Source organism: Streptomyces sp. NPDC093252, assembly GCF_040683675.1.
In the GTDB taxonomy this organism is placed as follows: Bacteria; Actinomycetota; Actinomycetes; order Streptomycetales; family Streptomycetaceae; genus Streptomyces.
Map to the genome: position 1 here is coordinate 57672 of NZ_JBFBEM010000020.1, position 55927 is coordinate 113598.

Here is a 55927-nt window from a genome sequence, read left to right on the forward strand (position 1 = left end):
TTTCGCGGGCGGCAGGGTGGCCTGGCCGGTGTTGCGGAAGGAGTTGTTGGCGGGGCCGCCCGAGCAGTTGTACTTGGCGGCGGCGGGGCCGCTCGGGAAGGTGTACTCGTTGTAGGTCTCGGCGGTGGTGTTGGTGCCCGTGCAGTAGGGCCAGCCGTAGTTGCCGGGGGAGGTGATCCGGTTGAACTCGACCTGGCCGCCGGGTCCCCGGCCCGCGTCGGTGCCGCCCGCGTCGGGGCCGTAGTCGCCGAGGTAGACGGTGCCGGTGGCGCGGTCGACGGACATCCGGAACGGGTTGCGGAAGCCCATGGCGTAGATCTCGGGGCGGGTGTTCGCGGTGCCCGGGGCGAAGAGGTTCCCGGCGGGGACGGTGTAGCCGCCGGCCGCGGTGGGCTTGATCCGCAGCAGCTTGCCGCGCAGGTCGTTGGTGTTGCCGGAGGAGCGCTGGGCGTCGAACTGCGGGTTGCGGTTGGTGCGTTCGTCGATCGGCGCGTATCCGGCGGAGTCGAACGGGTTGGTGTCGTCGCCGGTGGTCAGATACAGGTTCCCGGCCGCGTCGAAGTCGATGTCGCCGCCGACGTGGCAGCACTGGCCCCGGTCGTTGGGGACCTCCAGGACGATCTTCTCGCTGGCCATGTCCAGGGTGCCGTCGGTCCTCAGGGTGAACCGGGACAGGTTGAGGTGGCCCTTCCAGGGCTCGAAGTCGGCGGCGGTGCCGGTGGTGGGGGCGTCACCGGCCGGGGTGGTGAGCTTCGGGGAGTAGTAGACGTATACGAAACGGTTGGTGGTGAAGGCGGGGTCGGCGGCGATCCCCTGGAGCCCTTCCTCGTCATGGGTGTAGACGTCGAGCTTCCCGGCCTGCTTGGTGTTGCCGGCCGCGTCGGTGAGGCGGATCGTGCCGTCGCGGGCGGTGTGCAGGACGGAGCGGTCGGGCAGCACGGCCAGCGACATGGGCTCGCCGGTCTCGGCGGCTCCGGTGGCGAGCTGGATCTGCTGGTAGTCGGCGGGCGGGAGGTCCGCCGCGGAGGCCGCGGTGGTGGGTGCCGTGGTGGCGGTGGTGGATGCTGTGGTGGCAGCGGTGGATGCCGTGGTGGCGGTGGTCGCCAGGGCGGCGGGTGCGGGGGCCGCGGTGACGGCTCCGGCCAGGACGAGCGCGAGCGCGGTGAGCGTTCTCAGCCCCGCGCGAGGGCGCCAATGCATGAAGGATCGGTCCTTCCTGACGGTGGGGGATGTCAGGCAAGGCGCGCGCCGGCCGCGCTTGCCGGGTGCCTTCCGGGTGTGTCGACTCCTTGCATGTCCATTAATTGCGTGACACACCCAAGGGAATTGCAGACTTCTGCTAACCCTTTGCATGCTGTTGGCCACCCGGCCATTTGTCAAGTGCCTGTCAAAACTGTGTTACAGGCACTACCGACCCCCTCAGTGCGGGGCGCGCTCCTCAAGGACCGTCTGCCACGCGGGCGTCGGCCCCTCCGGGGCTGGCTCCGGCCGCCGTCCGCCGCGCGCGAAGAAGTCGGCCAGCGGCAGGATCGCCGCCCCCACGGTGACCGCGTCGGGCCCGAGCCGCCCCAGTTCCACGGACACCTTCTGCGCGGGGTAGGTCAGCGCGTACGACAGGGCGTGACGGCGGACGGCGGGCAGGAAGCGGGTGCCGAGCTGGAGTCCGGCCCAGCCGCCGATCAGGATCCGCTCGGGCTGGAAGAGGTTGATCAGATCGGACAGCCCGGCACCCAGGTACTCGGCGGTCTCCTCCAGCACCCCGAGGGCGACCGGGTCGGGGTCGGTGCCGTCGGCGGGGTAGGCGGCGGCGAGCATCGCGGTGAGGGCGGTCTCCTCGTCGGTGCCCCTCGGGGGCCGCCCGCCCGCCTCGCGCCAGCGTTCCAGCAGCGACTCGGCGCCCGCGTACGCCTCCAGGCAGCCGAGCGCTCCGCAGCGGCAGCGGCGCCCGCGCACCCGGACCGTCAGATGCCCCCACTCGACGGCCCGCCCGTGCTCCACCTCCGGGGTGACCAGACAGGCCCCGACCCCGGAACCGAACAGCACCACCACGGCGTTGTGCGCGCCGCGCCCGCCGCCGAACCACATCTCGGCCTGGCCGAGGGTCTTGGCGCCGTTGTCGATGAAGAAGCGGACCGCGCCCGGCAGCGGGGAGCCCTCGTGGAGCAGTTCCTCCAGCGGGACCGCGTCCCAGCCGATGGTCTGGCCGTGCACCACCGCGCCGCGCCCGGCGGTGCGCTCGACGATGCCGGGCACGCCGATGCCCACGCCGAGCAGTTGCCCGGGGGCGACACCGGCGGACTCCAGCACCTCGGCGATGCCGTCGCGGACATGACCGACGATCACGTCCACGTCGTAGCGCTGGGGGGCGAGGGGGCGTTCGGTGCGGGCGAGTTCGGTGAGGGTGAGGTCGAACAGCTCGACCCGGACGCGGGTCTCGCCGACGTCGACGCCGATCATGTGGCCGCTGGCGGGGGCGACGCGGAGCAGGGTGCGGGGCCGGCCGCCGTCGGAGTCGACGCTGCCGGCCTCCTCGACGAGACCGTCCCCGACCAGGTCGGCGACCACATTGCTGATCGAGCCGGAGCTGAGGCCGGTGGCCGGGCCGAGTTCGAAACGGCTGAGCGGGCCGTCGAAGTAGAGCCGTTGCAGCACGGCTGTGCGGTTGGCCCGCCTCAGGTCCCGTACCGTCCGCCCGTTCCGCCCCGTCATGTGGCTCCTTCCGCCCCGTGTCCGACCTGCAACATACCTCTCGTGGTGTCCTGACCGCGACCTTTCCCGAACCCTTAATTCACGTACTGAGCTAAGCGGGGGGTGTTCTGCGGGCGGGGGCGAGGGCGGGCCGGTGGGGGGCTGGTCGCGCAGTTCCCCGCGCCCCTGGAAGAAGGGCGCTGCGGCCCACGGGGTCTTCAGGGGCGCTGGGGATACCCCCTCTGGCGGAGGAACTGCGCGACCGGCCCTCCACCCGGCCGCACCCGACCCCGCCCCGCCACCCCGTTCCCTCTCGCTTTAGCTCGGCTTTCGGTAGACCTTCCTAGCATTTGCTACCTGAAATCCGCTCCGCCCCCTCGACCCCCGCCTCCCTCCGATCCCCCCTCGAAAGGACTCCCATGCCCCAGGACTCCCTCCTGCCGGACGGCAGCAACCGTCGTACCTTCCTCGCCCGCACCCTGGGCACCGGCGGCACCCTCGTCGGTGCCACCGTCGTGGGCGGCGGGGCCGCACCCGTGGAGGCGGCGCCCGCCGCACCCGCGGAGACCACCCGGGTGACGCTGAACGTCAACGGCCGCACCCACGCCGTCGACTTGGACGTGCGGGCCAGTCTGCTGGAGGCGGTGCGGGACGGGCTCGGGCTGACCGGCAGCAAGAAGGGCTGCAACCAGGGCGCGTGCGGGGCGTGCACGGTGCTGGTCGACGGGGAGCGGCAGTTGTCCTGCATCACCCTGGCCGCCCGCTACGAGGGGCGCCGCGTCACCACCGTCGAAGGGCTGGCCCGGGGCGGGCAACTCCACCCGGTGCAGGCCGCGTTCGTGGAGCGGGACGGCTTCCAGTGCGGGTTCTGCACCTCGGGTCAGGTGGTGTCCGCGGTCGGGCTGCTCGCGGAGGAGCCGGATGTCGCCGACGAGGACATCCCGGAACTGATGAGCGGCAATCTCTGCCGCTGCGCCGCCTACCAGAACATGCACCTGGCCATCCAGGACGCCCGAGGGAGGCGCTGACCGTGGAGACCTTCCACCTCGAACGGCCGCGCACGGTCGCGCAGGCGGTACGGCTGCTGGACGCCGACCCGGACGCCAAGGTCATCGCGGGCGGCACCGATCTGGTCGCGCTGATGAAGGAGGGCATCGAGACCCCGGGCCGGCTGGTCGACGTGACCGGGCTCGACCTGGCCGGGATCACCCGGGCGCCGGACGGCACGGTCACCCTCGGCGCGCTCGCCACCAACAGCGACACCGCCCGGACGTTGCGGGAGCACATGCCGGTGCTGTCGGAGGCGATCCGGTCGGGCGCCTCCGCGCAGATCCGGAACATGGCCACCACCGCGGGCAATCTGCTCCAGGGCGTGCGCTGTCCCTACTACCGGCAGACCGAGTTCGCCTGCAACCGCCGCGACCCCGGCAGCGGCTGCGCCTCCATCGAGGGCGCCAGCCCGGGGCAGGCCCTCTTCGGCACCTCCGGTTCCTGTATCGCCGTGCACCCCTCCGACATGGCGGTGGCGCTGCTGGCGCTGGACGCGGTGGTGCTGGTGCGGGGGCCGGACGGGCGGCGGGAGATCCCGCTCGGCTCCTTCCACCGGCTGCCCGGCGACACCCCGGAGCGGCAGACCGAGCTGCGGCGCGGGGAGCTGATCGTGGGGGTGCGGATCGGGGCACAGCCGCGCGGGCGGCGCGCGCGCTATGTGAAGTTCCGGGAGCGTACGTCGTTCGCGTTCGCGCTGGTCTCGGGCGCGGTCGTGGTGGATCTGGACGGGCGCCGGGTGCGGTCGGCGCGGATCGCGCTGGGCGGGGTGGCACCCCGGCCCTGGCGGTCGCAGGCCGCCGAACGGGCGCTGGTGGGGCGGACGTTCGACACCGAGGCCATCGAGGACGCCGCCGACGCGGCGACCGAGGGCGCCCGGCCGCAGCGGGACAACGCGTACAAGGTGGAACTGGTCCGCGGTGTGGTCCGCCGGGCCCTGACGGAGGTGGCAGCATGACGACCGCGCCCGAACGCTCCGGGTGGACCGAGCCGATCGGCGCCCCGCTGGACCGGGTCGAGGCCACCGCCAAGGTGACCGGCGGGGCCGTCTACACGGGGGACGTGCGGGTGCCCGGGACGGTGAACGCGAGCCTGGTGACCAGCCCGGTGGCCTCCGCCCGGATCCGGGGCATCGACATCTCCGCCGCCGAGCGGGCGCCCGGGGTGCTCGCCGTCCTCACCCACGAGAACCGGCCCGAATGGCCCGGCACCCCGGAGCGTGAGGAAGGCCGCTTCCCGCTGGCCGACGACCGGGTGCACTACGGCGGGCAGTACGTGGCCGTGGTCGTCGCCGAGACCCTCCAGCAGGCCGAGCACGCGGTCACCCTGGTCGACGTCGACTACGAGCCGCTGCCCGTGGTGCCCACCCTGGAGGCCGGTCTCGACGCCCTCTATCCGTCGCCGCACCCGATGATGCGCTACGCGCGCGGCGACGCGAACGCCGACTTCGCGTCGTCCGCCGTCCGCATCGACAGCGCCTTCACCACGCCCGACTACGCGCACGCCCCGATCGAGCCCAGCGCCGCACTGGCCCGCTGGGACGGCGACCGGCTCACGGTGTACGCCAGCAACCAGTACGTCTACCGGGCCCGGGAGACGGTCGCCGCCGCCTTCGCCATCCCGGCGGAGGACATCACCTTCGACACCTCGCTGATCGGCGGCGCCTTCGGCTGCAAGATCCAGGTGTGGGGGTACACGCTGCTGGCAGTGATGGCAGCGCGGGTGGTGGACCGTCCGGTCCGTCTCGTGCTGACCCGCAAGCAGCACTTCACCACCACCGGGCACATGGCCGGGACCCGGCAGCGGGTGCGGATCGGCGCCGACCGGGACGGCCGGATGCGGGCGATCATCCACGAGACGGTCAACGGCACCTCCGTGCACACCGACTACACCGAGCGCGCCCCGATGACCACCCCGGACGTCTACGCCGTGGACTCGGTGCTGATCGGCGCCCGGATCACCAAGGTCCACAAGGGCTCCCCCGCCTCGATGCGCACCCCGGGCGACCTGGCCGGGCAGTTCGCCCTGGAGTCCGCGCTGGACGAACTGGCCCACGCGACCGGCAGCGACCCGGTGGAGCTGCGCCGCCGTCACTACGCGACCGCCGACCTCAGCACCGACGAACCCTGGACCAGCAACGGGCTGCCGCGCTGCTACGACCTCGGGGTCCGGGAGTTCGGCTGGGAGCGGCGCGACCCGCGCCCGGGCTCGATGCGCGACGGGGACGAGCTGATCGGCTACGGCATGGCCGGGGGCTGCCGCCACGACGGCTACGACCCGGCCCGCGCCCGGATCGAGCTGCACGCCGACGGCCGCGTCGACCTCTCCACCTCCGCCCAGGAGATCGGCGGCGGGACACTGACGGTGCTGGTGCAGCTCGCCGCGTCCCATCTCGGGGTCGACCCGGGCCGGATCACCATCCACGCGGGCAGCACCACCCAGCCCATGGCGGCCCCCACCTACGGTTCGGCGGCCACCGGCAACACCGGCAGCGCGGTCATGCTGGCGGGGCGGGCGGTGCGCTCGGCGGCGGTCCGGCTGGCCGTCGCCGACAGCCGCTCGCCGCTGCACGGGGCGGCCGAGGACGCGGTGGACGTGGAGAACGGGCGGATGTTCCTGACCGCCCGGCCACGCACCGGGGAGACCTACCGCGCGCTGCTGCGCCGCCACGGCATCGGCTCCCTCACCGAGACCGGGCAGTACGACCCGGTGGAGAGCGGGCGGGCCAGCGCCAGTTTCGCGGCGCACTTCACGGAGGTGCGGATCGACAGCGGGCTGCGCCGGGTGCGGGTGGTGCGGCATCTGTCGGTGTTCGACATCGGGCGGGTGCTCAACGCCAAGACCGCCTCCAACCAGGCCCGCGGCGGGATCATCTTCGCCATCGGCGGGGCGCTGATGGAGCAGATCACCCCGGACCCGGTGACCGGGGTGCACATCAGCCCCGCGCTGACCGACTACCACTTCCCGGTGCACGCCGATGTCGGGGACATCCAGGTCCGGTTCGTGGAACTGCCGGACGACACCCATCCCATCGGCACCAAGGGGCTGGGCGAGATCTGCTCCATCGGGGTCGCGGCGTCCGTCGCCAACGCGGTGTACCACGCGACCGGGCGACGGGTCCGGGACCTGCCGATCACACCGGAGCGGCTGCTGCACGCGTGAGCGGGCGGGGGGGGGGTCAGGGGGGCGGGCTGTGCCGGGTGGGCGCTTCCGGGGGCTGAGGGCCGGGGGGATCTGGGCGCTGGGATGCCGGGGGGGGTGCGGCTTCCGGGACGCCGGTGGGCTGTGGCCTCCGGGGAGCCGGGACGCGGGGCCTCCGGGGAGCCGGGACGCCGAGGCTGCCGGGGAGCCGGGACGCGGGGCTGCCGGCGCCGGGACGCCAACGCCCCGCGGCCACCCTGCCACCGGGCCTCCGGGACGCCGGTGAGTTGCGGCTTTCGGAACGCCGGTGGCCTGTGCCTCCCGGGGGGCGGGCCCCGTAAAACCGGTGGCCCGCCCCCGTCGGAGGTGCCTAGCCTGGGCCGGTTCGCCGGTCCCCGCACCCCTCGGGACCGGCCCCGCACCTCTCCCGGAGATCCGATGCGCACCCTCACCGAGCAGGACATCCGCACCTCGTTCGTCAACTGCTCCAAGGGCGAGGCCAAGCGGCTGGCCGTGCCCCGGGACCTCGCGGAGCGCGACTGGGACCATCTGGACTTCCTGGGCTGGCGGGACCCGGGCGCCCCCGACCGCAGCTATCTGGTCACCGAGCGGGCCACCGGGCTGGTCGGGGTGGCGCTGCGGTTCCCGGCCGCGCAGCGCGGTTTCCTGCACCGCAGCATGTGCTCGCTGTGCCTGACCACCCATCGCGGCGGCGGGGTGTCCCTGATGACCGCCCGCAAGGCCGGTGCCGCCGGGCGCGAGGGCAACTCGGTCGGCCTCTACATGTGCACCGACCTGGCCTGCTCCCTGTATCTGCGGGGCCGGAAGGTGCCGGACAGCGGGGCCCGGTTCGAGGAGAGCCTCACCCTGGAGCAGCAGATCGCCCGGACGACGGGCAACCTGTCGGCGTTCCTGGACAAGCTGTACGAGTGAGCCGCCCGGCTCCGAGGTGACTCCGGGGCCGCCGCGCGGGAACACCCCTGTGATGCGCAAGGTACGGAAGTGGTGGACGCGGGCCGTCCGGGAGGTGTGGCGGCGCAGCCGCGATCCGGTGATCGTGCAGATGCTGCGCTCCACCTTCGCGGCGACGATCGCCTATGTCATCGCCCTGCGGCTGGGCCCCGAGGCGGCGCCGCTGACCGCGCCGCTCACCGCGCTGCTGGTGGTGCAGGTCACCCTGTACTCGACGCTCACCACCGGGATCCGCCGGGTCAACTCGGTGGTGGCCGGGGTGCTGGTGGCCATCGCGTTCAGTCTGCTGGTGGGGCTGACCTGGTGGAGTCTGGCGCTGGTGATCATGGCCGCGCTGACGGTGGGGCATCTGGTGCGGGTCGACGAGTTCGTGCCCGAGGTGGCGATCAGCGCGATGCTGGTGCTCGGGGTGACCGCGGTGGGCGACACCGCCTGGTCCCGGGTGGTGGAGACGCTGATCGGGGCGGTCGTCGGGCTGGCCTGCAATCTGCTGATCGCGCCGCCGGTGTGGGTGGACGAGGCGGGCGCCTCCATCGAGGAGCTGGCCCGGCGGGTGCGGCAGCTCATGCTGCGGGTCGGCGAGGAGGCGGCCGGGCGCACCCCGCCCCAGGAGGCGGCCGAGCGGCTGCACGAGGCGCGACGCCTGGACCACGACATCAGCGGGGTGGACGCCGATCTGCGGCAGGCCGAGGACAGTCTGCGGCTCAATCCCCGGGTGCGGGAGGGGCTGCTGCACCGGATCGTGCTGCGCACCGGCCTGGACACGCTGGAGATCTGCACGGTGGTGCTGCGGGTCATCGCGCGCACCCTGACCGATCTGGCCAAGGTGCGGGAGCCGGAGCCGCTGTTCCCGGGCCGCAGCGGGGAGTTGGTCGAGCAGTTGCTGTCGGAGGTGGCGGACGCGGTGGTGAGTTTCGCGGTACTGGTCACCACGAGTGTGAGCGTGAGCGCCGAGTCGGCGGAGTCGCGGCTCGACGCGGAGCTGCGGCAGGCCGCCGCCACCCGGGACGCCCTGGACGGGCTGCTGCTGGACGCGGTGCGCCACGACTCCCGGCAGTGGCAGCTCTACGGCGCGATCCTGACCGAGGCCACCCGGATCATCGACGAGCTGGACACCGAGCACCGCACCCGCCGTCTGTTCGAGGAGCTGGACCGGCATTCGCGCGAGCAGCGGGAGCGCCGCCCGCGGATCACCCGGCTGCGCGACCGGGCCCGCGCCTCGCGCCGGGCGATGCGGAACCGGGCGGCGGGCACCGGACGTTCTCTCTGAGGAAGCGCGGTCCGCGAAGGGCCCCCGCCGGAGGTCCCGGCGGCGAGTTCCGGGGCGGGCGGCACACGGGCGGGGCGGACACAGGGGGGACGGCACGGATGACGAACGCGGGCGCGAGCGCGACGGGCGGGACGAGCGGCGCGGGCGGGGCGGTACGGCTGGAGGGGAACACGCTGCGGCTGCCGGGCGGTGCGGCGGTGCGGTTCATCAGGACGCTGCGGCTGCCGGAGACGGGGACGCACGCGCTGCCGCCCGGCCTCGGCGACTTCCCGGTGCGCCGGGTCGCGGACTACCCGGACACGGCGCCGCCGGAGTGGCTGGCGCGCGGCGGGGTGATGCTGCCGGTGTATCTGCGCGAGGCGATGTGGCTCAGCTTCGACGCGACCACGGAGCCCGCGGCGCTCCAGGTCGGCGTGGGCAAGGTGTGCGCGGTGTCGGGCGAGCCGTGGAGCGACCGGCTGACGCGCGTTCCGCAGAACTATCTGGTGCTGCCGCGGCAGCCGTGGCTGGACGGCATCAACTCCGGCGAGGGCACGGTCCGGCAGTTCGTCGCGGTGCCGCTGGGCCTCGGGGCGACCGTGGAGGGCCAGGTGACGGGCGAGGAGGTGTGGGGCGGCATCCAGCTCCAGTCGTTCGCGCTGACCGACCGGGCACTCGCCGCCTGGCGCGAGAAGCAGCGGCAGTTGACCGCGGAGCGGCGCAGCGCCAAGACGTTCAAGGCGTCGATGATGGGCGCGGGCGCGGGCCCGGTGGCACCGGCACCGGCGGGGGCGGCCCGGACGCGGGGTACGGCGATGGGGCTGGGCGTCGGCGGGTCGATGCGCCAGGAGGTGTATCGCGACGACCGTCCGGCGTCGGACTGGGCGACGGAGCCCGCCGGGCGGGTCTTCGTGCATCTGGTGACCCCGCCGGAGTGGCGCCGGATCACCGGTGAGGCCCCGCCGCCGTCCCCGGTGGACCGCGCGGCCTACACCCGGGCGGGTCTGCCCTGGTTCGACTACTACGACGAGCAGGCCGCGGACCTGGCCCCGGCGGACGCCCTGGGCGGGGTCCAGCCGGTCGGCGACTGGCTGGGCGACGACCACGAGCCGTGGCAGGAACCGGCCCCGCAGCAGATCAAGCCCCTCGGGGACGCGCAGGGGAAACCGGTGCAGGACGGCCAGTGGTGACCCTCCGGGCGGCGACCGTGCCCGGCCGGGGGAGGCGGTCGCCGGGGTGAGCGGGCGCGCCGCCCTGCCGGGGCACCTCCCCGCCGGGGCGGCCCGGCCCGACCGGGACCGGCCGAGGACGAGAGCCGCCGGGCGCGGGCGCCGGGCGCGCGGTGGGCAGTCACCGGGACGGCCAGTAGATGTATCGGGCGGACCCGGGCGGGCTGGGCGCACGAAAGCCGCACCCGGGACGCGGTGCAGCCACCCGGCGCCCGGCTACGGCTACGGCTGGACGGTGCCCTCGGCGGCGGCTTCCGGCTGCCGCTGGACCCGGCACTCAGCCGCGGGCTCCCCGGCTTGACCCGGCACCCAGCAGCGGCCTCCCCGTCCCTCGGCCCCCGCGCCGGACGGTGGGCGGCCCGCGGTGCGTCCGCGTATCGGCGTCCCGGCGCCATCACCGCCCTCCGGGCGGACCGGGCGGGCGGCAGCGCCGGGCGGTGTCACCCGTCGCCGTCGGTGCGCTGGCGCTGGAGCGCGGGGCGGGAGCAGGCGGCGGCACCGGCCTGGGCGAGCAGCACATGCATCCGCTCGGTGAGCTGGGCGACGGTGTCGGCGGGGCTGTGGAACGGCAGGCGTACGTCGCCGTGGGCGCGGCTGCGTTCGATGCGCAGGGTGAGTCCGTGGCGGTCGACGGCGAGCGGCTGGACGCGCACGGCACCGAGCAGGCTCTCGGGCTCCACCAGCCGGGTGAGGCGTTCGACGGCGTCGGGGTGGGCGTCGGCGAGGTGGGTGAGGAGCCGGGCCTCGGCGGTGGCGAGGGGGTCGGGGCGGGCGGCGGCGAACTCGTCGAGGTCGACGACCTCGGCGCCGGACGGCTGGTGCAGGACGATCCGGGTGGCCCGGAAGACGAGATGGCCGTCGACGCAGGAGAACCAGCCGGCCAGCCAGAGCCGGGCCCGGATCCGCTGGCGCACGGGGACGGGGGCCACATCGGCGAACTCCAGGACGGCGGACGGCTCGCCGCGCGGGGCGCAGATCGCCGCGGCGAGCAGCGCGCTGTCCTCGGGCACGTGCAGCAGCACCCGGCCGTCCTCGGCGGTGTCGTGGGCGCCGAGGAACTCCTCCCGGCCGCCGTCCGCGGTCACCGTGCACGACCAGGCGGCGGCGAGCACCGACCGAGCGCGTTCCGCCGCGCCGGGCACGGCCGTCCAGGGCTGGCTGTCGCCCATGCGAACCTCCTAAGGTTAGGCTTGCCTAACTTAGCGGACTTCGGGGCCCGCGCCAACCAGGCGCACCGCGCGTTCACACAGGGGTCACACGACGACCGGCCCGGCATCGCTCGATGTCAGCGGCGCATAAGAAGACCCTCCCGGCCCCGGCACGGGCCTCAGCCGGCGATGACCCCCAGCAGGGCCCGCGCGCACAGCTCCCGCACCTGTTCCCGCGTCAGCTCCGGCCGCCGCAGCCACTCCAGACAGACGGACGTGGTGAACGCCAGCCAGCCGCGCACCGCGAGCCGCAGCTCCGGCCGGGCCGCGACGACCGGCCCGAACTCCGGGTCCGCCGCCAGCGCGGCGAGGATCTGCCGTTCCTGCGCGGCCAGCGCCCGCTGGTAGATCCGTCGTACGGCCTGGTCACCGGCCGCGTCCGCGCGGTGGAAGGCGCGATAGCCGTGCGCGTGCTCCCGGACGTACTCCAGATAGGTGTCCAGGCCCTCGGTGAGCCGGTCGCGGACCGGGACGCCGGGGCGGGGGGCCGTCATCCGCAGCATCCGTTCGCTCTCGCGCTCCACCACGCCCGCGAAGAAGTCCCGTTTGGTCGGGAAGTAGTGGTAGAGCAGCCCGCGCGAGACGCCCGCCAGCTCCGCGACCCGCTCGATCCGCACCTCGTCGTACGGATGCTCGGAGAACAGGCGCGCGCCGACCGAGAGGAGTTGGGCGCGGCGCTGCCCGGTGGAGAGCCGGCGGCGGGTCCGCTCGTCCTGGTTCGCGGCCATGGCGGCACCCTACGGCACCGTGCCACGCGTTACTTGACGCAGATTCAGCAACGGCACGACACTGGACCCGGCTATTGAACGCACGTCCAACAACAGCAGCCGCCACCGAGCCGAGGGAGGCCGCGCATGGCGGAGACGACGGAGTCCGCGACCGGCGGGGCGGCGCCCGGGAGGGGCCCGCTGCCGAAGGGGTTCCGCAGTGCCGAGCGGGGCTGGCCGGAGCTGGCGCGGATCCCGCACCCGCCGTACCGGGTGCCGCTGGCCGGTGATGTCCTCGGGTCCCGGCCGGGCAGTCCGCTCCAGGACTCGCTGCGCCACGGCCGACGGCTCGGCCCGATCTTCCGGCGGCGGGCCTTCGGCAGGGAGTTCGTCTTCGTCTGGGGCGCCGATCTGGTGGCCGAGCTGTCGGACGAGTCCCGGTTCGCCAAGCATGTGGGGCTCGGCATCGCCAATCTCCGCCCGCTCGCCGGGGACGGGCTCTTCACCGCATACAACCACGAACCCAACTGGGGGCTGGCGCACCAGGTGCTGGCGCCCGGTTTCAGCCGGGAGGCGATGGCCGGGTACCACCCGATGATGCTGGACGTGGCGGAGCGGCTCACCGACCGCTGGGACCGGGCGGCGGCGCGGGGCCGGAGTGTGGACGTGCCCGCGGACATGACCAGGCTGACCCTGGAGACCATCGCCCGCACCGGGTTCGGCCACGATTTCGGGTCGTTCGAGCGGTCCCGGCCGGCATCCCTTCGTCACCGCGATGGTCGGCGCCCTCGGCCACGCCCAGCGCCTCAACACCGTGCCCGCGCCGCTCACCGGGCTGCTGCTGCGCCGGTCGAGCCGCCGCAACGCCGCCGACCTCGCCCAGCTCAACCGCACCGTCGACGACCTGGTCCGCGCCCGCCGCACCACGAGCGGGCAGGGCGACCTGCTGGACCGGATGCTGGGGACGGCCCACCCGGAGACCGGTGAGCGGCTGTCCGCCGAGAACGTCCGGCGCCAGGTCATCACCTTTCTCGTCGCGGGCCACGAGACGACCTCCGGCGCGCTCTCCTTCGCCCTGCACCATCTCTCCCGCCACCCCGAGGTGGCCGCCCGCGCGCGGGCCGAGGTCGAGCGGGTCTGGGGGCCCACCGCCACCCCGGGCTACGAGCAGGTCGCCCGGCTCCGCCTTGTCCGCCGGGTGCTGGACGAGACGCTGCGGCTGTGGCCGACCGCCCCGGCGTTCGCCCGCGAGGCCACCGAGGACACCGTGCTCGGCGGGGAGCACCCCATGCTGCGCGGCGCCTGGACCCTCGTCCTGACTCCCCTGCTGCACCGCGACCCGCGCGCCTGGGGCCCGGACGCCGAACGCTTCGACCCCGACCGCTTCGAGGCCCCGGCGGTTCGGGCTCGCGCACCGCACACCTTCAAGCCGTTCGGCACGGGCGCGCGGGCCTGCATCGGCCGCCAGTTCGCGCTGCACGAGGCGACCCTCGTCCTGGGGCTGCTGCTGCGCCGCTACGACCTGGCGGCCGACCCGGACTACCGGCTGCGGGTGACGGAACGGCTGACGCTGATGCCGAGGGGACTGCGGCTGACCCCGACGCGCCGGACCCCCGCCGCCGCCCGCCCGGCGTCGGACGCCCCTCCCCCGCCCGACCCCCTCCCCTCAGACCCCGGCGGCTGTCCAGTGCGCGGGCCGGGTCACTGACCCCGGCAGCCTGGTCCCCGCGTTGCCGCGGGCCGCCTCGACCTGGGGCTGGGTGAGGAAGAAGGCGTCGGTGAGATCGGCGTCCGAGAGGTCGGTGTCGCGCAGGTCGGCCCCGAGGAAGTCGGCGCCGCGCAGATCCGCGCGGGTGAGATCGGCGGCGATGAGCAGCGCCCCGCGCAGATGCGCGCCGCGCCACCCGGCGCCGGGGAGGCGGGCGCCGACCAGTTCGGCCCCGCGCCGGTCCGGTCCCCCGGTGCCCGCGCGGACCAGCTCGCTCACCCGCAGCAGCAGGGCGCCCACCTCCTGCCGGTGCGCGGCCACATCGAGCGCCATGAGTTCCCCGGGGGTGCCCCCGGTGAGCCGCTCGGTCCGCTCCAGGGCCCCGCGCACCTCGGCGTGGACCGGGCGGGCGGCGGGCAGGGTGAGCGCCTCCGTCAGATACCGCAGCAGTTCATGGAGCTGGCGGACGACGGGGAACACCTCGAACATCCGGCGGCGCCGCTCGGGCGGTCCGGCCCGCCAGTCGACCCCACCGAAGACGACCTGCGAGACCTGCTGCCCCGCGCCGAAGCAGTCGTAGACCGTGCAGCCCCGGTAGCCGCTCTCGCGCAGCCGCGCGTGGATCCCGCAGCGGTGGTCGGCGCCGAGGTTACGGCAGGGTGTCCCGGCGGGCTTGTCGACGGCGAAGTCACTGGAGCGGGCGAAGGGCAGGGCGGCACAGCACAGCCCGAAGCAGTTCGCACAGTCACCGCGCAGAACCGCCGGGCCGACGGAGGGATCTCGCATACGGGTCAGCCTAATGACCCGGGGGGAGGGGGCTGGCGGGGGCCGACGTGGGGCGTGAGGGGGTGAGCGCGGGCGGGGGTGGGTGGAGACCGGCGGGGAGGTGGGCACGGGTGGAGGCCGGGGAGGCCCGGAGGCCCCGGTAGTCCCCGGGAGGGCCGATGAGGCCCGGAGGCCGTGAGGATGGGCCGCACCCCGAGGCACCGCCCCCGATCACCCCAGGGCACCGCCCCCGATCACCGCAGAGCACCGCGCCTCATCACCCTGGAGCACGGCACCCCATCACCGCAGAGCACCGCCGCCCGATCCCCGCGGAGCACCGCCCCCCTTCACCGCGCGAACAGCTCGAACGCCACCGCAGGGCGCCCCCCGAAGCGGGTGCCCGCGTCCCTCGCGTAGCCGGTGAGCAGGTCGCGGGCGTAGGTCTCCGGGTCGGTGTCGGTCAGGGCCTCGATGTAGGCGCGGTGGGCGAGCAGGGAGCGGATGGCGCGTTCCATGCCGTCGGTGGCGTCCACGGCGTGGGTGGGGGACGTCGATCCGGCGACGGCGACCCAGCGGACCCCGTCCCAGGGTTCGAGGCCCCGCTCGGTGAGTTCCGGGAAGATCCAGCGGTTCCCGGCGTCGCCCGCCGCGTCCAGGGTGGCCCGGCCGACCGCCACATGGTCGGGGGTGTTCCAGTGGACGCCGCCCCAGGTGTCCCGGTGGTTGAGGGTGATGACCAGTTCGGGGCGGTGGCGGCGGATCGCGGCGGCGATGTCCCGGCGCAGCGCGACGCCGTACTCGACGACCCCGTCACGGTGGTCCAGGAACTCCACCGTGGACACCCCCACTTCGGCGGCGCTCGCCCGCTGCTCGCGCTCCCGCAGCGGGGCGGCCAGGGTCGGCTCCAGGGTGTCGATCCCGGCCTCGCCCCGGGTCGCGAGGACATAGGCAATCTCGCGGCCGCCGTCCGTCCAGCGGGCGACGGCCGCCGCGCACCCGTACTCCAGGTCGTCCGGGTGGGCGACCACGGCGAGGGCGCGCCGCCAGTCCTCCGGCATGGGCTCCAGCGGGGTGCTCGTCGCCTCTTCGTCGCTCATGCCGGAAGACTAGGGCCTGCCGTGTGGATCATCCAGGCCCGTGCTCGCCGGGGCCGGGTCAGACCTCGTCGCGGGCCAGCGCCAGGAGCCGGTCCAGGACCCTGGTGCCGCCCGCGCGGACGCCGTCGTGCTCGAACTCGTCGGTCACCCAGGTCCGCAGGCCCCGGATGGCGCGGGCGGTGGTGAGGGAGTGGGCGGTGTCGACGTACATGTCGTCGTGGTAGACGGCGGCGGCGACCGGGACCTCGTTGGCGGCGAGGCGCCCGGTGTCGTACAAGGGGCGCCAGTCGGTGCGGGCGGCGAGGAGTTCGGCGGTCTCGCGCAGCGGGCGCAGCGCGGGGTCGCAGTCGAACATCCAGGGGTGCACGGACTCTCCGGTGAACAGCAGCGGCCCGTCCCCGGCGAGGGTCTTCGCGGCGTCGAACTGCGGGAACTCGGCGCGGATCCGCTCCGCCGACCAGTCGGTGGGCCGGTCGTCCCGGCCGTAGATGGCCTCGTGGACCAGTGCGTAGAGCGGGTGGCCCGCGTAGGAGAGGAGGGTCTGGACCTCCTCCTGGAAGGCGTCGGACAGGGCGCTGCCGCCCGGGGTGCGGACGAAGGCGTCCTCCAGGAGGTAGTGGAGGCGGTGGCTGCCGTCGCCGCCGCCGAGGAGGATGCCGAGGGACTGGAACGCCTCGACGGTGAGCCGGTAGCCGCCCGGGAGGACGACGTCGTGGGCGAGGAGATGGTCCGCGATGCGGCGGGCGCGCTCGATGTCCTGGGGGTAACGCGCGTAGTGGGCGGCGACCTTGCGCTCGACGCGCGGGTAGGCGGCGCGGTAGACGTCGTCGGCGTGGGCGTCGAGGGAGGGCAGTCCGCCGGTGATGATCGCGGTGCTCAGGCCCTCGGGCGCGGCGGACAGATAGCGCACGGCGCAGAAGCCGCCGAAGCTCTGGCCGAGGACGGTCCAGGGCTTGCCGCCGGTCAGTTCGCGGCGGATCAGCTCGCAGTCCCGGACGATGGCGTCGGAGCGGAAGTGGCTGAGGTAGTCGGCCTGGGCGGCGGGGTTGCCGCGCAGCGGGAGGGTCTGGCGGTTGGCGGGGGTGGAGCTGCCGGTGCCGCGCTGGTCCAGCAGGAGGACGCGGTACTCCGTGAGGGCCCGTTCCAGCCAGGACTGGCGTCCGATGAAACGGTTCGCCCCGAAGCCGGGGCCGCCCTGGAGGAAGACCAGCCACGGCAGGTCCCGGCCCGCCTTGTCCCCGGCGACCACCTCTCGGGCGTAGACCTCGACGGTCTCGCCGTCCGGGGCGTCGTGGTCGAGGGGGACGGTGAAGCGGTGGTCGGTGAGGACGACGCCTGGCTGGCGGTAGCTGACGCTCAACGGGTCTCCCGGTGCGGACGAGGTCGGTGGGCGCGTCCCAGTTCAGCACACCCCGGCGCGGTCCGGACCGGCGGGGATCACCCGGGCAGGCTGAACGGACGGTCAGCACCGGGCGCCCCGGGGCCGTCCGCGCGGGGGCCCGGTGCGGTGCCCGGTGCTCGCGATGCCGCCCGGCAGGTCCCCGAAAGGCACCGGTCCCGCGTACCGTTGCCCCACAAGACCTCCGATGAACCATGACTCATGGACGGCCCATGGACAATGAGGAGCTGCGATGCGTGTCGCCCTGTTCCTGACCTGCGTCAATGACACGCTCTATCCGAACACCGGCCGCGCGGTGGTGAAACTGCTGACCAGGCTGGGTGTCGAGGTGGATTTCCCGCTGGCGCAGACCTGCTGCGGCCAAGCCCACTACAACACCGGCTACCGTCATGAGGCCGAGCCGCTCGCCCGGCACTTCTCCGATGTCTTCGGGGAGTACGAGGCGATCGTGACCCCGTCCGGGTCGTGCGCGGCGATGGTCCGGGAGCTGTATCCGCGCCTCGGGGAACGGGCTCGCGCGGAGGGCCGGGGCGGCGCACTGGCGACGCTGCTGGCGGCGGTCGTACCGAGGACGTACGAGCTGACCGCGTTCCTGGTGGATGTGCTGGGGGTGACGGATGTCGGGGCGTACTACCCGCACCGGGTGACCTATCACCCGACCTGTCACGGGCTGCGCTCGCTGGGGCTCGGGGACCGGCCGGCCCATCTGCTGCGGGCGGTGAAGGGGCTGGAGCTGGTGGAGCTGCCGGGCGCCGAGGAGTGCTGCGGCTTCGGCGGGACGTTCGCGCTGAAGAACGCGGCGGTGTCGGCGGCGATGGGCGGGGACAAGGTCCGCAACGCCGAGTCGACCGGCGCCGAGGTGCTGTGCGCGGCGGACAACTCCTGTCTGCTGCATCTGGGCGGCACGATGACCCGGCTGGACGCGGCCCTGCGGCCGGTGCACCTCGCGGAGATCCTGGCGAGCACGGAGGAGGAACCCGCGCGATGAGCGGCACGTTCATGGGGATGCCGGCCTTTCCGGAGGCCGCGCGCGAGGCCGTGCGGGACACCACCCTGCGGAGCAATCTGCGGCACGCCACGCACACCATCCGCGCCAAGCGCGCCGCCGCGGTGGCCGAGGTGTCCGACTGGGCCGCGCTGCGGGAGGCCGGACGCCGGATCAAGGACCACACCCTGCGCCATCTCGACACCTATCTCCTCCAGTTGGAGGAGTCGGTCACCGCCGCCGGGGGCACGGTCCACTGGGCCGCCGACGCCGACGAGGCCAACCGGATCGTCACCGCGCTGGTCCGCGCGACGGGCGAGACGGAGGTGGTGAAGGTCAAGTCGATGGCCACCCAGGAGATCGGGCTGAACGAGGCCTTGGCGGCGGCCGGTATCCGGACCTACGAGACCGATCTGGCCGAACTGATCGTGCAGCTCGGCGACGACCGCCCCTCGCACATCCTGGTCCCGGCGATCCACCGCAACCGGGGTGAGATCCGGGACATCTTCCGCCGGGAGATGGGCGCCTGGGGCCGCCCCGCCCCCGAAGGCCTCACCGACACGCCCGCCGCGCTCGCCGAGGCGGCCCGGCTGCATCTGCGGGAGAAGTTCCTGCGCGCCAGGGTCGGCGTCTCCGGCGCCAACTTCATGGTCGCCGACACCGGCACGATGGTCGTCGTGGAGTCCGAGGGCAACGGACGGATGTGCCTGACCCTGCCCGAGACGCTGATCTCCGTCGTCGGCATCGAGAAACTGGTGCCGACCTGGCGGGACCTGGAGGTGTTCCTCCAGACGCTGCCGCGCTCCTCGACGGCCGAGCGGATGAACCCGTACACCAGCACCTGGAGCGGGACGACCGGTGGGGACGGGCCCTCGGTGTTCCATCTGGTGCTGCTGGACAACGGGCGCACCGACACCCTCGCCGACGAGGTCGGCCGGCAGGCGCTGCGCTGCATCCGCTGCTCGGCCTGTCTGAATGTGTGCCCGGTGTACGAGCGGGCGGGCGGGCACGCCTACGGCTCGGTCTATCCCGGCCCGATCGGGGCGATCCTCAGCCCGCAGTTGCGCGGGACGGGCAGCGCGATCGACGCCTCGCTGCCGTACGCGTCGTCGCTGTGCGGGGCCTGCTACGAGGTGTGCCCGGTCGCCATCGACATCCCGGAGGTGCTGGTGCATCTGCGGGAGCGGGTCGTGCAGGGCGGCGCGGCGGTCCGGGAGGGCAACAGGGTGGTGCTGAGACCCGCCAAGGGGCACGCGGCCGAGCGGGCGGCGATGCGGGCGGCCCGCTGGGCGCTGGAGCGACCGGGCGCGCTGCGCGCCGGTCAGCGGCTGGCCGGGCGCACCCGGCGCTTCCACCCCCGGACCCTGCCCGGCCCGGGACGGGCGTGGAGCGGCACCCGCGATCTGCCCGAGGTACCGGCGGAGCCGTTCCGGGACTGGTGGCTGCGCACCAACGGCGGCAGGGAAGGCGGAGCCCAGTGAGCGGCGACGGCAGGGAACGGATCCTGGGGCGGGTGCGGCGGGCACTGGCGGACGTACCCCGTGACGACGGAGTGCCGTACGCGGCGGCGATCGAGCGGGCGTATCTCCGCGAGCACGGGCAGCGGACCGCCGCCGAGCGGGTGGAGCTGCTCGCGGAGCGTCTGGGGGACTACCGGGCGGTCGTGCACCGGTCGACGGCGGCGGAGCTGCCGGACACGCTGGCGGGGGTGCTCGCCGCGCACGGCACGGGCACGGTGCTGGTGCCGCCGGGGCTGCCGCCGCGGTGGCTGAGTGCGGCGGACGCCACCCGGGTCCCCGACCGGGCCGCGAGCACCCCGGCCGAACTGGACCGGGTGGACAGTGTGGTGACGGGTTGCGCGGTGGCGGTCGCCGAGACCGGCACGCTCGTGCTCGACGGGAGCCCGGACCAGGGCCGGCGGCGGATCACCCTGATCCCCGACCACCACATCTGTGTCGTGCGGGTGCCGGAGCAGGTGGTGGCGTCGGTCCCGCAGGCCCTCGAACGCCTCGACCCGGCCCGCCCCCTGACCTGGATCTCCGGCCCGTCGGCCACCAGTGACATCGAACTGGACCGGGTGGAGGGCGTGCACGGCCCGCGCCTGCTGGAGGTGGTGCTGGTGAGCGGCGAACACCGATGAGCGGGGCGGGGGCGGCGCGGCTAGCGTGAGGGGATGATCCGGTTCGAGCAGGTCACCAAGCGGTACCCGGACGGGACGACGGCCGTGGACCACCTGAGCTTCGAGGTGGCCGAGGGCGAGCTGGTCACCCTGGTCGGCCCGTCCGGCTGCGGCAAGACCACCACGATGATGATGGTCAACCGGCTGATCGAGCCGACCTCGGGCCGCATCCTGGTGAACGGCGAGGACATCATGACCGTCGACCCGGTCCGGCTCCGCCGCCGCATCGGGTACGTCATCCAGCAGGTCGGTCTCTTCCCGCACCGGACGGTCCTCGACAACACCGCGACCGTGCCCGCGCTGATCGGCTGGAAACGGGCGAGGGCCCGGGAGCGGGCGGCGGAGCTGCTGGACCTGGTCGGCCTGGACCCGGCGACCTACGGGCCGCGCTATCCGCATCAGCTCTCGGGCGGTCAGCGCCAGCGGGTCGGGGTGGCGCGGGCGCTGGCCGCCGATCCGCCGGTCCTGCTGATGGACGAGCCGTTCGGGGCGGTCGACCCGGTGGTGCGCGAACAGCTCCAGGACGAGTTCCTGCGGATGCAGGCCACGGTCCGCAAGACGGTGCTGCTGGTCACCCATGACATCGAGGAGGCGGTCCGGCTCGGCGACCGCATCGCGGTGTACGGCCGGGGCCGGATCGAGCAGTACGACACCCCGGGCGCGGTGCTGGGCAGGCCCGCGTCGCCGTATGTCGCCGGGTTCGTGGGCGCGGACCGGGGGCTGAAGCGGCTGTCGGTGACCGAGATCGAGCCCGGGGACCTGGAACAGCCGCCGGTGGTGCGGATGGACGAGCCGGGGGCGCGGGCGGCGGCCCGGCTGCGGGCGGACCGGGCGCGCTGGGCGGTGGTGCTGGACGCGGACGGCGATCTGCACGGCTGGGTGGGCCTGGAGGAGCTGGAGACCGCCGAGGACGTGGGGGCGCTGGCCCACCGGATGAACGCCTGGGTCCCGGTGGGCGCCCCGCTCAAGCAGGCGTTCGGGGTGATGCTCCAGCACGACGCGGGATGGGTGGCGGTACTGGACGGCTCCCGCTTCCTCGGGGTGCTGACCCCGGCCAAGTTGCACGAGGCGCTGCGCCGCTCGGTGGACGCGGACGCGCAGGGCGTGGAGCGGGACGAGGTGGACTTCGACTCGGTGTCGGACGCGTAGCGGGCCGGGCCCTCCGGGCGGGGCGGGTTTCCGGGGGCGCGACGGGTGTCTTCAGTCCAGCAGGCCCTTGTCCTTCAGGTAGGCGCGGGCCACGTCCTCGGGGAGGCGGCGCCAACTGTCCACCTGCTCGTTCATCGACGCCAGGTCGGCGGTGGTGAGGACCTCGTTGAGCCAGTCCAGCGCCTCGGTGACGCCGGGGCCGCCCGCGCGGGCCCGGTTGACGACCGGGACGACATAGTCGGCGTTCTGGAGGTGCTTGTCGTCGGCGAGCAGGACCAGGCCGAACTGGTCGAGGGTGGCGTCGGTGGTGGTGGTCAGCACCATCTGGTCCTGCCCGCTCTGCACCGCCCGTTTCGCCTGGGTGGTGCCGACGCCCTTGGGGTCCACGGCGGTGATGTCGATGCCGTACACCTTCTTCAGGCCGGGTTCGCAGTACGGGCGCTGGACGCATTCGTCACCGGCCGCGAGCCGGACCGGCAGGCCGGAGGCGCCGAGGTCGCTGAGGGTCCTCAGCCGGTGCTCGCGGGCGTAGGAGGCGGCGACGGCGAAGGCGTTCTGGTCGACGGCCCGGCCCGGGTCGAGGACGGTGAGGCCGCGCGGGGTGGCCAGTGCGCGCAGCGCCTTCATGGTGGCGGCGAGGTCGGGTGAGCCGACCGGGGGTGCCTCGGGGCCGTGGGTCTTGGCGTTGAGCCAGTCCGCGAAGGTGGCCGCGTACTCGGGGACGACATCGATCTGGCCGGACTCCAGGGCCGGTTCGTACAGCTCGCGGTTGGCGACGGTGAGGAAGGACGTCCGGTAGCCGGCGCGGCCGAGGAGGAGCGCGTAGAGCTGGGCGAGCAGATCGCTCTCGGTGAACCCGGCCGAGCCGACGGTCAGATCGCGGCTGTCGCCGGGGGACGCCGTGACCTCGCCGCGGGTCTCCAGGGAGGGGCCGGTGGAGCAGGCGGCGGTGAGGGCGAGCAGGACCGCGCCCGCCAGGACCGTGCGCGCGTTCATCGGGTGCCCCGCGCCCAGGCCGGGGCCATGCGTTCGGCGATCTCGAAGACGCCCTCCACCAGCAGGGCGAACACCGCGACCAGGAACGCCCCGGCGACCACCATCGGGGTGCTGGCCAGATTGAACCCGGCGGTGATGATCCGGCCCAGCCCGCCTCCGCCCGCCAGGGCGGCGATGGTGGCGGTGGCGACGAGCTGGACGGCGGCGATCCGGACCCCGGTCAGGATCATCGGGGACGCGAGGGGCAGTTCCACGTGAAACATCACCTGCCGCCCGCTCATGCCCATGCCGCGCGCCGCCTGCACGGTGGCCCGGTCGACCTCCCGCATCCCGACATAGGCGTTGGTGAGCAGCGGCGGTACGGCGAACAGGACCAGGGCGACGACGGTGGGGCCCTCACCCCAGGCACCGACCGGGGTGAGCAGCAGCAGGACCAGCACCGCGAAGGTGGGCACCGCGCGGCCGATGTTGGAGAGGTTCACGGCGAGCGCGCCGCCCTTGCCGAGATGGCCGAGGACCAGGGCGACCGGCAGGGCGATCAGACAGCTCACGGCCAGGCAGACGACGGTGAGCACGAGGTGCTGGAGCAGCCGCTGTCCGATGCCGTCGGCGCCGGACCAGTGGGCGGGGTCGGTGAGCCAGTGCCAGGCGTCGGTGAGGGTGTTCATCGGCGGGGCACCTCGGGGGCGGGGGTGGCGCGGGCCGTCGGGGCGGGGGCCGGTGCGGCGCGGGCCGTTCTGGTCCAGGGGGTGAGGAGCCGCTGGGTGCCGAGCAGCAGCAGATCGGCGAGGACCGCGATGACCACGCAGAGCACGGACGCGGTGAGGACCTGTGCCTTGAAGAAGGTGTTCATCCCGGCGTAGATGAGATTGCCGAGCCCGCCGTAGCCGACGATCGCGCCGACGGTGACCAGGGAGACCGCGGAGACGGTGGCGATCCGCAGCCCGGCCATCGCGGCGGGCAGGGCCAGCGGCAGTTCCACGGTGAGGAGCTGGCGGACCGGGCCGTAGCCCATGCCGCGGGCGGCCTGCCGGGTCTCCTCGGGGACGGCCCGCAGCCCGGCGAGGATGTTGCGCACCAGCAGGGTCAGCGAGTACAGCACCAGTCCGGCGATCACCAGCGCCGGGGAGAGCCCGTACAGGGGCAGCAGCAGGGAGAACATGGCGAGCGAGGGGATGGTGTAGAGGATCGTCGTCACCGCGAGGACGGGGGGCGCCGCCCAGCCCCAGCGCCGGGCGAGCACCGCGAGGGGCAGCGCGAGCAGCAGCCCGATCAGCACGGCGACGAAGGTGAGCTGGAGATGCTGGAGCACCGCGTCCACGAGGATCTGGCTGCGGGTGCTCAGATACGCGCCGCAGATCCAGTCGTTGCGCGCGAGACAGTCGTCCGGGGGCGCGGCCATGGGTCCATTGCAGCGGCGGGGGCGGGGGGTGGCGCGTTGGGGGCGGCCGTTCGGGGTGGGGTGGGGGCTCTGGGGTGGGGGTGGGCGTGCTGGGGGGTGGTGCTGGGGGGTGGCCCGTGTAGGGGCCCGGTGTTGGGGGTGGCGGCCTGTGTCGGGGGCCGGTGCTGGGGGGCGGCCCGTGCAGGGAGCGGGCGTTGCAGCGGGCGGGGCGTTGGGAGGGGCGGGGCTGTGGGAGGGGCGGGCGTTGCGGCGGGGTGGGCGTTGCGGCGGGGCTACTTCATGCCTGCCGCGTCCATCAGGGTCGTCGCCATGGTGGTCGCCAGGCCGTCGTCCAGGGTCTCGACGCCCGCTCCGGCGCGGGCGCTCGCCCCGTCGAAGACCAGGGTGAGCTGGCGGGCGAGCAGTCCGGGATCGTGGGCGCCGCCCTCCTCGGCCAGGGTGCGGAACACCGACCTGAGCCGGTCCTTGGCCTCGCGGGCGACCCGGTGCGCCGGATGCGCCGGGTCCTTCAGCTCGACCAGCGCGGCCAGATAGGGGCAACCGAGGTAGGCGGGGTCGGCGGCCGACTCGGCGAGGCACGCGAAGACATGGAGAACCCGCTCGCGCGGGGTGCCGGAACCGGCGCGGAAACGGGCCTCGTAGCTCTCGTTGCGGCGTTCCAGACCGGCCGCGAGCATCTCCTCCTTGCTGCTGAAGAGCTGGTACATGGACCGCTTGGAGACCCCGGCCGCCCGGCACAGCGCCTCGACGCCGATGGAGACGCCCTCGCGGTAGGACAGTTCGGCCGCCGCGTCGAGCAGGCGGTCACGCGGGGACGCCTTGGGCGTGGTGGTGGCCATGGGGCCGAGGCTACCGCGCCGGGCGGCCGGAGGAAACCGATCGGTGTCCACGGGGTGCTACCGGGCGGCGAGCTGTGGGTAGAGCGCGGCGAGGTCGCCGGACAGGGCCGCCTTCACCTGGCGGGAGCGCTCGTCGGCGAGCACCTCGGGGGCGTCGGCGGCGATGCCGTCCAGCGCTTGTGCGGCCACGCTCTCGGGGCTGGTCTTGGCGTCCTCGACATGGGCGGCGAGGTCGGTGTCGACCCAGCCGACGTGCAGTCCGGTGACACCGATGCCGCGCGGGGCCAGCTCCAGGCGCAGGGAGTTGGTCTGCGACCAGAGGGCGGCCTTGGAGGCGCTGTAGGAGCCCGCGTACCCGACCCAGGAGAGCACGGAGTGGACGTTGAGGAGATGCCCGCCGCCGTTGCGCTCGATGACCGGCACGAAGGCGCGGGTGACGAGGAGCGGTCCGTAGAAGTTGGTCTCGAACTCGCGGCGCACATCGGCCACGGGTGAATCGAGGAAGTCGGCGTTGACCGCCGCCCCGGCGTTGTTGATCAGGATCGTGACGTCCCCCGCCCGCTCGGCCGCCGCCGCCACGGACGCGGGGTCGGTGACCTCCAGGGCGAGCGGTACGGCGTCGGGGTGGGTGACCGTGCGCGGGTCGCGGGCGGTGGCGTACACCGTGCGGGCACCGCGCTCGTACAGGGCGGCGACCAGGGCACGGCCGATGCCGCGGCTGCCGCCGGTGACGAGGGCGACGGAGTTCTCGATGACGGTCATGGGATGTCCTCGGGGAGGGAGAGGGGAGGAGGGGGACAGGGGTGGCCGTGCCGTGCGACTCGGGATGTGGGACACGGGCACTCCCGCCCCCTGGAAACCGATCGGTTTCCTCTGGCACGACCCACAGTAAACCGATCGGTTTCCAGGGGCAAGGGCGGAGCCACCGCGAGACCACGAGGCATGAGGAGACAGCCCGGGACACCCCGAGGTGCCCCGGAGGCGTATCCGGGGGTGATTCAGGGTTCGCCCCCGATGCCCGGGCGGGGGCGGCGTCCGTACGCTCGTGGGCAGGGGTCGAGGCGGGTCTCATGACGGTGGCCCGATGGCTGAGGGGGGTCTCGGTGAAGGCAGTGGTGCAGGACCGGTACGGCGGCTGGGACACGCTGGAGCTGCGCGAGGTGGAGCGGCCCGCGCCCGCGCCGGGCGAGGTGCTGGTCCGGGTGCGCGCGGCGTCGGTCAACGCCTACGACTGGCACTACCTGCGCGGCGACCCCAGGATCGCCCGGCTGGCGTTCGGCCTCGGCAGACCCCGGGCGGCGATCCGCGGCCGGGACTTCGCCGGGGTGGTGGAGACGGTCGGCGCCGGGGTCACGGGGCTCGCGCCGGGCGACGAGGTGTACGGCGAGGCGGACGGCGCGTTCGCGGAGTTCGTGTGTGTGGCGGACGGCGCCGTGGACCGCAAGCCCGCGCGGCTCACCTTCGAGCAGGCCGCCGCGATGCCGCTGGCCGCGAACACCGCGCTGGTCGGCCTGCGGGACGTGGCGAAGGTGCGCTCGGGCACGTCGGTGCTGATCAACGGGGCCTCCGGCGGGGTCGGCACCTTCGCCGTCCAGATCGCCACGGCGTACGGCGCCGGGGTCACCGGAGTGTGCAGCGCGCGCAACGCGGAGCTGGTGAGGTCGCTGGGCGCGGGCCGGGTCGTCGACTACGCGCGGGAGGACTTCACCCGCTCCGGGGACCGCTACGACGTGGTGCTGGACCTGGTGGGCAACCGCTCCCTGGGCGATCTGCGGCGCGCCCTCTCCCCCGGCGGCACGCTGGTCCTGTCGGGCGGCGGCTTCTACGAGGGCGGGAGTCTGCTCGGCCCCCTGCCCCTCTTCTTCCGGCGCCGGATGCTCGACGCGTTCGTCAGGGAGCGGCTGCGCGAGCTGCCGGCCAAGCCCCGCAAGGAGAACCTCGCGGCCCTGCGGGACCTGGTCGACACGGGGAAGGTCATGCCGGTGGTGGAGCGGACGTTCCCGCTGAGCGGGGCGGCGGACGCGATCCGTCATCTGGAGGTGGAGCATGCGCGGGCGAAGATCGTGGTGACGGTGTGATGGGGTGAGCCGGTGTGAGTGGCGGTACCGGGTACCGGTATCGGTATTCGGTGCCGGTAACGGCGAAGGGGTTGGGGTGGAGGTGGGGGTGGAGGCGGGGGGTGCGAGCGCGCAGCCTCCCTCGCCCCCACGCCCCTCACCCCGCCGCGCTTCACCGCACCCGCGCCGGGCGCGGTGCTGCTTCTACGACTGCCCGGACTGCCCGTCCTTGGCGCGGGCGTAGTCGTTGGCCATGGACCCGGCGAAGTCGTAGACCACGACCTGTTCGTCACCGACCACCCAGGCGTCATGGCCCGGGGAGAGCACGAAGACATCGCCGGGCCCGACCTCGCCCTCGGCGCCGTCGTCCGTGCGGATCCGCATCCGGCCCTGGGCGACATAGCCGTTGTGGTGGATCTGGCAGCTCGCGGTCCCGGCGAGCTGGGCCAGGGACTCCGACCAGCGCCAGCCGGGCTCGAAGGTGGCGATGGCGAAGTCCAGTCCGGTGAGGTGGACCGTTTCGAGGTGGCCGCGGGGGAAGTCCCGTCGCTCGTCCGGTTTGTCGAGCGTCTTGGTCTCGAACATGACGCTGCTCCTTTCCGGCCGCAGGGCGCTGCGACCGGGTCCGGTCTCCGTCTCCCGCTCACCCGCCGCGAGCGGCGTCGGCGGGGCCGGGCCCCTCGTTCTCCATCCTCCGCCCGTCGGCACGGCCCGCGCCAACGGAAGACGCCGGGACGGCTCCGGGCAGCTCTGGACGGCTTCGGACAGTCCCTGACGGCACCGGGCGGCTCCGGGCAGTCCCTGACGGCACCGGGCGGCTCCGGGGTCGCGGGAGGGAGGAGCCCTCAGACCGTCGTGCCGCACAGTTCGGTGAAGCGGTGGGTGTCGATGTTGCCGCCGGAGACGATCACTCCGATCCGGGCACCGGGGAGCGGGGCGGTCCGGCGGCTGAGCAGCGCGGCCAGCGGAGTCGCGCCGCTGGGTTCCACGACGATCTTCAGCCGGTCGAAGGCGAACCGCATGGCCGCGCGGATCTCGTCCTCGCCGACCAGCGCGATCTCGTCGACCAGCCGCCGGTTGACGGAGAAGGTCAGCTCACCGGGGGTGTGCAGGGCCTGGCCGTCGGCGATGGTGCGCGGTACGGGGATGGTCACCCGGTGGCCGGCGGCCAGGGAGCGCCGGGTGTCGTCGCCGGACTCCGGTTCGACGCCGATCATCCGGATACCGGGGTGCAGTGCCTTGGCGATGGTCGAGCTGCCCGCGATCAGCCCGCCACCGCCGACGGGGGTGAGGAGCGCGTCCAGTTCGCCCGCCTCCTCCAGGAGTTCCAGCGCGGCGGTGCCCTGACCGGCGATGACATGGGGGTGTTCGTAGGGCGGGATGAGGGTGAGGCCGCGTTCGGCGGCGAGGGCCTCACCTAGGGCGACCCGGTCCTCGGTGTAGCGGTCGTAGGTGACGATCTCGGCGCCGTAGCCCTCGGTGGCCGCGCGCTTGGCGGCCGGGGCGTCCTCGGGCATCACGATGACGGCGGTGGAGCCCAGTTCACGGGCGGCGAGGGCGACGGCCTGGGCGTGGTTGCCGGAGGAGTAGGCGGCGATGCCCCGGGCCAGTTCGGCGGGGGTGAGGCGGGAGGCCGCGTTGTAGGCGCCGCGGAACTTGAAGGCGCCGACCCGCTGGAAGTTCTCGCACTTGAGCAGCACCTCGGCGCCGGCCAGGGCGTCGAGGGTGCGGGAGCGCAGGACCGGGGTGCGGTGGGCGACACCGGCGAGTCGGGCGGCGGCGTCCCGGACGTCGTCCGGGGTGACGGGCGGCGGGGTGGTGGCGGTCGTGGTCACGGGCGTTCTCCCTGGGGTGCGGGGCGGGTGCCGGGGGCTTCCGAGGGGCCGGGGGTGTTGAGGGTGTCGGGGGTGATGGCGGGGGCGGTGTCGGGGGTGTGCTCGGCAGGACGCCCGGGACCGGCCCCACCGGCCGTGGCCTCCCCCTCCGGTCCCTCCCCCTCCGGCGCTCCGTCCCGCGACTGGGACAGATAGCTGTACGCCGAGGCGCGGGAGATGCCGAGGCGGCCGGCGACCTGCTCGACGGCACGGCGGACGGCGAAGACACCGCGCTCGTCCAGGCGGCGGAAGAGGGCGAGGCGGCCGGGGCGGTCGAGGGCGGCCCAGGTGGTGTCCTGGTGGGCGTCCACCAGGGCGTCGACCACCGCGTCGATGTCGTTGCCGAAGGTGGTGACCGGATCCAGGGCCCGTACGGCGACCGGCCCGGCGAGGGCGTCGAGCAGCGCCCGCGCCCGCTCCACCGCGTCCGCGTCGACATTGACGCACAGGGCGCCGAAGACCGCGCCGGTCGCGTCGCGGAGCAGCATCGTGGAGGACTTGACGAGGTGCCCGGTGCCGGTGCGGGTGAGGTAGTTCAGCTCGTCCTCGGCGGCGTCGCCCCGGGACAGCGCCCGCAGGCCGATCTCGCTCATCGCGCCACCCACGGCCCGCCCGGTCAGCGACCCGGCCACGGCGACGACCGACCGCTCCGGCCGCCGGTAGTCGTGCAGCACCACCTCGCACACCGGGCCGAAGGTCGCCGCGATGCCTTGGACCACCGGGGTCAGCGCCGCGAGGATCGCGTCCCGCTGCGCCTCCCGTTCCGGTCCCTCCCTCTGTCCTTGCACCTGTCCGCCCACCTCTGACACCCTCCCCATACATTGGACGAAAAATCCAACTCCTGGACTCTCAGTCTAAACACACACGGCACCGTACAGCTCCGGACGCGGTCGGGGCCGTACGGGTGTCCGACGGCGGGGCGGCGCCCGGCGCTGTCGGTGGCGGCCTCTACGATGGCCCGGTGACCAGCACCGCGCAGCGCACCGGCCGGCGCCCCTCGGGGCACGCGGTGCTGCTGCTGGTGTTCGTGGTCCTGGCGGGGGTGCTGGCGATGCACGGGCTGGGCCCGTCCGGAGCACCCGCGTCGCACTCGGCGCACGACACGGCGGCCCCGAGTACGGGCGCCGTCCAAAGCACCGCTCACAGCTCGGACCAGAACGCCGCCCCCGGCGACCCCATGACCCCGGCCCCCGTCACCACCCCCACCCCCCGCGCCCCCCACACGATCCACTGTGTCGAGGCGACAGCCGGTGACGGCGGCTCCGGGCATCTGCGGCACGCCGACATGACCTGTGCCGCGAGCGGCGTCTCCACCTCGTACGCCAGTCCCGCGCTCGCGCCCGCCCACGGCGACCCGGCGACGGTGCCGCTCGGGGCCGGGGGGCGGGTCGCGGCGGCCACCGGGGGTGACCGGGCGCCGCCCGATCTGGCGCAGTTGCAACTCCTGCGGATCTAGAGACACCCGCGCGGCACCGGCCTGCCCGGCGCCGCGCCGCCGTCTGTCTCTTCATCCCTTCTCGCGCCCGTCATCCCGGGCGCGCGGCACAAGGAGTTCCAGCAGCATGACCGCACACCGCACATTCTTCCGCCGGTCCGCCCTCGCGGCGGCCGGTACCGGGGCCGCCCTCGTCCTGGCCGCCTGCGGGTCCGGGGACGGTTCCGCCGGGCACGGCGGCGGCCACGACGGTTCCAGCGCCTCGACGTCGGCCTCGGCCTCCGCGTCCGCGTCGGCGTCCGCGCCGCAGGGCGAGCACAACGCCGCCGACATCGCCTTCGCGCAGGGCATGATCCCGCACCACCGGCAGGCGGTGGAGATGGCCGACCTGGCCGCGACCCGCGCCGGGTCCGAGGAGGTCAGGACCCTCGCCGAGGAGATCAGGGCGGCACAGGACCCGGAGATCCGGACGATGACCGGCTGGCTCACGGCCTGGGGCGAGGAGGTCCCGGCCGAGGAAGCCGGAGGGCACGACATGTCCGACATGGAAGGTGATATGTCGGGGGACATGTCCGGAATGATGACCGACGACGAGATGACCGACCTGGAGAACGCGTCCGGGGAGGCGTTCGACACCGCGTTCCTGACCCTGATGGTCAAGCACCACGAGGGCGCGGTGGCCATGGCCGAGACCGAGAAGAAGGACGGCGCCTACCGGCCCGCCCTGGACATGGCCGACGCCGTCATCACCACCCAGTCCGCCGAGATCGAGCGCATGAACGGGATGCTCGGCGGGAGCTGACCCGGCGCGCACGGGGCGGGGCCGCCGGGCCCCGCCCCTCTTCCCCGCGAGGCTCCCGGTTCAGCGGCGCAGCAGCAGCGAGGTGACCCGCAGCCGGCCGCTGTGGATCCAGACGTCGGAGTACTCCACCGGCCGGTCGTCGGCGAGATAGGTGACCTGCTGGAGGTACTGCACGGGCGCGCCCCCGGTCAGTGCCAGCGCCTCGGCGACCTCGGGGGTGGCGGCCTCCGCGCTGAACGTACGGCGGGCGGTGGCGATCTTCAGTCCGTAGGTGCCCTCCAGGACACCGAAGAGGCTGGAGGTGGTGAAGTCGGTCTGCTCGATGCCGGGGGCGAGATCGGTCCGGACGAAGTTGAAGAGCAGGGCGACGGGGCCCTCCGCGGTGGAACGGACCCGGACCAGCCGCAGGACCCGGATGCCGGGGCCGACGTCCAGCAGGGCGGCGACCGGCTGCGGAGGGACGATCAGCGAGCACTCGCGGACCGAGGTGGTGGTCACCACGCCCTGGCTGGCGAAGTCCTCGGAGAGGGTGCTCAGCTTCTGGGCGATGGCGGGTTCGATGGTGGTCGAGGTGACGAAGGTGCCGCGACCGCGGACCTGGCGCAGCAGGCCCTCCTCGATGAGGGTGGTGAGGGCGCGGCGCAGGGTGCCGCGGCTGACGCCGAACTCGTCGGCGAGTTCCGGTTCGCTCTTGAGGCGGTAGTGGGCCGGCCACTCACCACTGGCGATGCGCAGCCGGATGTGTTCCGAGATCTGCGCGTGGATCGCCGTGGGGACATCGCGCTTGATGTCCGGAAGTCCCCCATTGTCGGCCGTCACGTTCGTCGTGTCTCCTTCTCGACTCTGCTCGGGTCTGCTCTTCATGTCTGCTCTTCATGCGTCTTCGCGGCGCTGCTCAGATCTGCTCTTCATGCGTCTTCGCGGCTCTGCTCGGGTCCGCTCTTCTTGCGCGCCGCCCCAGCGGACGCCGGGCCACCCCGGGTCGCCCCTGCTCGCCGCCCCGCGCCATCCCGGGTCACCCCCGGTCCGGCGGGTGCCGCCGCGCCCCTGGCCACGGTAGTCGGCCGGGGCGCGGCGGCGGCGGCCGGTCAGTAGCTGACGGTCGACGCGTCCCCGGTGTCGGTGATGATCGCCAGTCCGGCGCTGGTGCCGAGCAGGGAGGCGCCCGCACGCAGCAGTTCCACGGCCTGCGGGTAGGTCTTGATGGCCCCGGACGCCTTCACCCGGACGCCGTCCCGCGCCCGCTCGACAAGGTAGCGAACGCTGGCCGGGTTCGCCGTCTCGATCTGCCCGCTGCTGGCGTTCTTGAGGAAGGCGACGCCCGCCTCCATCGCGAGGTCGACGGCCGCGTCCTTCTCAGCGTCGGTCAGCAGCGGCAGTTCGAGCATCACCTTGACCGGCCCGCCGAAGGCGCGGACCACTCCGGCGATGTCGTCGCGGAAGTCGTCGTACCGGCCGCTCTTGAGCCAGCCGACCTGGACGCCGATGTCGAGCTGGGTGGCGCCGAGGCGGGCGATCTCGGCGGCCTCGGCGGCCTTGCCCGCGCTGGTCATCACGCCGACGGTGGGGAAGTCCAGGGCGGAGGCGACCTCCACCCCGGTGCCGCGCAGTTCGGCGGCGACGACGGTGATCCAGGAGGCGGGCACCATGGCCGCGTTGAAGCCGTGGGTGACGGCCTCCCGGGCATGGGCCACCATGACGTCGCGCGTGGCGTCCGGGTCGATCCTGGTGTGCTGGATGTAGGGCGCCAGCCGGGCCGGGGTGAGGTCGGCGGCGACCGCGGTGGCGGTGGTTTCGGACACGGGGTGATCTCCTCTTGGTGGGGTGGGGGTGGGGAGCCGGTGGCTCAGACCTGGGTGGCGTACTGCGGCGGGACGACGACGCCCTCGCCGCCGAACCAGCGGGGCGCGTCGACTCCGCAGTACAGGCCGATGTTTCCCCAGGGCTCGAAGGCCCCGGTGCGGACGACGGCCTTGGCCTCGCGGGCGAGTGCGCCGAGCACCTCCGCGTGCGGGCGGGTGCTGAACTCGGCGCCGGAGAACCGGTACCGGAGCCACTTGTCGAGCCGGGGGTTGTGGCTCGGCACGTCCTCGGCGCGGACCACGCCCTCGACGACGATCTCGTCGGCGATCAGCCCGAGGACCGTCCGCAGATCGGGCAGGTTCTCGGCGAGGGCGAGGTCGACGCGGTGGGCGTCGCGGGGCACGGGGAAGCCCGCGTCCACGACGAGCAGCAGATCGGTGTGGCCGAGGGTGGCCAGGACGCCGCTGAGTTCGGCGTTGAGGATGCCGGAGCGCTTCATGGTGCGGTGGTGCCTTTCACGCGGGGGTGTTCGGGGTCAGGCGGCGGCGGCCGGGGCCGCTCCGGTGGCCAGGGTCATGATCGATTCCTCGGTGGCCTCCGCCGTGTCCACGATGTCCACCAGCCGGCCCTCGCTCAGCACCGCGATCCGGTCGGTGAGGGTGAGGAGTTCGGGCAGGTCGGAGGAGGAGCAGAGGATGGCCAGGCCGTCCCGGGCGAGGGCGAGGAGCCGGTCGTAGATCTCGGCCTTGGCGCCGATGTCGACGCCGCGGGTGGGCTCGTCGAGGATGAGGACGCCGGGGTCGATGGCCAGCCAGCGGCCGAGGACGGCCTTTTGCTGGTTGCCGCCGGACAGGCTGGTGATGGGCTGGCCCATGGTGGCGGTCTTGACCGTCAGCCGCCGCGCCTGGTCGGCGGCGCTCGCGTCGAAGGCCCGTCGGCGGACCATGCCGAACCGGCTGAACGCCCTGGTGGTGAGGGCGCCGATGTTCTCGCCGACGCTCATGGTGGTGAGCAGGCCCTGGGCGCGGCGTTCGCCGGGCACGAACGCGAGACGGCGTTCGACGCTGGCGATGGGGTCGCGCTGGTCGTAGGGGCGGCCGAGGAGTTCGACGGTGCCGCCGGTGCCGCGGTCGCCGCCGAACAGGTTGTGCAGCAGTTCGACGCGTCCGGAGTCGGGCAGTCCGGCGACGCCGAGGATCTCGCCGGGGCGCAGGTCGAAGGAGATGCCGCGGTGGCGGCGTCCGCTCAGCCCGCGCACGGCGAGGGCGGGCGGGACGGCCGGGTCGCCGGGGCGGTCGGCGCGGCGGGTGAACTGGCCCAGTTCGCGGCCGACCATGGCGGCCACCGCCCGGTCGGGGGTGGTCCCGGCGCGCGGCCAGGAGGCGACATGGCCGCCGTCGCGGAGCACCTGGATGTGATCGGCGAGCCGGAACACCTCGGGCATCCGGTGGGAGACGTAGAGCATGGTCGTCCCGGCCGACTTGAGCTGGGCCATCAGGGCGAACAGCCGGTCGGCCTCGGCGGGGGTGAGCATCGCGGTCGGCTCGTCCAGGATGAGGACCCGGCAGCCCCGGGCGAGGGACCGGGCGACCACGATGAGCTGCTGGGTGGCCAGGTCCAGGGTGCGGACCGGGGCGCCCGGGTCGAGGTGGAGGTCGAGTTCGGCGAGGAGTTCGCGGGTGCGTTCGCGCATCCGGCGCGGGGAGGGGAACCAGCGGCTGCCGGGCTCGACGCCGCTGAGCACGTTCTCGGCGATGGTGCGGTCGGGCAGCAGCGACAGTTCCTGCGGCACGATCGCGACGCCGTGCCGGCTGAGGACGGTGGCCGGGTCGTAGGCGGTGACCGGTTCACCGAAGACGGTGACCGTGCCGGCGCTGGGCGGCTGGAGCCCGGCGAGGATCTTCAGCAGGGTGGACTTGCCGGCGCCGTTCTCCCCGAGGAGGGCGGTGATCTCGCCCGCGGGGACGTCGAAGGAGACGTCGTGCAGGGCGCGGACGGGGCCGAAGTTGCGGGTGAGTCCGCGGACGCTGACGGCGCAGCCGGGGTCGGGGGGTGCCGGGGGGCTGGTCGCCCCCGCTTCACGGCTCACGGCGCCTTCGCGGTTCATCAGTCCTCCACGGTGGCGGAGTCGAGGGTGTCGGCGGTGATGAACTGGGCGCCGGTGTCCACGCCCTTGATCTCGGTGCCCCGGGTGAGGAAGTCGTGGAGCACCTTGACCGCCTGGTAGCCCTGCTCGGTGGGGTTCTGGCTGATGGTGAAGTCCAGGACGCCCTTGTCGATGTACTCGGCGGTCTGGGTGAGCAGGTCGAAGCCGCCCATGGTGATGGTGTCGGCCCTGCCCGACCCGGCGACCCACTTGGCGGCGGCGGTGGTGGAGCAGCAGTCGAGCCCGGCGACGGCGACGACGTCCTTCTTGCCGGACATGGTCGACTCGACGGTGTTGTAGGCGGCGTTGGGCTCGTTGCCGACGTTGACCGGGCCGACTATCTTCAGGCCGCTGCCCTCAAGTCCCTCCTCGAAGCCGCTGAAGCGGTCGTGGGACCATCCGGCGCCGGTGTCCACGGAGAACACGACGACCGACCTGCCGTTGACGTCGCTGTCGCCGAGGTCCTCGCGGAGCTGTTCGGCCTGCGCCTTCCCGGAGCCCTTCAGGTCCTGGCCGACGAAGCCCATCTGCTCGGAGTCGGGGTTGTCGGTGTTGAAGGAGATGATCGGGATACCGGCCTTGTACGCCTGGCTGATCACCGGCTTGAGGGCGTCGCTGGAGGCGGAGGAGACAGCGAGTCCGTCGACCGCCTTCTGCTGGATCAGGGTCTGGATCTCGGAGACCTGCTTGCCCGCGTCACCGCCGGTCGGGCCGATGAGCTGCACCTCGGCGCCGAACTCGTCGCCCGCCCGGTCCATTCCGGCGCCGATCGGGGTGGCGAAGGCGAGGGACGGGTCGTGGTAGCTGAGCTTGATCCGCATCGGCTTGTCGGCGTCGACGCGGTCCTGGATGTAGGAGGCGAGCCGGAAGGAGCCGTCGCCGGAGGAGCCGGAGTCCCCGGAGCTGCCGGAGGAGTCGGCGGAGGTGACCGCGCCACAGCCGGTGAGGGCGAGGGCCGCGGCGACGGCGGTGGCGGCGGTGAGGGATCTGAGGAGGGTGCGCGGGGACATGGTGACTCCCTTGTCGTGTCCTGGGGCGAGGGGCGAGGGGCGGGCGTGGTTGACCCGGAGGGGACGGGGGAAGCGGGCCGGAAAGGGGGCTACGCGCGGGCCTTGCGGCGGCGCTGCCAGGTGTCCGCGGCGACCGCGGCGACGATGACCAGACCGGTGACGACGGTCTGCCAGAAGGACGAGATGCCCTTGATGTTGAGGATGTTCTGGAGCAGGCCGATGAAGGCGACCCCGATGACGGTGCCCCACATGGTGCCCGAGCCGCCGAAGAGCGCGGCGCCGCCGATGATGACGGCCGAGATGACGGTGAGTTCCAGGCCCTGCCCGGTCACGCCCTGCACATAGGAGAGGAAGGACAGTCCGAGGACCCCGGCGAGTCCGGCGGTGAACCCGGAGAGGACGAACGCGGTGAGCTTGACCCGCTTGACGTTGATGCCGACCAGCCGGGCGGCCTCCTGGTTGCCGCCGACGGCGTAGGTGTTGAAGCCGAAGCGGGAGCGGGCGAGGAGGGCGACGCCGACGAGGGCGACGGCGGCGAAGAACAGGAACTGCATCGGCACGACCCCGAACAACCGCCCCTGACCGAGGAGGTTGAAGTCGGCGACCCCGGACTGTGAGGAGCTGAGGGAGATCGGGGCGCCGTCGGAGATGAGCAGGGCGACCCCCCGGAAGACGCTGAGCGTGCCGAGGGTGACGATGAAGGACGGCACACCGAGCAGCACCACGGCCAGCCCGTTGAGCAGCCCGGCGAGGGCGCCGACGGCGAGGCCGACCAGCATGGCCGCGGTCCAGTTCCAGCCGTCGGATATGAGCATGCCGGTGGAGATCGCGGACAGGGCGTAGGTGGAGCCCACGGAGAGGTCGATCTCGCCGTTGAGGATCACGAAGGTGACACCGACGGCCATGATGCCGATCTGGGCGATCTGCTGGCCGACGGAGAGCAGGTTGTCGGAGGAGGCGAAGGTCGGGGAGAGCCCGGTGCCGAGCAGGAACAGCAGCACCAGCGCGGCGAAGACCCCGGCCTCCCGGGCGTCCAGCAGCCGGCGCAGGGCCTCGGGGGCGCGGCGGGCGGTATCGGCGGCGGGGGGTGCCGCGGTGGTCGGGGGCTTGGAGGTCGTCGAGGTCACGAGGTGTTTCCCATCCGGGCGGCGAGCTGGTCTCTGGTGGGCAGGGCGGGGACGACGCCCGCGATCGTCACGGTGTGGGCGCCCGCGGCGGCGGCGAAGGCGGCGGCCTCCTTGAGGGGGCGGCCCTCGGCGAGGGCGACGGCGAGCGCGGCGGTGAAGGAGTCCCCGGCCCCGGTGGTGTCCACGACGGTCCCGGCGGGGTGCGGGGGTACGTGGGTGAGGCCGGAGTCCTCGGCGATCAGGGCGCCCGCGCCGCCCCGGGTGAGGATCGCGGCCCCGCCGGTGCGCTCGCGCAGGGCGCGGACGAGGTCCTCGTCGCCGAGGCCGTGGCCGTCGGTGAGGCCGAGCAGGACGGGGGCCTCGGTCTGGTTGGGCATGATGACGTCGATCAGCGGCCAGCAGTCGTCGGGGAGCGGCCGGGCGGGGGCCGGGTTGAGGACGGTCCGGGTGCCGGTCTCCCGGCCGGTGCGCAGCGCGGCGACGACGGCGGCCTCGGGGATCTCCATGGAGACGACGAGGAGGTCGGCGGCGGCGATCTCGGCCCGGAAGCCCTCCACCGCGGCGGCGTCGAGTGCGTCCAGCGCGCCGGGGGCGATGGCGATGCGGTTCTCGCCGGAGGGCTCGACCAGGATGAAGCCGACCATGGTGGGGGCCTGTGCGGTGACCACCTGCCCGGCGTCGACGCCCTCCGCCCGCCACAGCTCGCGCGCGGCCCGGCCGAAGTCGTCGTCGCCGACGGCGGTCAGCAGCGCGACCTCGGCGCCCAGCCGGGCGGCGGCGATGGCCTGATTGCTGCCCTTGCCGCCGGGGCCCGGATCGAACACCCCGCCCGAGACGGTCTCCCCCGCCACCGGAGCCTTCGGGAGCCTCATGGTGAGGCCGGCTCCGTAACTTCCGACAACCGCGATCTTCATCGGCGCACCGCTTTGTGTAGGGACAACCATGGACATGAGGGAGCGTAGGTACAGGGATGTCCATAGTCAATCGTTGCGCCGGGGAGAATTTTCGGTGTCATTTTCCGACACTCATTAACAAAATTTCTCAATACTTAAGAAACTTCACATACCGGTCACTCAGGTGGACGTCGTCCAACGCGGCGCGGTCTCCGCCCAGTGGGCGTCCCAGGTGGCGAGATTGCGTCGGCGCAGCGCCAGGACGGCGGCCCCGTGGACGGCACATCCGGCCAGGGCGACGGCGAGGAACGCCAGCAGCGCCCAGCCCATGGTGCGGCTGCGGATCTCGTCGGCGGTCATCGGCGGCCCGGCCGGGGTGCCGTCGGCGGCGACCCAGACGCGGACCCCGTCCCCGGCCGCGAGTCCGGGCGGCACCTCGGCGGCGGCGGTACGGGTCCGGCCGTCCGGGGCGGTGAAGCGGACCTCGGCGGGGTAGCGGGCGAGCCGGGCCTCGTCGGAGCCGGGCTCGGGATGCTCCGGGGCGTCCCGCACCAGCACGGCGGCGAGATGGTGCCGGGTCTGCGCCTCGCGCGCGGCAACGGCCCGGTAGTGCCGCTCGGCGGCGTCACCCGCGCCGAACAGGGCCGTGAGTCCGAGCAGCGGCACCAGCAGCACCAGCGCCAGGGCGCTCCACGCTTCGAGCCGGTCGGTGCGGCGGCGCAGCGGATTGCGGCGCCAGCGCCAGAAGGGAACGGGACGGACGGGGCGGAGGGGGCGTTCGGGCCGCGGGCGGGGCGGCGGCTGGGCGGGGGGTACGGCGCCGGACATGGGACCGACCTCCTTGCGGTGGGCGGGGACTGACGGTGTGTCGGGGGTAAGGGGTGGGGTGGGGGCGGGGGTGATCCGGCCGGGCGCGGAGGGGGGAATTGACGAGGGCGTCGGAGTCGGGCCCGGAGGGCGGAATTGACGGGGCGCCGGAGTCGGGCCCGGAGGTCAGAGTTGACAGGGCGTCGGAGTCCGGTGCCGGGGCAGCGGGCCGGGGGCGGGCATGGACGCAGCGTCGGAATCGGGCGCCCGGGGCGCGGGTCGGAATGCGGATAAGGGGCCGCCACGACCGGTGGGGGCGCACCGGCCGTGGCGGCAGGGGGTGGGGACGGGGATCGGGGTCCCGGCCCCTGCGGGGGGCCGGAATCGGGCGGGCGGAGGTCAGACGGGGCGCGGGGCCGCGCCGGTGGACGGGTGGGCGTGGGCGGAGCGCAGGATGCGCGCGGCGCCCCGGATCGCGGCGGTGTGCGGTGCGGGCACCGGCCACAGGGGTGAGTGCAGCTCGCGGGTGAGCCGGTGGACCAGGTCCGGGCGGAGCGCGCCACCGCCCGCCAGCAGCGCGCCCCGGCCCAGCGCCTCCGCGACCAGCGTCGTGGGGTCCTGGCGCAGCATCGAGTCGATCATGGTGACGACGGTTCCGGCGAGGTCCGCCGGGGCGACCCCGTCGCCGAGGTCGGCGGTGCCCAGCGAGGTGCGCCGGGCGTCGAAGACGGCACCGTCCACCAGCAGCACCACCTCGATGAGCTGGGCGCCGATGTCCACCACCAGCAGCGGCAGCGAGAGATCCGCGTCGGCGGCGAGGGCGACGCCACGGGCGCCCGGCACGGTCAGCACCGACCGGGGCCGCAGCACCCGTACCGCCGCGCGGACCCGCTCCCGGTGGCCGGGCCCGGACAGCACCGGCGCGGTGATCACCACCAGCGGACGGGTCAGCCGGGGCAGCCGGCGACCGACCAGCCGGTCGATCATCCGGGCCGCGCCCGGCACGTCCACGATGTCACCGCGCCGGACCGGGTGGACCGCGCCCGGGAAGGTGACGGTGGGCACGTCCAGCACCAGCCCGCGCCCGGCGACCCAGGCCCGGGTGCGGGCGCTGCCCAGATCCAGCGCGACACAGCAGCACGGCCGGCACAGCGGCCAGGGCCGACGCCGGGGGACAGCGGCAATATCGGTATCGATACCGACACCGATATGGGTATTGGTGACAGAAGAGCCCCCGAGGTCACCGGACCCCGGACCGTGCGGCGCGGACCCCGCCTCCCGCACCTGCTGGCAGCGGGCGCAGTAGCGGGCCTGCGGGACGATCAGCAGACGCTCCCGTTCGACGGGACGGCGGCACAGCCCGCACACGCCGTAGCGGCCCTCGGCGATCCGGCGCAGGGCCGCCTCCACATCGGCGAGCACCATGCGCGCGGACGCGGCGAGTTCGATCCGCACCTCGGTCCGGGCCGCGGAGCGGCGTCCGCGCGGATACTCGGACTCGGCGCGCGGCGGTGCCGCGATCTGACGGAGCTGCTCCTGACGGAAGAGCCGCTGTTCGCGCAGGTCCTCCCGCAGCGCGGCGAGGTCCTCGGGCGACAGGCCCCGGTCCTCGGGGGGCAACTGGGCGGCGGCGCGGTCGCCCGCGGTCCGGTGGTTCACGGCATCACCTCGTACCGTCGGGCCGCGGTCAGCCGGCCGCGTGACGCTGGCAGGTGACGCAGTACCGGGTGTACGGGAGGATCTCCAGGCGCTCGGCGGCGACCGGCCGGGCGCAGCCGGCGCAGTCGCCGTAGGTACCGGCCCCGACCCGGGCGAACGCCTCGTCGATCTCGGTGAGCACCCGGCGGATCGCCTCGGCCTGCACGGACAGCAGATGGTCGTCGGCGCTCTGGCCGGTGCCTTCGAGCGCGTGGAGCTGGGCCAGCCGGCTGTTCCGGGCGTGTTCGAGGCGCTGGCGGGCCTCGTGCACGACCGGCCCGACGGTCCTGGACCCCCTGATCCGGTCCTCGGCCGACTTCCCGCCGGGGGAGTTCCCACTGAGGGAGTTCCCACGGGGGATGCTCCCGCTGGGGGTGTTGTTCCCGCTGGGGGAGATGTCGAGCGCCACGGCGGCTCCTCTCTCAAGGCGCGGTACGCGCAGCGACGGCCGTCCGGGCGGGCGGGGCCCGCGGGTCGTCGGCGACCACGGGACAAGCACCGGACCGGACGGCCTGATCCGTCTCCACTGTGCGTGCTCCCGGGCCCCGGTCCCATCGGGCGCAGACCCCATTTCGCGGGGGCCGCGATGACCACATGCCCGCCGTGGGTAGCCCGTGACCTGCGAAATGGGGGTTGGACCCCATCGACGCGCGGGCGGGCGGCGAGGCACGGTGGGGGGACGGAGAGCGCGGTGGGCGCGGAGGCGCGAGTGGAGGGAGAAGGACCCGGTGTCGCTGTTCTGGCGGATCTTCGGGCTGAACGCCGTGGTGCTGGGCGCCGCCACCGGACTGCTGCTGTGGGCGCCGGTGACGGTGTCGGTGCCGGTGCTGCTGACCGAGGCGGTCGTCCTGGTCGGCGGTCTCGGGGTGATGCTGGTCGCCAATGGCGCCCTGCTGCGCTGGGGTCTGGCCCCGTTGGGCCGGCTGACCCGGCTGATGGGCACGGTGGACCTGCTGCGCCCAGGCCAGCGCCTGCCGGTGCCCGGAGCCCGTGCCGAGGACGCCACCGGCAAGGACACCGTCACAGGGCGCCCCACCCGCGAGGCCGCCCCCGGCGGTCGCGGCGGCGAGGTCGCCGAGCTGATCCGGACGTTCAACGCGATGCTGGACCGGCTGGAGCACGAGCGGGCCACCTCCAGTGCCCGTGCCTTGCTGGCGCAGGAGGCGGAGCGCCGCCGGATCGCGCAGGAACTGCACGACGAGGTCGGCCAGGGCATGACCGCGATCCTGCTGGTGCTGAAGCGGGCCGCCGACGACGCCCCGGAGCCGCTGCGCGCGGAGCTTCAGCAGGTACAGGAGATCACCCGGGAGAGCCTGGACGAGGTACGGCGGCTGGTGCGGCGGCTGCGGCCCGGGGTGCTGGAGGACCTGGGCCTGGTCAGCGCCCTGATCTCGCTCACCCAGGACTTCGCCACCCACACCGGGCTGCGGGTGGTGCGCCGCTTCGACGCCGACCTGCCCGCCCTGGAGCCGGAGACGGAACTCGTGCTGTACCGGGTGGCGCAGGAGAGCCTGACGAACACGGCCCGGCACGCCGGGGCCGCCCGGGTGGAGGTGGGGCTGCGCCGGGCCGGGGCGGCGGTGATGCTGGAGATCTCCGACGACGGCCGGGGCATCGAGGCCGCCCACGAGGGCGCCGGGATCCGGGGGATGCGGGAACGCGCCCTGCTGGCCGGGGCGGCGCTGGACATCTCCTCGACGCCCGCCGCAGGCACCCGTATCCGCCTGACCACCCCCGTCCCCGCGACCGGAAAGCAGCCGTGACCATGCCCGACCCCCTACCGCCCCAGCCCTCCCCCATACCCGACCCCCTACCGCCCCAGCCCTCCCCCATACCCGACCCCCTGTCGCCCCAGCCCTCCCCCATGCCCGGCCCTCCGCCCTCCCAGCCCTCCCCCATTCCCGCGCCCCTGCCCTCCCAGCCCTCCCCTGTTCCCTCCCCTGTTCCCTCCTCCGCGCCCGCTCCCTCCCCCACACCCTCGCCGGTCCCCGCCTCCGCCCCCGCGCGCCCCATCCGCATCCTCCTGGCCGACGATCACGCCCTGGTCCGGCGCGGGGTGCGGCTGATCCTGGACCGGGAGCCGGACCTCGAAGTCGTCGCGGAGGCCGGGGACGGGGCGGAGGCCATCGAGGCGGCCCGCGGCCTGGAGGTCGATCTCGCCGTCCTGGACATCGCGATGCCCCGGCTCACCGGCCTCCAGGCCACCCGCGAACTGAGCGCACTGCTCCCGGGTCTGCGGATCCTGATGCTGACGATGCACGACAACGAGCAGTATCTGTTCCAGGCGCTGAAGGCCGGGGCGTGCGGCTATGTGCTGAAATCGGTCGCGGACCGCGATCTGGTCGCCGCCTGCCGGGCCGCGATGCGCGACGAGCCGTTCCTGTACCCGGGCGCGGTGACCGCGTTGATCCGCACCTATCTGGACCGGGTGCGGCACGGCGAGGAGAATGCCGAGCATGTGCTCACCCCGCGCGAGGAGGAGGTGCTGAAGCTGATCGCCGAGGGGCATTCGTCGAAGGGGATCGCCGAGATCCTCTTCATCAGCGTGAAGACCGTGCACCGCCACCGGGCCAATCTGCTGCACAAACTGGCGCTGCGGGACCGGCTGGAGCTGACCCGGTACGCGATCCGCGCCGGGCTGGTGGAGCCCTGACGCCCCCCGCCGGGCCGCCGTCGCGCCGACCCGGCCCCGCCCTCCGTCCGCCCGCGGGTCACCGCCTCGCGGCGACCGTCGGCGCGCTGCTCGCCGTCCTTCTCGCGGTGCTGCCGACCGCGCTGTCCGGGGCGGCCCCGGCCGGTCCGGCGGCGCCGGTCGCCGGGGTCCAGCACACCGGCTCCCCCGCCCAGCACGCCGACGAACCCTGCGTCACCGGCTGCGCCGCCCACGCCCGCGGGACGCGGTACGAGCATCCCGGCGAGCGTCCGTCCCCGCTGGACCAGCACGCCACCCACACCCGTTTCCCGGCGCCCGCCCCGGCCGACGCCGCCCGCGCCGCGGCCCGCGTCCCCGCGCCCTCCCTCTCCCCCGCCCCCGCGGACCGGCACCGCGGCCGGGCACCTCCGGCACACCCCGGCATCTGATCCCTCCCCCTCTTTTTCCGACTTCCGCGTCGGTGACCCGGCCGAGGCATGCCGTGGTGCCGTCGCGCCCCGACCTGCCTGCCGGAGGCATCGACTTGACACGCCGTCACCCCGGGCAGCGCCTGCGCGCGCTGCTCGCCCTCGCCGTGCTCGCCGCTTCACTCGCCATCGCGCTGACCGTGCCCGTCCGACTCGGACTGGATCTGCGCGGCGGCACCCAGATCGTGCTGGAGACCCGTTCCACCCCGACCACCGAGGCCGACCGCGCGGCCACCGACCGCACCCTGGAGGTGCTCCGCGGCCGGATCGACGCGCTCGGCGTCGCCGAACCGACCCTGGTCCGCTCCGGGGACCAGCGGATCATCGTCGAACTGCCCGGGGTCCAGGACCCGGAGCAGGCCGCCGAGGTGCTCGGCCGCACCGCCCAGCTCACCATGCACCCGGTCCTGGGCCCCGCCGACCCGGCGACGACCGCGCCACCGGCCGATTCCGGTGACGAACCCGCCGGGGCCGAACGCGTCCTCCCCGACGAGTCCGGCCAGCCCCTGCGCCTGGGCCCCGCCGGTCTCACCGGGCAGGACGTCGAAGGCGCCGACGCCCGGTTCGACCCGCAGAGCGGCACCGGCTGGCATGTCACCGTCGGCTTCGGCGAGGGCGGCCGGGCCGACTGGACGGCCCTGACCGCGCGGGCCGCCTGCAACCCGCCCGGGGACCCGCAGCGCCGGGTCGCGATCGTGCTGGACGACAAGGTCATCTCGTCACCGCAGGTCGACCCCTCGGTGAGCTGCGGCGCGGGCATCCCCGGCTCGTCCACCCAGATCACCGGGTCCTTCGACGACACCGAGGCCCGCGAACTGGCCCTGCTCATCTCCGGCGGCGCCCTCCCGGTGCCGGTGGAGACCATCGAGCAGCGCACCATCGGCGCCACCCTCGGGGACGCGGCGATCTCCGCCGCCGCCTGGGCCGCCGTCATCGGCACCGCGCTCACCGCGCTGTTCATCATCGTCGTCTACCGCCTGCTCGGCCTGCTCGCCACCATCGCCCTGGCCTGCTACGGCCTGATCTCCTACGCCGCCCTCGCCGCGCTCGGCGCGACCCTGACCCTGCCCGGTCTCGCCGGGTTCGTGCTGGCGATCGGCATGGCGGTGGACGCCAACGTCCTCGTCTTCGAACGGGCCCGGGAGGAACACGCGGCGCGCCGCCGCCCGAGTCCGCGCTCGGCGCTGACGGCCGGTTTCCGGGGCGCCCTGAGCGCCATCGCCGACTCCAACATCACCACCCTCATCGCCGCCGGGCTCCTCTTCCTGCTGGCCTCCGGGCCGGTGCGGGGCTTCGGGGTCACCCTCGGCATCGGGGTGCTGGCGTCGATGGTGAGCGCGCTGGTGATCACCCGGGTCCTCGCCGAGTGGGCGGCGGGCCGGGGGCTGGTCCGGCGCAGGCCCCGGATCAGCGGTATCGCGACCATCGGATGGGTGCGGGAGCGGCTGACCCGCAGGGATCCGTTCCTGATGCGCAGGCCGCGCCGCTGGCTGGCCGTCTCCGCCGCCGCGCTGGTGCTCGCCGGGTCGGGCGTGCTGGTGCGCGGGCTGGACTTCGGGATCGAGTTCACCGGCGGCCGGCTGATCGAGTACCGCACCAGCACCGCGGTCGACCCGGACCGGGCCCGCGCCGCGCTCGCCGACGCCGGGGTGCCCCGCGCCGTCGTCCAGTCCTCCGGGGACGACGCGGTGACGGTACGGGCGGAGGACCTCAGCGACGCCGACGCGGACACCGTCGCCGAGACCATCGGACGGCTCGGCGGCGACACGGAGCAGGTCCGGGACGAACTGATCGGCCCGAGCCTCGGCGAGGAACTGCGGCGCAACGCGCTGATCGCCCTGGGCCTGGCCCTGGGTGCCCAGCTCCTCTATCTCTCGGTCCGCTTCCGCTGGATGTTCGCGGCCGGTGCGGTGGGTGCGCTGGCGCACGACGTCGTCATCCTGGCCGGGGTGTTCGCCTGGCTCGGCAAGCCCATCGACGGACTGTTCCTGGCCGCACTGCTGACCGTGGTGGGCTACTCGGTCAATGACTCGGTGGTCCTCTTCGACCGCATCCGCGAACTCCTCGCCCGGGACCGCACCACCCCCGTGGCCCGGCTCACCAACCGGGCGATCCTCCAGACCCTCCCCCGCACGGTCAACACCGGGATGGGCGCGGCCATCATCCTCACCGCCCTCGCCGTCCTGGCCGACGACGCCCTCACCGACTTCGCCCTGGCCCTGCTCATCGGCCTGGCGGTCGGCACGTACTCCTCCGTCTTCATCGCCTCCCCCCTGACCATCGCCCTGCACCCGACCACCCGAACCGCCGAACGAGCCCGGCAGCACCTGAAGGAGAAGGGGAAGGAGATGGAGAAGGGGAAGGAGGAACAGGGCCAGGGACGGAAACCGGCCCAGAGGGAAGCCCAGAAGCAGGAGCAGCCCTGAGCAAGCCCCCCGCCCGCTGATCCTGGGCCGTCTCGAAAGCCCCCTCGGCCGAAACGCGGGTGCGCCGCCGCCCGGCTCGGTGGTACTACCTGGGGCTCCCGCCCGGACGGAACGGCCGCCCGGGAGCGGGCCGGAGGCCGAGGTGACCGATCTGACCGGGACGACCAGGACGAGCGGAACGACCGGGATGAACGGGACGGCCGAAGTGACCGGATCGACCGAGGCAACCGGGGCAACCGGATCGACCGAGGCAACCGGCGCGACCGGCGCGACCGGGGTCCCCTGGACCGAGCGGGCCGTCATCCGGGACGGCGTCCGGCTGGTGTGCCGGGACTGGGGCGGGGACGGGCCGCCGATCGTGCTGCTGCACGGACTGGCCGGGCACGCCGGGGAGTGGGACGCGCTGGCGGGACGCCTCGCCGGTGCCTGGCGGGTGCTCGCACTGGACCAGCGCGGGCACGGCGGGAGCGAGCGGCGGCCGGGTGAGGTGTCGCGGGCCGCGTACGTGGCCGATGTGGTGGCGCTGGTCGAGGGGCTGGGGCTCGCGGTGCCGGTGGTGCTGGCCGGGCAGTCCCTGGGCGGGCACACGGCGGTGCTGACGGCGGCCCGGCATCCGGAGTTGGTCCGGGCGCTGGTGGTGGTCGAGGCGGGGGCGGGCGCTCCGGACCCGCGGGGACCGGAACGGATCGGCCGGTGGCTGGACTCCTGGCCGGTGCCGTTCCCGTCGTACAGGGACGCGGTGCGGTTCTTCGGCGGGGGCGCGGTCGGCGCGGGGTGGGCGGACGGGCTCCGGGCGCGGGACGGCGGTCTGTGGCCCCGGTTCGACCGGGAGGTGCTGGTGCGGGCGCTGGCGGAGACCGCCGAGCGGTCGTTCGCGGCCGACTGGGACCGGGTCGCCCGCCCCACCCTGCTGGTGCTCGCCGAGTCCGGCTTCCTCGCCCCGGCCGAGGTGGACGACCTGCTGCGGCGCCGGATGCCGGAGCTGGCGGTGAGCGTCCCCGGCACCGGCCACGACCTCCATCTCCAGCGCCCCGACATCCTGGCCGCCCTGATCGCCCGCTTCCTGCCCGGCCCGGGGTGAACTGCCCGAGTGGGCGGACCGCATGCCCCTTCGGCGCGGGCACCGGCCCCGCCATTGACGCCACCGCCGCCCGGCCCCACCATGAGGACCGGCTGTGCCGGACGGGCCCCGGTGACGCCGGAGGGATCGGAGAGCGCACGCGGTGACCGACCAACTCGCACCGGACGCCTGGGCCGCCCCGCTGCCCATGGCGTACGACCCCCTGTGGGCGCGGCTCACCGAACGGGTGGCCGCGGGCCGCTATCCCGAGGCCGTCGCCGCCGCCGACCACCTGGAGTCGGCCCTCGACGAGGACTTCGGCCCCCTGCACCCCTACACCGTCAACGCGCTGACCGTACGGGCCTGGCTCACCCTGCTGTCGGCCGCCCGGACCCACGCGTGGGCGGAGACGGCCGCGCATCTGGTCGAGACGACCCAGCGCCGGCGGGCCGCCGAGGCACCCGACGAGGAGACCCACCGCACCCTGCGCAACGCCCACGCGGTGTGGACGCTCCTCACCAGCCGGGACCCGGAGACCGCCCGCGAACTCGCCGGGCTGCTGCTGCCGCTGCTCGCCGCCCTCCCGCTGGAGGAGGAGCGGCGGCGCTGCGCCGGGGCGGTGGCCCCCTGGGTCGACGGCGGGACGGACCGGGACGCGCCCCGGCCCGCCTCAGAGCACGGCCGCCAGTGAGTCCAGCGCCTTGAGGGGGTCCGGGCCCGCCGGGGTGAGGACCGCGCTGGTGACGCCCGCCTCGAACAGTCCGGCCAGGGTCGCGCGGGCCTGTTCCGGGGTGCCGGTGACGGCGAGTTGCCGCACCCAGGGGTCCGGGAGGGCCTGGGCGAACTCCTCGGGGCCCGCGCTGCGGGCGCGCAGGGCGAGCAGTTCGTCGTGGAAGGGCAGCGGCGCGATGTGGGGCCGCCAGTCGGGTTCGGCGACCGGCGCGAGCGCGGGCCGGACGGCGGCCAGGGCGACGGCCGGGTCGGGGTGGACGGCGGCCACGTTGTAGGCGACGAGGCGGTGCGGGCGGTCGGCGGAGATCCGGGCGAGTGCCCAGCGCGCGTACGCGGGGGTGACCGGCTCGGCGAGCAGGGTGCCGTCGGCCACCGCGCCGGACACGGCGAGGGACTTGGGCCCGCGCACCCCGGCCAGCACCTCGGGAACCGTCCCGGGCAGGGCGCTCGCGTCCAGCCGCACCCCGTCGACCGTGACGTACCGCCCCGTGTGCCGGACCTCCTCACCGGCCAGGAGCCCCTTGAGGACGGTGATGTACTCGCCGAGCAGGGTGAGCGGGCTGGCGGGCCAGGCGCCGACACTGCGCATCCAGTGCGGCATGCCGTGGCCGACGGTGATGTCCAGGCGGCCGGGGTGGAGCTGGGCGAGGGCGGCGATCTCCATGGCCGCGAAGGCGGCGTTGCGGGCGGCGGCCGGCAGCAGTCCGACACCGACCCGGATCCGGGTGGTGACGGCCAGGACGGTGGCGGCCTGGACCAGCCCGCCCCGGTAGCCGAGATCCTCGACCACCCACAGTTCCCCGAAGCCGAGGTCCTCCGCCCGCCGGGCGAACGCGACGACCTCACCCGCCGGAAGGTCGCGCGGCACGCTGACACCGATCACGTCGTTCCGTTCGGTCATGGTGGTCTCCTTTGTGCCGTTCCTGGACTGTCTCCGTGCGTCCCCAGTATGTCCAAGGGAAAATCGCGTTCATCAGTATGTAAATCGATCACTGGATCGGGGGAATCGGCGAAGCCGGGAGGGGCCTTGGCGATCTAGCGTCGGACACGACGGGGGCCGCACTCCAGAAAGGCACTTCGCAGCCATGTCCCTACCGCAGACCGACGTCAGGCCCGGCACCACCTCCCGCTCCACCCGCGCCACCCGCCCGGGCCGCTCCGGAGAGTACGACGGCGAGAGCGAGAGCGAACCCGAGGAAGGAACCGGCACGGGCACCGGCATCGCGCAAGCCCCGTCCCTGTCCCCGGCCCTCTCCCCGGCCCTCTCCCCGGAGGTCGCCGTCCTCCCCGATGTCGCTCCGCCCCTCGACGAGTTGCCGCTCACCGCGTCCGCGCCCGAGCTGATCTCCCGGCGCGTGCGGGACGAGCTGATGCTCGACGGCAACGCCCGCCTCAACCTCGCCACCTTCGTCACGAGCTGGATGGAGCCGCAGGCCCGGCAACTGATGGCCGAGACGGCGGAGAAGAACCTCGCCGACCGCGCCGAGTACCCGCAGATCACCGCCATGGAGGAGCGCTGCGTACGGATGCTGGCGCGACTGTGGCACGCGCCGCGCCCGGAGCAGGTGCGGGGCTGCTCCACCACCGGCTCCAGTGAGGCCGCCATGCTCGGCGGGCTCGCCCTCAAGCGCCGCTGGCAGCAGCGCCGCCGCGCCCAGGGCAAGGACACCGCCCGCCCCAATCTGGTGATGGGCTCGAACGTCCAGGTCTGCTGGAAGAAGTTCGCCAACTACTTCGAGGTGGAGCCCCGTTACGTCCCCATGGAGCCGGGCCGCTACCACCTCACCCCCGACACCCTCACCGCCTACTGCGACGACCACACCATCGGGGTCGTCACGGTCCTCGGCTCCACCTTCGACGGCTCCTACGAGCCCGTCGCCGACATCTGCCTGGCCCTGGACGGCTACCAGGCCGCCACCGGCACCGACATCCCGGTCCATGTCGACGGCGCGTCCGGCGCGATGGTCGCCCCGTTCCTGGATCCCGGTCTGATGTGGGACTTCCAGTTGGAGCGGGTCGCCTCCATCAACACCTCGGGCCACAAGTACGGGCATGTCTTCCCGGGCCTGGGCTGGGCCCTGTGGCGGGACGCCGCCGCGCTCCCCGACGACCTGGTCTTCGAGGTGGACTACCTGGGCGGCAGCTCGCCCAGCTTCACCCTCAACTTCTCCCGCCCCGGCGCCCATGTCGTCGCCCAGTACTACAGCTTCCTGCGCTACGGCTTCGAGGGCCTGCGCAATCTGGCCGCCCAGAACCGCACGACGGCCCGTGCCCTCGCCGCCCGCATCGGCGCCCTGACGCCCTACGAGCTGGTCACCGACGGCTCCGAACTCCCGGCCTTCGCCTTCCGGCTGGCCCCCGGCACCCCGGGCTTCACGGTGTTCGACGTCTCCGCCGCCATGCGCGCCCGCGGCTGGCATCTGCCCGCCTACGACTTCCCCGCGCCCTGCCAGGACGTGTCCGTCCTGCGGCTGGTGGTCCGCACCGGGTTCACCGCCGAACTCGCCGGCATGTTCATCGCCGACCTGACCGATGTCACCCACCGGCTGCGGACCGCCCCCGCCCACCTGGCGACGGCCTGACGCACCAGCGGGGCGGTCAGTGGCCGGAGACCACCCCCGACAGTTCGTTGGTGCGGTCCGGCAGGGTCACCGAGGTGGTCTTCCGCCCGGTGTCCAGATCGACCGCGTGCAGGGCGCTCTTCCCCGGCTCGGAGACATACGCGGTGTGGCCGCGCACGAACAGGGTGGGCCGGGCCTCCTGCCAGTCGAGCGGCTCCTCCCACTCCCCCACGACCGGGATCCGCTGCGTCACGTCACCGCTCTCCGGGTCGATGACGTGCAGGGCGCCGTCCGTGCCGAGGACGAGGGCCTCGCCGTGCGGGCCGCGGCCCAGCGAGCGGAAGGAGTAGCTGGTGCCGAGGTCGACCAGACGCAGGGTGGCCTTCTCGGTGTCGATGAGGGAGATCCGGGTCGGCCGCTCCAGCTCGGCGTCCGGGTCGGTCTTGTAGTCGCCGAGCAGGACGGGGGACTCGTCGCTGCCGGACTGGTTGCCGATCCGGCCGTAGGCGTCGGGGGCGTCGACCTTGGTGAACTCGCCGTCCCGGTACAGCAGGACGCCGTCCTCGCAGCCGACGGCCACCGCCTCACCCCGGGCGGCGGCCTCGCCGTGCACCCCGGGGCAGTTCTCGGCGCGGGCGATCTCCCGGTTGTCCCGGTCCAGGACGAGGGCCCCGGTGCGCTCCTCCTCGGTGCCGAGGGTGCTGAGCAGTTCCCCGTTGCTCAGCTCGACGGCGACCCCGTGATGCGGCGCGGCGGAGGTGTACGTACGGCTCTCGGGCCGCTCGCCCGCGCCGAGGTCGGCGGGGTCGAAGACGGCGACCTCCCCGGTGCCGTCGGTGAACAGCGCGGTGCGCCCCGCGTGCCGTACGACATGGCCCGGCTCGGCACCGGGGTAGGTGATGCCGGTGAAGGTCTGCGCGGTGGCGTCCAGGACGCGGAAGCCGGTGTCGGTGGAGACGATGACATGGTCGGCGTCCCCGGCCGGGTTGACCCGGTTGAAGCCGGGCAGCTCGATGGTGCTCGCGACCTCCAGGGTGTCGCCGTCGAGGATGTGCAGTCCGCCGTCGAAGGTGGCGACCAGGGGGTCGGTAACCGGGGTGGCGCTCGGGGCGTTCTTGGCCCGGGTGTCGGCGGACGACTGCCGGGCGGAGTCGGCGCCGCCGCCCCCGCAGGCGGTGAGGACCGTGGCCACGGCGAGGGTGAGGGCGGTGCCCGCGAGGGCGCTGCGGCGCCTCGGCGGCCGGGATATGGATCTGAGGGTGTGCATGGTGGTTTCCTTCCTCTCGGTGCCGTCGCATGCGCGCGGCGTTTCGGGTGGGGCGCTTGAGGGACCGGGCGGACCGGGGCTCAGCCACCGGTCGGGCCGCTGGTCGGTCAGGGCGCTGGCCAGCCGTCGGTCGGGGCGCCGGTCAGGTGCCGTTGGTCAGGCCGTCGGTCATGGCGGTGGTGTTGGCGCGCATCATCCGCAGATAGGTGTCGGCTCCGCCGTCCTCGGTGGTGAGTGACTCGGAGTGCAGTTCGATCACCCGGACCCCGTCGCCCAGTTCGGTGCGGAGCACCTCGGCGAGCCGGGTGGGCCGGGAGGAGTCGGCGAACACCGTGCGCACCCCGGCCCGCTCCATCGCCCGGGTCAGCGAGCGCAGATCGGCGGAGCTGGGGGAGGCGAGGGTGGTGCCGCTGGGGACGACCGCGCCGATCACCCGGAAGCCGAACCGGTCGGCGAGATAGCCGAAGACATGGTGGTTGGTGACCAGCGCCCGCCGGTCCTCGGGTATCCGGTCGAAGGAGTCGGTCATCCAGTCGGTGAGGTCGGCGAGAGCGCGGTCGTAGCTCTCGGCGTTGGCGCGTATGGCCGTGCCGTCCACCCCGTCGCCATGCTCGGTGATCTGCTCGGCGATCAGCCGGGTGGCGGTGCGGACCCGGTCCGGGTCGGTCCAGAAGTGCGGGTCGGGTGCGCCCGCCCCGTCCCGGGGACCGCCCTCGTCGCCGGCCCGGAAGGTGAGCGGATCGACCGACCGGCCCACCTCGAAGACCTCCACCCCGGCGTCGCGGGCCGCCGTCACATGCCGCAGCACGTTCTCCTCCAGACCAAGCCCGTTGTAGACGACGAGGTCGGCCCGCTCCAGTTCGGCGGCCTGCACCGCCGACAGCCCGAACGAGTGCGGGTCGGCGCCGGGCCGCATCAACACCGTCACCTCGGCCTCGGAACCGGCTATCTCCCGGGTGATGTCACCGAGGATGTTCGTGGTGACGACGATCCTGGGCGGCTCCTCGCCCCGGGCGCAGGCTCCGGCCGCGGCGACGGTGACCAGCGCGACCAGCGTCATCAGCAGCCCGCGCACCCGCGCCACCGCCACCCGGGCCCGCCGCTTCACCCGCGCCCCGCTCATCGCCCGGTCTCCGTCATCAGCCGGGGCGCGATGTCCAGGGGGAAGGTCCGCGCGACCCGCAGCCGGTCGTGGTGGTCGATCTCCAGCACCCGCCTGCCGAGCGGGTCGTTGACATAGGCGCGGCTGCGGTCGACCTCGATGACCGGCGCGACCTCCGCTCCCGGTGTCACCAGCCGCTCGGTGCGGGCGAGTTGCTCACCGTCGGCGAGGTCGAAGCCGCGCAGGGTGCCGTCGGGGGCCAGCACCAGCAGCGGGGAGCCCTCCCCGGCGGTGTTCACGGCGACGAACGGCCCGGTCTCCACCCGCGTCCAGGTCTTCTCCCCCACGTCCAGCACCCAGACGGCGTCGTCCCCGGCGGGTGCGGCGAGGGTGTCGCCGCCCGGCCGGTACCGGAAGTCCGCGGCCCGCTCCCCCTCGGGCACCGGCTCCCCGTACGGGATCTCATCGACGGTGAGGGCGCCGTCCCGCTCGCCGACCAGCAACGCCCCCTCGGCGCACGCCAGCACCACCCCCCGCCGGGTGACGGCGTCGCCCGCCGGCTCGGCGCACTCGGCGTCCGGCACCTCGGCCCGCTGCCCCGCCCGGTCCAGCGCGACCAGCCGCGCCGCCCCGCCGCCGTCGTCCGCGACCAGCGCCACCAGGTGCCCGGCGAAGGGGACGACCGGGACGGTGTAGGTCCCCGGCAGCGGGCGGGCGGTCCCGGTGCGGCCCGCCTCCCAGTCGGCCCGCCGGTACAGCGCGGCCCGTCCCCGGTCGTCGGTGACGGCGGTGACGGCGGTGTCGCCGCGCACCTGGGCGGCTTCGCCCGCGGGGAGTTCACCGATGTCCTTGAGGTCCGCGCGGTAGTAGTGGACGTGGTCCCCGTGGTCCACGGTCCAGGCCCCGGTGTCGAGCACCCGGACACCCTCGCCGGTGTGCAGGAACCCGAACCGCCCGTCCGTGCCGATCCGTACGGCGTCCCGCACCGGGGCCGTGTCGTGGGCCTGGCCGGTGATCAGGTCCAGCACCTGGGTGCTGCCGCTGTCCGGGTCGTTGAGGAGCAGCCGGGACTGCTGCTCGGCGGTCTCCCGCGCGCCCTCGACATGGCCGTGCGGAGCCGGGGACGCGGAACCGGTGTCCGCCGGGGGCCTGTTGTCCTCGGCGGTGCCGTCCCCGGGTCCGGCGCAGGCGGCGGTGGCGAGCAGGGCGGTGAGCAGCAGGGCGGGGAGGGGGCGGGCCGTCGGCGGCCGGGGGGCGGGGGGCGGGGCGGGTGAGGTGTCGTCGGGTCGAACGGTCGGGGCCATCGCCTCGGGTTTCCTTCGGTCGTCGGTGGACGGGCGTGGGCTGGGCGTGGCCGGTCAGGGGGGACAGAGTCGTCCCGCCCCGCGTGTCCGGTGGCGGAGGGCCGAGCCCAGGTGGGAGAGGAAGAAGAGGGCCACGGCGAGCGCCGAGACGGTCGCTCCGGCGGCGGTGCCCAGGTGCCAGGAGAGGAGCAGGCCCCCGAAGGTGGCGGCGGCCCCGGTCAGCGCGGCGAGCGCCATGACGGCGGGGACACCGCGCGCCCAGGGCAGGGCCGCCGCGGGCGGGGCGATGAGCAGCCCGAAAACCAGCAGGGTGCCGACGACATGGAACGAGGCCACGATCGCCAGCCCCAGCAGCCCGAGCAGGACGGCGTGGGCGAGCCGGGGCCGCAGCCCGAGGGTGCGGGCCTTGCGGGGGTCGAAGGCGAGGGCGACGAACGCCCGGTGCCCGAGGACCGCGACCGCCAGCGCCGCGAGCAGCGCGCCGGCGAGCAGGACCAGGTCCCGTTCCCGGACCGCGAGGACGTCCCCGAACAGGAAGCCGGTCAGATCCACCGCGAACGACTGCGAGCGGGACACGATGATCACGCCCAGCGAGAGCATCCCGACGAACAGCAGCCCGATGCCGGTGTCCTGGGACAGCCTCGGCGCCCGCCCCAGCGCGGTGACCCCCGCGGTCATGACGGCCGCGCTGAGCGCCGCGCCCAGCAGCGGACTGCCGCCGAGCAGGGCGGCCAGCGCGACCCCCGGCAGCAGCCCGTGGGACATGGCGTCGCCGAGGAAGGCCATCCCCCGGAGCACCACCCAGGTCCCGGCGAGCGCGCAGATCGCCGACACCAGGATTCCGCCCCACAGGGCGCGCTGCACGAACGTGGCCTCGAAAGGGGCCGTCAACCACTCCATGGCCGCGACACTACAATGAAAACCATGTTCAACAAACCGCCCCTCGGGCCCGAGCGGGAGCAGGACACGACCGCGCTTCTCACCCTCACCGAGCTGTCCGCCGGTTACGACGGCCGCCCCGCGCTCCATCAACTCACCACCCGTATAGCGGCGTTGAAGTCCACCGCGCTCGTCGGTCCGAACGGCAGCGGCAAGTCGACGCTGCTCGGCGTGCTGGCCGGTGTGATCCGCCCGACATCGGGCACCCTCGACCGCCGGACCGCCGGAGCCGCCGCCTTCGTGCCCCAGCGCGCGGCGGCGCCGGACGCGTTGCCGCTGACCGTGCGGCGGACGGTGGAGATGGGACGCTGGGGCGAGCGAGGCCCCTGGCGGCGGCTGACCCGGCGGGATCACGCCCTGGTGGACGAGGCCCTCGGCCGCCTCGGCATCGGCGCCCTCGCCGGTCGCCAGCTCGGCACGCTCTCCGGCGGTCAGCGCCAACGGGCCCTGATCGCCCAGGGGTTGGCCCAGGGCTCCGATCTGCTGCTGCTCGACGAACCGACGACCGGCCTCGACCCGGAGGCCCGGGACCGGATCGCCGCGCTGCTGACGGAGGTGGTCGCGGACGGGATGACGGTCGTCCAGGCCACCCATGACCTGACCGCCGCCCGCGCGGCCGACGCCTGTCTGCTGCTGCGGGCCGGACGCCTGGTGGGGCAGGGACGGCCGGACGACGTCCTGACCACGGCGGCGCTGGCGGGGGTGTGGCAGTCGGGGTGAGGGCGAGCGCCAGGGGGCGGGGCTGCACCTCTTCCCGTGCCGCCACCCGCCTGCCCGCCGACCCGCCCGCCCGCCTACCCGCCGACCGTCGGCCCGCCGCCTCCCGGTCGGGCGCGGCGCGGAACTGGCGCCATGGAGGGGCCAACCTGGCCGGGAACCGCCCGCGCAACCGCCTCCCCCGGCGGCCGGATCAGCGCGGGCGCCTCAGCGCCGTATGCCTTCCTGGGGCTGTTTCACCTGGCCAGAGGGGTTTCGGGGGGCCGTGGGGCCGGGGCGGTGCCGCG

General features: G+C 74.1%; 51 protein-coding genes and 2 pseudogenes (1 of these 53 running past the window's edge). 22 read left to right on the forward strand and 31 right to left on the reverse strand.

Going from position 1 to position 55927, the window contains the following annotated elements; all coding sequences use genetic code 11:
• Together AB0O01_RS33075 and AB0O01_RS33080 are read right to left on the reverse strand one after the other, a co-directional pair.
• Positions 1–1200 carry the beginning of a carbohydrate-binding protein gene (locus AB0O01_RS33075; protein WP_365319275.1) on the reverse strand. It extends 1731 nt beyond the left edge of the window, so the window shows 1200 of its 2931 coding nt (coding positions 1–1200); it begins with the start codon at positions 1198–1200; the stop codon falls past the left edge of the window.
• A 219-nt stretch (positions 1201–1419) separates the two neighbouring features.
• On the reverse strand, positions 1420–2709 hold the full coding sequence (locus AB0O01_RS33080) for an ROK family transcriptional regulator (RefSeq protein WP_365319276.1): 1290 nt from the start codon (positions 2707–2709) through the stop codon (positions 1420–1422).
• Between the two features lie 398 nt (positions 2710–3107).
• On the opposite strand from AB0O01_RS33080, the gene AB0O01_RS33085 reads away from it, so the two are divergent.
• The 6 genes from AB0O01_RS33085 to AB0O01_RS33110 all read left to right on the forward strand — a co-directional run bounded on the left by AB0O01_RS33085 (position 3108) and on the right by AB0O01_RS33110 (position 10287).
• A complete protein-coding gene (locus AB0O01_RS33085; protein WP_365319278.1) occupies positions 3108–3716 on the forward strand; it encodes a (2Fe-2S)-binding protein in 609 nt (202 codons plus the stop codon).
• 2 nt (positions 3717–3718) lie between these two features.
• The gene (locus tag AB0O01_RS33090; RefSeq protein ID WP_365319280.1) at positions 3719–4693 is read left to right on the forward strand and encodes a xanthine dehydrogenase family protein subunit M; all 975 of its coding nucleotides are present in this window, start codon (positions 3719–3721) and stop codon (positions 4691–4693) included.
• Positions 4690–6897: a xanthine dehydrogenase family protein molybdopterin-binding subunit gene (locus tag AB0O01_RS33095; protein ID WP_365319281.1), complete on the forward strand. Its 2208-nt coding sequence runs from the start codon at positions 4690–4692 to the stop codon at positions 6895–6897. The genes AB0O01_RS33090 and AB0O01_RS33095 overlap by 4 nt, the downstream gene beginning before the upstream one ends.
• Before the next feature lie 417 nt (positions 6898–7314).
• Complete coding sequence (locus tag AB0O01_RS33100) at positions 7315–7809, forward strand: FBP domain-containing protein (RefSeq protein ID WP_365319283.1); 495 nt, start codon at positions 7315–7317, stop codon at positions 7807–7809.
• A 52-nt stretch (positions 7810–7861) separates the two neighbouring features.
• Complete coding sequence (locus AB0O01_RS33105) at positions 7862–9118, forward strand: FUSC family protein (protein ID WP_365319285.1); 1257 nt, start codon at positions 7862–7864, stop codon at positions 9116–9118.
• 98 nt (positions 9119–9216) lie between these two features.
• The gene (locus AB0O01_RS33110) at positions 9217–10287 is read left to right on the forward strand and encodes a hypothetical protein (RefSeq protein WP_365319286.1); all 1071 of its coding nucleotides are present in this window, start codon (positions 9217–9219) and stop codon (positions 10285–10287) included.
• Positions 10288–10766: 479 nt separating this feature from the next.
• Here the strand turns inward: AB0O01_RS33110 and AB0O01_RS33115 are convergent, their stop codons facing one another.
• Together AB0O01_RS33115 and AB0O01_RS33120 are read right to left on the reverse strand one after the other, a co-directional pair.
• Positions 10767–11495, reverse strand: coding sequence for a DUF2470 domain-containing protein (locus tag AB0O01_RS33115; protein WP_365319288.1), 729 nt, complete (start codon positions 11493–11495; stop codon positions 10767–10769).
• A gap of 158 nt (positions 11496–11653) precedes the next feature.
• Positions 11654–12262, reverse strand: a complete 609-nt coding sequence (locus AB0O01_RS33120) for a helix-turn-helix domain-containing protein (protein WP_365319290.1) — start codon at positions 12260–12262, stop codon at positions 11654–11656.
• Positions 12263–12388: 126 nt separating this feature from the next.
• Between AB0O01_RS33120 and AB0O01_RS33125 the strand changes: the two are divergent.
• Positions 12389–13949 (forward strand): annotated as a pseudogene (locus AB0O01_RS33125) (cytochrome P450).
• Here the strand turns inward: AB0O01_RS33125 and AB0O01_RS33130 are convergent.
• From AB0O01_RS33130 to AB0O01_RS33140, 3 genes are all read right to left on the reverse strand, one after another.
• A complete protein-coding gene (locus AB0O01_RS33130; RefSeq protein WP_365319292.1) occupies positions 13908–14735 on the reverse strand; it encodes a pentapeptide repeat-containing protein in 828 nt (275 codons plus the stop codon). The pseudogene AB0O01_RS33125 and the gene AB0O01_RS33130 sit on opposite strands and share 42 nt — an antisense overlap.
• A gap of 326 nt (positions 14736–15061) precedes the next feature.
• Positions 15062–15811 carry a PIG-L deacetylase family protein gene (locus AB0O01_RS33135; protein ID WP_365319294.1) on the reverse strand — a complete coding sequence of 250 codons (750 nt, stop codon included), beginning with the start codon at positions 15809–15811 and terminating at the stop codon, positions 15062–15064.
• A gap of 58 nt (positions 15812–15869) precedes the next feature.
• Entirely contained in the window at positions 15870–17171 is a 1302-nt protein-coding gene (locus tag AB0O01_RS33140; protein ID WP_365319296.1) for an alpha/beta fold hydrolase, read from the reverse strand.
• A 271-nt stretch (positions 17172–17442) separates the two neighbouring features.
• Between AB0O01_RS33140 and AB0O01_RS33145 the strand changes: the two genes are divergently transcribed.
• The 4 genes from AB0O01_RS33145 to AB0O01_RS33160 are packed head-to-tail and all read left to right on the forward strand — an operon-like array spanning position 17443 to position 21523.
• Positions 17443–18198, forward strand: coding sequence for a (Fe-S)-binding protein (locus tag AB0O01_RS33145; RefSeq protein ID WP_365319297.1), 756 nt, complete (start codon positions 17443–17445; stop codon positions 18196–18198).
• The gene (locus tag AB0O01_RS33150) at positions 18195–19676 is read left to right on the forward strand and encodes a lactate utilization protein B (RefSeq protein ID WP_365319299.1); all 1482 of its coding nucleotides are present in this window, start codon (positions 18195–18197) and stop codon (positions 19674–19676) included. The genes AB0O01_RS33145 and AB0O01_RS33150 overlap by 4 nt, the downstream gene beginning before the upstream one ends.
• Positions 19673–20335, forward strand: a complete 663-nt coding sequence (locus AB0O01_RS33155) for a lactate utilization protein C (RefSeq protein WP_365319301.1) — start codon at positions 19673–19675, stop codon at positions 20333–20335. Before AB0O01_RS33150 ends, AB0O01_RS33155 begins: the two co-directional genes overlap by 4 nt.
• A gap of 33 nt (positions 20336–20368) precedes the next feature.
• Entirely contained in the window at positions 20369–21523 is a 1155-nt protein-coding gene (locus tag AB0O01_RS33160; RefSeq protein ID WP_365319303.1) for a betaine/proline/choline family ABC transporter ATP-binding protein, read from the forward strand.
• A gap of 51 nt (positions 21524–21574) precedes the next feature.
• Here AB0O01_RS33160 and AB0O01_RS33165 read toward each other — a convergent pair whose 3' ends face one another.
• The 5 genes from AB0O01_RS33165 to AB0O01_RS33185 all read right to left on the reverse strand — a co-directional run bounded on the left by AB0O01_RS33165 (position 21575) and on the right by AB0O01_RS33185 (position 25522).
• The gene (locus tag AB0O01_RS33165; RefSeq protein WP_365319305.1) at positions 21575–22519 is read right to left on the reverse strand and encodes an ABC transporter substrate-binding protein; all 945 of its coding nucleotides are present in this window, start codon (positions 22517–22519) and stop codon (positions 21575–21577) included.
• Complete coding sequence (locus AB0O01_RS33170; protein WP_365319306.1) at positions 22516–23187, reverse strand: ABC transporter permease; 672 nt, start codon at positions 23185–23187, stop codon at positions 22516–22518. The genes AB0O01_RS33165 and AB0O01_RS33170 overlap by 4 nt, the downstream gene beginning before the upstream one ends.
• Complete coding sequence (locus AB0O01_RS33175; protein WP_365319308.1) at positions 23184–23921, reverse strand: ABC transporter permease; 738 nt, start codon at positions 23919–23921, stop codon at positions 23184–23186. The genes AB0O01_RS33170 and AB0O01_RS33175 overlap by 4 nt, the downstream gene beginning before the upstream one ends.
• A gap of 272 nt (positions 23922–24193) precedes the next feature.
• The gene (locus AB0O01_RS33180; RefSeq protein WP_365319310.1) at positions 24194–24760 is read right to left on the reverse strand and encodes a TetR/AcrR family transcriptional regulator; all 567 of its coding nucleotides are present in this window, start codon (positions 24758–24760) and stop codon (positions 24194–24196) included.
• Between the two features lie 57 nt (positions 24761–24817).
• Positions 24818–25522 (reverse strand): SDR family oxidoreductase, encoded by a 705-nt coding sequence (locus AB0O01_RS33185; protein WP_365319311.1) that lies wholly within the window; start codon positions 25520–25522, stop codon positions 24818–24820.
• Positions 25523–25863: 341 nt separating this feature from the next.
• On the opposite strand from AB0O01_RS33185, the gene AB0O01_RS33190 reads away from it, so the two are divergent.
• Positions 25864–26838, forward strand: a complete 975-nt coding sequence (locus AB0O01_RS33190; RefSeq protein WP_365319414.1) for an NAD(P)-dependent alcohol dehydrogenase — start codon at positions 25864–25866, stop codon at positions 26836–26838.
• A gap of 183 nt (positions 26839–27021) precedes the next feature.
• On the opposite strand, the gene AB0O01_RS33195 is transcribed toward AB0O01_RS33190, so the two are convergent.
• The 3 genes from AB0O01_RS33195 to AB0O01_RS33205 form a co-directional block, all read right to left on the reverse strand.
• The gene (locus tag AB0O01_RS33195; protein WP_365319313.1) at positions 27022–27402 is read right to left on the reverse strand and encodes a cupin domain-containing protein; all 381 of its coding nucleotides are present in this window, start codon (positions 27400–27402) and stop codon (positions 27022–27024) included.
• 260 nt (positions 27403–27662) lie between these two features.
• Positions 27663–28652: a pyridoxal-phosphate dependent enzyme gene (locus AB0O01_RS33200; protein WP_365319315.1), complete on the reverse strand. Its 990-nt coding sequence runs from the start codon at positions 28650–28652 to the stop codon at positions 27663–27665.
• Positions 28649–29509 (reverse strand): PAS domain-containing protein, encoded by an 861-nt coding sequence (locus tag AB0O01_RS33205; protein ID WP_365319316.1) that lies wholly within the window; start codon positions 29507–29509, stop codon positions 28649–28651. The genes AB0O01_RS33200 and AB0O01_RS33205 overlap by 4 nt, the downstream gene beginning before the upstream one ends.
• Positions 29510–29652: 143 nt before the next feature.
• Here AB0O01_RS33205 and AB0O01_RS33210 point away from each other — a divergent pair, with 143 nt between their 5' ends.
• Both AB0O01_RS33210 and AB0O01_RS33215 read left to right on the forward strand, forming a co-directional pair.
• Positions 29653–30147, forward strand: a complete 495-nt coding sequence (locus AB0O01_RS33210) for a DUF6153 family protein (protein ID WP_365319318.1) — start codon at positions 29653–29655, stop codon at positions 30145–30147.
• Between the two features lie 106 nt (positions 30148–30253).
• Positions 30254–30928 (forward strand): DUF305 domain-containing protein, encoded by a 675-nt coding sequence (locus AB0O01_RS33215; protein WP_365319320.1) that lies wholly within the window; start codon positions 30254–30256, stop codon positions 30926–30928.
• Between the two features lie 60 nt (positions 30929–30988).
• On the opposite strand, the gene AB0O01_RS33220 is transcribed toward AB0O01_RS33215, so the two are convergent.
• The 11 genes and pseudogenes from AB0O01_RS33220 to AB0O01_RS33270 all read right to left on the reverse strand — a co-directional run bounded on the left by AB0O01_RS33220 (position 30989) and on the right by AB0O01_RS33270 (position 40713).
• Complete coding sequence (locus AB0O01_RS33220; protein ID WP_365319322.1) at positions 30989–31747, reverse strand: GntR family transcriptional regulator; 759 nt, start codon at positions 31745–31747, stop codon at positions 30989–30991.
• 269 nt (positions 31748–32016) lie between these two features.
• Positions 32017–32730 carry a deoxyribose-phosphate aldolase gene (gene deoC / locus AB0O01_RS33225; RefSeq protein WP_365319324.1) on the reverse strand — a complete coding sequence of 238 codons (714 nt, stop codon included), beginning with the start codon at positions 32728–32730 and terminating at the stop codon, positions 32017–32019.
• A 44-nt stretch (positions 32731–32774) separates the two neighbouring features.
• Positions 32775–33230: a D-ribose pyranase gene (gene rbsD / locus AB0O01_RS33230; protein WP_365319326.1), complete on the reverse strand. Its 456-nt coding sequence runs from the start codon at positions 33228–33230 to the stop codon at positions 32775–32777.
• A 36-nt stretch (positions 33231–33266) separates the two neighbouring features.
• Positions 33267–34838 (reverse strand): sugar ABC transporter ATP-binding protein, encoded by a 1572-nt coding sequence (locus AB0O01_RS33235; protein ID WP_365319329.1) that lies wholly within the window; start codon positions 34836–34838, stop codon positions 33267–33269.
• Entirely contained in the window at positions 34838–35887 is a 1050-nt protein-coding gene (locus AB0O01_RS33240) for a substrate-binding domain-containing protein (protein WP_365319331.1), read from the reverse strand. Before AB0O01_RS33240 ends, AB0O01_RS33235 begins: the two co-directional genes overlap by 1 nt.
• 89 nt (positions 35888–35976) lie before the next feature.
• The gene (locus tag AB0O01_RS33245) at positions 35977–37014 is read right to left on the reverse strand and encodes an ABC transporter permease (protein WP_365319333.1); all 1038 of its coding nucleotides are present in this window, start codon (positions 37012–37014) and stop codon (positions 35977–35979) included.
• Positions 37011–37886 carry a ribokinase gene (locus AB0O01_RS33250; RefSeq protein ID WP_365319335.1) on the reverse strand — a complete coding sequence of 292 codons (876 nt, stop codon included), beginning with the start codon at positions 37884–37886 and terminating at the stop codon, positions 37011–37013. The genes AB0O01_RS33245 and AB0O01_RS33250 overlap by 4 nt, the downstream gene beginning before the upstream one ends.
• A gap of 201 nt (positions 37887–38087) precedes the next feature.
• Positions 38088–38735 carry a hypothetical protein gene (locus AB0O01_RS33255; protein WP_365319337.1) on the reverse strand — a complete coding sequence of 216 codons (648 nt, stop codon included), beginning with the start codon at positions 38733–38735 and terminating at the stop codon, positions 38088–38090.
• Positions 38736–39113: 378 nt separating this feature from the next.
• Positions 39114–39911, reverse strand: a complete 798-nt coding sequence (locus tag AB0O01_RS33260; RefSeq protein ID WP_365319416.1) for a rod shape-determining protein — start codon at positions 39909–39911, stop codon at positions 39114–39116.
• 72 nt (positions 39912–39983) lie between these two features.
• Positions 39984–40313, reverse strand: a pseudogene (locus tag AB0O01_RS33265) (TraR/DksA C4-type zinc finger protein); the annotation flags it as partial.
• Positions 40314–40401: 88 nt separating this feature from the next.
• Positions 40402–40713 (reverse strand): TraR/DksA C4-type zinc finger protein, encoded by a 312-nt coding sequence (locus AB0O01_RS33270; RefSeq protein WP_365319417.1) that lies wholly within the window; start codon positions 40711–40713, stop codon positions 40402–40404.
• Positions 40714–41140: 427 nt separating this feature from the next.
• Between AB0O01_RS33270 and AB0O01_RS33275 the strand changes: the two genes are divergently transcribed.
• From AB0O01_RS33275 to AB0O01_RS33300, 6 genes are all read left to right on the forward strand, one after another.
• On the forward strand, positions 41141–42175 hold the full coding sequence (locus tag AB0O01_RS33275; RefSeq protein ID WP_365319339.1) for a sensor histidine kinase: 1035 nt from the start codon (positions 41141–41143) through the stop codon (positions 42173–42175).
• A gap of 101 nt (positions 42176–42276) precedes the next feature.
• A complete protein-coding gene (locus AB0O01_RS33280) occupies positions 42277–43065 on the forward strand; it encodes a response regulator transcription factor (RefSeq protein WP_365319341.1) in 789 nt (262 codons plus the stop codon).
• A 107-nt stretch (positions 43066–43172) separates the two neighbouring features.
• Positions 43173–43493, forward strand: a complete 321-nt coding sequence (locus AB0O01_RS33285; protein WP_365319343.1) for a hypothetical protein — start codon at positions 43173–43175, stop codon at positions 43491–43493.
• Between the two features lie 95 nt (positions 43494–43588).
• Positions 43589–45958, forward strand: a complete 2370-nt coding sequence (secD, locus tag AB0O01_RS33290) for a protein translocase subunit SecD (protein ID WP_365319345.1) — start codon at positions 43589–43591, stop codon at positions 45956–45958.
• Between the two features lie 142 nt (positions 45959–46100).
• Entirely contained in the window at positions 46101–47039 is a 939-nt protein-coding gene (locus AB0O01_RS33295; RefSeq protein WP_365319347.1) for an alpha/beta hydrolase, read from the forward strand.
• 142 nt (positions 47040–47181) lie between these two features.
• Positions 47182–47709, forward strand: coding sequence for a hypothetical protein (locus tag AB0O01_RS33300; protein ID WP_365319349.1), 528 nt, complete (start codon positions 47182–47184; stop codon positions 47707–47709).
• On the opposite strand, the gene AB0O01_RS33305 is transcribed toward AB0O01_RS33300, so the two are convergent.
• A complete protein-coding gene (locus AB0O01_RS33305; protein ID WP_365319351.1) occupies positions 47689–48651 on the reverse strand; it encodes an LLM class flavin-dependent oxidoreductase in 963 nt (320 codons plus the stop codon). The genes AB0O01_RS33300 and AB0O01_RS33305 overlap by 21 nt on opposite strands.
• Before the next feature lie 184 nt (positions 48652–48835).
• Here AB0O01_RS33305 and AB0O01_RS33310 point away from each other — a divergent pair, with 184 nt between their 5' ends.
• Positions 48836–50332 carry a glutamate decarboxylase gene (locus AB0O01_RS33310; RefSeq protein WP_365319353.1) on the forward strand — a complete coding sequence of 499 codons (1497 nt, stop codon included), beginning with the start codon at positions 48836–48838 and terminating at the stop codon, positions 50330–50332.
• 16 nt (positions 50333–50348) lie between these two features.
• On the opposite strand, the gene aztD is transcribed toward AB0O01_RS33310, so the two are convergent.
• The 4 genes from aztD to aztB form a co-directional block, all read right to left on the reverse strand.
• Positions 50349–51578, reverse strand: a complete 1230-nt coding sequence (aztD, locus tag AB0O01_RS33315; RefSeq protein WP_365319355.1) for a zinc metallochaperone AztD — start codon at positions 51576–51578, stop codon at positions 50349–50351.
• Positions 51579–51720: 142 nt separating this feature from the next.
• On the reverse strand, positions 51721–52701 hold the full coding sequence (gene aztC, locus AB0O01_RS33320) for a zinc ABC transporter substrate-binding protein AztC (protein WP_365319357.1): 981 nt from the start codon (positions 52699–52701) through the stop codon (positions 51721–51723).
• Positions 52698–53984, reverse strand: coding sequence for a hypothetical protein (locus AB0O01_RS33325; RefSeq protein WP_365319359.1), 1287 nt, complete (start codon positions 53982–53984; stop codon positions 52698–52700). The genes aztC and AB0O01_RS33325 overlap by 4 nt, the downstream gene beginning before the upstream one ends.
• Before the next feature lie 54 nt (positions 53985–54038).
• The gene (gene aztB / locus AB0O01_RS33330; RefSeq protein ID WP_365319361.1) at positions 54039–54884 is read right to left on the reverse strand and encodes a zinc ABC transporter permease AztB; all 846 of its coding nucleotides are present in this window, start codon (positions 54882–54884) and stop codon (positions 54039–54041) included.
• A 24-nt stretch (positions 54885–54908) separates the two neighbouring features.
• Here aztB and aztA point away from each other — a divergent pair, with 24 nt between their 5' ends.
• On the forward strand, positions 54909–55643 hold the full coding sequence (gene aztA / locus AB0O01_RS33335) for a zinc ABC transporter ATP-binding protein AztA (protein ID WP_365319363.1): 735 nt from the start codon (positions 54909–54911) through the stop codon (positions 55641–55643).
• The last annotated feature ends 284 nt before the right edge of the window (positions 55644–55927 follow it).

Excerpts from the sequence above, each read along its gene's own strand:
- AB0O01_RS33080 (WP_365319276.1), bottom strand. The coding sequence starts at position 2,709 with ATGACGGGGCGGAACGGGCGGACGGTACGGGACCTGAGGCGGGCCAAC.
- AB0O01_RS33085 (WP_365319278.1), top strand. The coding sequence starts at position 3,108 with ATGCCCCAGGACTCCCTCCTGCCGGACGGCAGCAACCGTCGTACCTTC.
- AB0O01_RS33095 (WP_365319281.1), top strand. The coding sequence starts at position 4,690 with ATGACGACCGCGCCCGAACGCTCCGGGTGGACCGAGCCGATCGGCGCC.
- AB0O01_RS33100 (WP_365319283.1), top strand. The coding sequence starts at position 7,315 with ATGCGCACCCTCACCGAGCAGGACATCCGCACCTCGTTCGTCAACTGC.
- AB0O01_RS33105 (WP_365319285.1), top strand. The coding sequence starts at position 7,862 with ATGCGCAAGGTACGGAAGTGGTGGACGCGGGCCGTCCGGGAGGTGTGG.
- AB0O01_RS33110 (WP_365319286.1), top strand. The coding sequence starts at position 9,217 with ATGACGAACGCGGGCGCGAGCGCGACGGGCGGGACGAGCGGCGCGGGC.
- AB0O01_RS33115 (WP_365319288.1), bottom strand. The coding sequence starts at position 11,495 with ATGGGCGACAGCCAGCCCTGGACGGCCGTGCCCGGCGCGGCGGAACGC.
- AB0O01_RS33120 (WP_365319290.1), bottom strand. The coding sequence starts at position 12,262 with ATGGCCGCGAACCAGGACGAGCGGACCCGCCGCCGGCTCTCCACCGGG.
- AB0O01_RS33130 (WP_365319292.1), bottom strand. The coding sequence starts at position 14,735 with ATGCGAGATCCCTCCGTCGGCCCGGCGGTTCTGCGCGGTGACTGTGCG.
- AB0O01_RS33135 (WP_365319294.1), bottom strand. The coding sequence starts at position 15,811 with ATGAGCGACGAAGAGGCGACGAGCACCCCGCTGGAGCCCATGCCGGAG.
- AB0O01_RS33145 (WP_365319297.1), top strand. The coding sequence starts at position 17,443 with ATGCGTGTCGCCCTGTTCCTGACCTGCGTCAATGACACGCTCTATCCG.
- AB0O01_RS33150 (WP_365319299.1), top strand. The coding sequence starts at position 18,195 with ATGAGCGGCACGTTCATGGGGATGCCGGCCTTTCCGGAGGCCGCGCGC.
- AB0O01_RS33160 (WP_365319303.1), top strand. The coding sequence starts at position 20,369 with ATGATCCGGTTCGAGCAGGTCACCAAGCGGTACCCGGACGGGACGACG.
- AB0O01_RS33165 (WP_365319305.1), bottom strand. The coding sequence starts at position 22,519 with ATGAACGCGCGCACGGTCCTGGCGGGCGCGGTCCTGCTCGCCCTCACC.
- AB0O01_RS33170 (WP_365319306.1), bottom strand. The coding sequence starts at position 23,187 with ATGAACACCCTCACCGACGCCTGGCACTGGCTCACCGACCCCGCCCAC.
- AB0O01_RS33175 (WP_365319308.1), bottom strand. The coding sequence starts at position 23,921 with ATGGCCGCGCCCCCGGACGACTGTCTCGCGCGCAACGACTGGATCTGC.
- AB0O01_RS33180 (WP_365319310.1), bottom strand. The coding sequence starts at position 24,760 with ATGGCCACCACCACGCCCAAGGCGTCCCCGCGTGACCGCCTGCTCGAC.
- AB0O01_RS33185 (WP_365319311.1), bottom strand. The coding sequence starts at position 25,522 with ATGACCGTCATCGAGAACTCCGTCGCCCTCGTCACCGGCGGCAGCCGC.
- AB0O01_RS33195 (WP_365319313.1), bottom strand. The coding sequence starts at position 27,402 with ATGTTCGAGACCAAGACGCTCGACAAACCGGACGAGCGACGGGACTTC.
- AB0O01_RS33205 (WP_365319316.1), bottom strand. The coding sequence starts at position 29,509 with ATGGGGAGGGTGTCAGAGGTGGGCGGACAGGTGCAAGGACAGAGGGAG.
- AB0O01_RS33215 (WP_365319320.1), top strand. The coding sequence starts at position 30,254 with ATGACCGCACACCGCACATTCTTCCGCCGGTCCGCCCTCGCGGCGGCC.
- rbsD (WP_365319326.1), bottom strand. The coding sequence starts at position 33,230 with ATGAAGCGCTCCGGCATCCTCAACGCCGAACTCAGCGGCGTCCTGGCC.
- AB0O01_RS33235 (WP_365319329.1), bottom strand. The coding sequence starts at position 34,838 with ATGAACCGCGAAGGCGCCGTGAGCCGTGAAGCGGGGGCGACCAGCCCC.
- AB0O01_RS33240 (WP_365319331.1), bottom strand. The coding sequence starts at position 35,887 with ATGTCCCCGCGCACCCTCCTCAGATCCCTCACCGCCGCCACCGCCGTC.
- AB0O01_RS33250 (WP_365319335.1), bottom strand. The coding sequence starts at position 37,886 with ATGAGGCTCCCGAAGGCTCCGGTGGCGGGGGAGACCGTCTCGGGCGGG.
- AB0O01_RS33255 (WP_365319337.1), bottom strand. The coding sequence starts at position 38,735 with ATGTCCGGCGCCGTACCCCCCGCCCAGCCGCCGCCCCGCCCGCGGCCC.
- AB0O01_RS33280 (WP_365319341.1), top strand. The coding sequence starts at position 42,277 with ATGCCCGGCCCTCCGCCCTCCCAGCCCTCCCCCATTCCCGCGCCCCTG.
- AB0O01_RS33305 (WP_365319351.1), bottom strand. The coding sequence starts at position 48,651 with ATGACCGAACGGAACGACGTGATCGGTGTCAGCGTGCCGCGCGACCTT.
- AB0O01_RS33310 (WP_365319353.1), top strand. The coding sequence starts at position 48,836 with ATGTCCCTACCGCAGACCGACGTCAGGCCCGGCACCACCTCCCGCTCC.
- aztD (WP_365319355.1), bottom strand. The coding sequence starts at position 51,578 with ATGCACACCCTCAGATCCATATCCCGGCCGCCGAGGCGCCGCAGCGCC.
- aztC (WP_365319357.1), bottom strand. The coding sequence starts at position 52,701 with ATGAGCGGGGCGCGGGTGAAGCGGCGGGCCCGGGTGGCGGTGGCGCGG.
- AB0O01_RS33325 (WP_365319359.1), bottom strand. The coding sequence starts at position 53,984 with ATGGCCCCGACCGTTCGACCCGACGACACCTCACCCGCCCCGCCCCCC.
- aztB (WP_365319361.1), bottom strand. The coding sequence starts at position 54,884 with ATGGAGTGGTTGACGGCCCCTTTCGAGGCCACGTTCGTGCAGCGCGCC.
- aztA (WP_365319363.1), top strand. The coding sequence starts at position 54,909 with ATGTTCAACAAACCGCCCCTCGGGCCCGAGCGGGAGCAGGACACGACC.